The sequence below is a fragment of the Pseudomonas sp. FG13 genome, from assembly GCF_057809755.1.
On the sequence record NZ_JBMDKO010000010.1, the window covers coordinates 57,672 to 115,342 of the forward strand.

45 protein-coding genes and 2 pseudogenes (2 of these 47 cut by a window edge) are annotated in these 57,671 nt (G+C 62.0%); 37 read left to right on the top strand and 10 right to left on the bottom strand.

What is annotated here, in order from left to right; all coding sequences use genetic code 11:
• The 5 genes from aceE to msrA all read left to right on the top strand — a co-directional run.
• Positions 1 to 1,345, top strand: partial view of a pyruvate dehydrogenase (acetyl-transferring), homodimeric type gene (gene aceE, locus ACODTO_RS11545; RefSeq protein WP_047700433.1) — the 3' portion only. It extends 1,301 nt beyond the left edge of the window; 1,345 of the gene's 2,646 nt are visible here — the last part of the coding sequence; the start codon falls outside the window, past its left edge; its stop codon occupies positions 1,343 to 1,345.
• A gap of 11 nt (positions 1,346 to 1,356) precedes the next feature.
• A complete protein-coding gene (aceF, locus tag ACODTO_RS11550) occupies positions 1,357 to 2,991 on the top strand; it encodes a dihydrolipoyllysine-residue acetyltransferase (protein WP_489106449.1) in 1,635 nt (544 codons plus the stop codon).
• 407 nt (positions 2,992 to 3,398) lie between these two features.
• The gene (locus ACODTO_RS11555; protein WP_489106450.1) at positions 3,399 to 4,778 is read left to right on the top strand and encodes an alkaline phosphatase D family protein; all 1,380 of its coding nucleotides are present in this window, start codon (positions 3,399 to 3,401) and stop codon (positions 4,776 to 4,778) included.
• Between the two features lie 193 nt (positions 4,779 to 4,971).
• Positions 4,972 to 7,665: a putative bifunctional diguanylate cyclase/phosphodiesterase gene (locus tag ACODTO_RS11560; RefSeq protein ID WP_139646858.1), complete on the top strand. Its 2,694-nt coding sequence runs from the start codon at positions 4,972 to 4,974 to the stop codon at positions 7,663 to 7,665.
• A gap of 78 nt (positions 7,666 to 7,743) precedes the next feature.
• Positions 7,744 to 8,391, top strand: a complete 648-nt coding sequence (gene msrA / locus ACODTO_RS11565) for a peptide-methionine (S)-S-oxide reductase MsrA (protein ID WP_041024603.1) — start codon at positions 7,744 to 7,746, stop codon at positions 8,389 to 8,391.
• A gap of 141 nt (positions 8,392 to 8,532) precedes the next feature.
• On the opposite strand, the gene ACODTO_RS11570 is transcribed toward msrA, so the two are convergent.
• The 3 genes from ACODTO_RS11570 to ACODTO_RS11580 all read right to left on the bottom strand — a co-directional run bounded on the left by ACODTO_RS11570 (position 8,533) and on the right by ACODTO_RS11580 (position 12,242).
• A complete protein-coding gene (locus ACODTO_RS11570) occupies positions 8,533 to 9,372 on the bottom strand; it encodes a 23S rRNA (adenine(2030)-N(6))-methyltransferase RlmJ (RefSeq protein ID WP_175361811.1) in 840 nt (279 codons plus the stop codon).
• Positions 9,373 to 9,456: 84 nt separating this feature from the next.
• On the bottom strand, positions 9,457 to 10,188 hold the full coding sequence (locus ACODTO_RS11575) for a DUF4123 domain-containing protein (RefSeq protein WP_489106451.1): 732 nt from the start codon (positions 10,186 to 10,188) through the stop codon (positions 9,457 to 9,459).
• Positions 10,185 to 12,242 (bottom strand): type VI secretion system Vgr family protein, encoded by a 2,058-nt coding sequence (locus tag ACODTO_RS11580; RefSeq protein ID WP_489106452.1) that lies wholly within the window; start codon positions 12,240 to 12,242, stop codon positions 10,185 to 10,187. Before ACODTO_RS11580 ends, ACODTO_RS11575 begins: the two co-directional genes overlap by 4 nt.
• A gap of 262 nt (positions 12,243 to 12,504) precedes the next feature.
• Here ACODTO_RS11580 and ACODTO_RS11585 point away from each other — a divergent pair, with 262 nt between their 5' ends.
• The gene (locus ACODTO_RS11585) at positions 12,505 to 12,999 is read left to right on the top strand and encodes a DUF2165 family protein (RefSeq protein WP_139646866.1); all 495 of its coding nucleotides are present in this window, start codon (positions 12,505 to 12,507) and stop codon (positions 12,997 to 12,999) included.
• Positions 13,000 to 13,145: 146 nt separating this feature from the next.
• Here the strand turns inward: ACODTO_RS11585 and putP are convergent, their stop codons facing one another.
• The gene (putP, locus tag ACODTO_RS11590; protein WP_139646868.1) at positions 13,146 to 14,630 is read right to left on the bottom strand and encodes a sodium/proline symporter PutP; all 1,485 of its coding nucleotides are present in this window, start codon (positions 14,628 to 14,630) and stop codon (positions 13,146 to 13,148) included.
• A 457-nt stretch (positions 14,631 to 15,087) separates the two neighbouring features.
• Here putP and putA point away from each other — a divergent pair, with 457 nt between their 5' ends.
• Both putA and ACODTO_RS11600 read left to right on the top strand, forming a co-directional pair.
• Positions 15,088 to 19,041 (top strand): trifunctional transcriptional regulator/proline dehydrogenase/L-glutamate gamma-semialdehyde dehydrogenase, encoded by a 3,954-nt coding sequence (gene putA, locus ACODTO_RS11595; protein WP_489106453.1) that lies wholly within the window; start codon positions 15,088 to 15,090, stop codon positions 19,039 to 19,041.
• Positions 19,042 to 19,283: 242 nt separating this feature from the next.
• The gene (locus ACODTO_RS11600) at positions 19,284 to 21,086 is read left to right on the top strand and encodes an acyl-CoA dehydrogenase (protein WP_489106454.1); all 1,803 of its coding nucleotides are present in this window, start codon (positions 19,284 to 19,286) and stop codon (positions 21,084 to 21,086) included.
• Between the two features lie 263 nt (positions 21,087 to 21,349).
• Here the strand turns inward: ACODTO_RS11600 and ACODTO_RS11605 are convergent, their stop codons facing one another.
• The gene (locus ACODTO_RS11605) at positions 21,350 to 21,652 is read right to left on the bottom strand and encodes a cell division protein ZapA (RefSeq protein WP_139646875.1); all 303 of its coding nucleotides are present in this window, start codon (positions 21,650 to 21,652) and stop codon (positions 21,350 to 21,352) included.
• Positions 21,649 to 21,879: a hypothetical protein gene (locus tag ACODTO_RS11610; protein ID WP_041024593.1), complete on the bottom strand. Its 231-nt coding sequence runs from the start codon at positions 21,877 to 21,879 to the stop codon at positions 21,649 to 21,651. Before ACODTO_RS11610 ends, ACODTO_RS11605 begins: the two co-directional genes overlap by 4 nt.
• A 322-nt stretch (positions 21,880 to 22,201) precedes the next feature.
• Here ACODTO_RS11610 and ACODTO_RS11615 point away from each other — a divergent pair.
• The 5 genes and pseudogenes from ACODTO_RS11615 to selO all read left to right on the top strand — a co-directional run.
• A pseudogene (locus ACODTO_RS11615) lies at positions 22,202 to 22,858 on the top strand (MCP four helix bundle domain-containing protein); the annotation flags it as partial.
• Positions 22,859 to 23,161: 303 nt separating this feature from the next.
• Positions 23,162 to 23,761, top strand: a pseudogene (locus ACODTO_RS11620) (methyl-accepting chemotaxis protein); the annotation flags it as partial.
• Positions 23,762 to 24,014: 253 nt separating this feature from the next.
• Positions 24,015 to 25,757 (top strand): potassium/proton antiporter, encoded by a 1,743-nt coding sequence (locus ACODTO_RS11625; protein WP_139646879.1) that lies wholly within the window; start codon positions 24,015 to 24,017, stop codon positions 25,755 to 25,757.
• A 36-nt stretch (positions 25,758 to 25,793) separates the two neighbouring features.
• On the top strand, positions 25,794 to 29,156 hold the full coding sequence (gene mscK, locus ACODTO_RS11630; protein ID WP_175361820.1) for a mechanosensitive channel MscK: 3,363 nt from the start codon (positions 25,794 to 25,796) through the stop codon (positions 29,154 to 29,156).
• A 37-nt stretch (positions 29,157 to 29,193) separates the two neighbouring features.
• Entirely contained in the window at positions 29,194 to 30,657 is a 1,464-nt protein-coding gene (selO, locus tag ACODTO_RS11635; protein ID WP_139646882.1) for a protein adenylyltransferase SelO, read from the top strand.
• 184 nt (positions 30,658 to 30,841) lie between these two features.
• Here the strand turns inward: selO and ACODTO_RS11640 are convergent, their stop codons facing one another.
• Positions 30,842 to 31,120 (bottom strand): hypothetical protein, encoded by a 279-nt coding sequence (locus tag ACODTO_RS11640; protein WP_489106455.1) that lies wholly within the window; start codon positions 31,118 to 31,120, stop codon positions 30,842 to 30,844.
• A 147-nt stretch (positions 31,121 to 31,267) separates the two neighbouring features.
• Here ACODTO_RS11640 and trxC point away from each other — a divergent pair, with 147 nt between their 5' ends.
• Positions 31,268 to 31,702: a thioredoxin TrxC gene (gene trxC / locus ACODTO_RS11645; RefSeq protein WP_139646886.1), complete on the top strand. Its 435-nt coding sequence runs from the start codon at positions 31,268 to 31,270 to the stop codon at positions 31,700 to 31,702.
• Positions 31,703 to 31,825: 123 nt separating this feature from the next.
• On the opposite strand, the gene ACODTO_RS11650 is transcribed toward trxC, so the two are convergent.
• Positions 31,826 to 32,596 (bottom strand): ParA family protein, encoded by a 771-nt coding sequence (locus tag ACODTO_RS11650; RefSeq protein ID WP_175361822.1) that lies wholly within the window; start codon positions 32,594 to 32,596, stop codon positions 31,826 to 31,828.
• A gap of 348 nt (positions 32,597 to 32,944) precedes the next feature.
• On the opposite strand from ACODTO_RS11650, the gene ACODTO_RS11655 reads away from it, so the two are divergent.
• The 22 genes from ACODTO_RS11655 (at position 32,945) to ACODTO_RS11760 (ending at position 54,851) form a co-directional block, all read left to right on the top strand.
• Positions 32,945 to 33,673, top strand: coding sequence for a beta-ketoacyl synthase chain length factor (locus ACODTO_RS11655; RefSeq protein ID WP_175361823.1), 729 nt, complete (start codon positions 32,945 to 32,947; stop codon positions 33,671 to 33,673).
• Positions 33,649 to 34,458, top strand: a complete 810-nt coding sequence (locus ACODTO_RS11660; protein ID WP_139646892.1) for a lysophospholipid acyltransferase family protein — start codon at positions 33,649 to 33,651, stop codon at positions 34,456 to 34,458. Before ACODTO_RS11655 ends, ACODTO_RS11660 begins: the two co-directional genes overlap by 25 nt.
• A complete protein-coding gene (locus tag ACODTO_RS11665; protein ID WP_024779865.1) occupies positions 34,439 to 34,696 on the top strand; it encodes a phosphopantetheine-binding protein in 258 nt (85 codons plus the stop codon). The genes ACODTO_RS11660 and ACODTO_RS11665 overlap by 20 nt, the downstream gene beginning before the upstream one ends.
• Positions 34,697 to 34,705: 9 nt before the next feature.
• Complete coding sequence (locus ACODTO_RS11670; protein ID WP_024779866.1) at positions 34,706 to 34,960, top strand: acyl carrier protein; 255 nt, start codon at positions 34,706 to 34,708, stop codon at positions 34,958 to 34,960.
• Positions 34,957 to 35,517 carry a COG4648 family protein gene (locus ACODTO_RS11675; protein ID WP_139646893.1) on the top strand — a complete coding sequence of 187 codons (561 nt, stop codon included), beginning with the start codon at positions 34,957 to 34,959 and terminating at the stop codon, positions 35,515 to 35,517. Before ACODTO_RS11670 ends, ACODTO_RS11675 begins: the two co-directional genes overlap by 4 nt.
• Entirely contained in the window at positions 35,514 to 37,193 is a 1,680-nt protein-coding gene (locus ACODTO_RS11680) for an ApeI family dehydratase (protein ID WP_489106456.1), read from the top strand. Before ACODTO_RS11675 ends, ACODTO_RS11680 begins: the two co-directional genes overlap by 4 nt.
• 167 nt (positions 37,194 to 37,360) lie before the next feature.
• Positions 37,361 to 38,095 (top strand): glycosyltransferase family 2 protein, encoded by a 735-nt coding sequence (locus ACODTO_RS11685; RefSeq protein ID WP_489106457.1) that lies wholly within the window; start codon positions 37,361 to 37,363, stop codon positions 38,093 to 38,095.
• Complete coding sequence (locus tag ACODTO_RS11690) at positions 38,092 to 39,036, top strand: lysophospholipid acyltransferase family protein (RefSeq protein ID WP_139646899.1); 945 nt, start codon at positions 38,092 to 38,094, stop codon at positions 39,034 to 39,036. Before ACODTO_RS11685 ends, ACODTO_RS11690 begins: the two co-directional genes overlap by 4 nt.
• Entirely contained in the window at positions 39,017 to 40,561 is a 1,545-nt protein-coding gene (locus tag ACODTO_RS11695) for an HAL/PAL/TAL family ammonia-lyase (protein ID WP_489106458.1), read from the top strand. The genes ACODTO_RS11690 and ACODTO_RS11695 overlap by 20 nt, the downstream gene beginning before the upstream one ends.
• Positions 40,554 to 40,979 (top strand): acyl-CoA thioesterase, encoded by a 426-nt coding sequence (locus ACODTO_RS11700; RefSeq protein WP_489106459.1) that lies wholly within the window; start codon positions 40,554 to 40,556, stop codon positions 40,977 to 40,979. Before ACODTO_RS11695 ends, ACODTO_RS11700 begins: the two co-directional genes overlap by 8 nt.
• Positions 40,976 to 41,569 carry an outer membrane lipoprotein carrier protein LolA gene (locus tag ACODTO_RS11705; RefSeq protein WP_175384612.1) on the top strand — a complete coding sequence of 198 codons (594 nt, stop codon included), beginning with the start codon at positions 40,976 to 40,978 and terminating at the stop codon, positions 41,567 to 41,569. Before ACODTO_RS11700 ends, ACODTO_RS11705 begins: the two co-directional genes overlap by 4 nt.
• Positions 41,559 to 43,892, top strand: coding sequence for an MMPL family transporter (locus tag ACODTO_RS11710; RefSeq protein ID WP_489106460.1), 2,334 nt, complete (start codon positions 41,559 to 41,561; stop codon positions 43,890 to 43,892). The genes ACODTO_RS11705 and ACODTO_RS11710 overlap by 11 nt, the downstream gene beginning before the upstream one ends.
• A 51-nt stretch (positions 43,893 to 43,943) precedes the next feature.
• Positions 43,944 to 45,194, top strand: coding sequence for an NAD(P)/FAD-dependent oxidoreductase (locus tag ACODTO_RS11715; protein ID WP_489106461.1), 1,251 nt, complete (start codon positions 43,944 to 43,946; stop codon positions 45,192 to 45,194).
• A gap of 1 nt (position 45,195) precedes the next feature.
• Positions 45,196 to 45,924, top strand: coding sequence for a class I SAM-dependent methyltransferase (locus tag ACODTO_RS11720; RefSeq protein ID WP_489106469.1), 729 nt, complete (start codon positions 45,196 to 45,198; stop codon positions 45,922 to 45,924).
• Positions 45,921 to 46,415, top strand: coding sequence for a DUF3261 domain-containing protein (locus ACODTO_RS11725; RefSeq protein ID WP_175384611.1), 495 nt, complete (start codon positions 45,921 to 45,923; stop codon positions 46,413 to 46,415). Before ACODTO_RS11720 ends, ACODTO_RS11725 begins: the two co-directional genes overlap by 4 nt.
• On the top strand, positions 46,412 to 47,608 hold the full coding sequence (locus ACODTO_RS11730) for a beta-ketoacyl-[acyl-carrier-protein] synthase family protein (protein ID WP_489106462.1): 1,197 nt from the start codon (positions 46,412 to 46,414) through the stop codon (positions 47,606 to 47,608). Before ACODTO_RS11725 ends, ACODTO_RS11730 begins: the two co-directional genes overlap by 4 nt.
• The gene (locus ACODTO_RS11735) at positions 47,605 to 48,072 is read left to right on the top strand and encodes a hotdog family protein (protein ID WP_139646914.1); all 468 of its coding nucleotides are present in this window, start codon (positions 47,605 to 47,607) and stop codon (positions 48,070 to 48,072) included. Before ACODTO_RS11730 ends, ACODTO_RS11735 begins: the two co-directional genes overlap by 4 nt.
• Positions 48,069 to 48,797 carry a 3-oxoacyl-ACP reductase FabG gene (fabG, locus tag ACODTO_RS11740; protein WP_139646916.1) on the top strand — a complete coding sequence of 243 codons (729 nt, stop codon included), beginning with the start codon at positions 48,069 to 48,071 and terminating at the stop codon, positions 48,795 to 48,797. The genes ACODTO_RS11735 and fabG overlap by 4 nt, the downstream gene beginning before the upstream one ends.
• Positions 48,797 to 50,023, top strand: coding sequence for a beta-ketoacyl-ACP synthase (locus tag ACODTO_RS11745; protein WP_489106463.1), 1,227 nt, complete (start codon positions 48,797 to 48,799; stop codon positions 50,021 to 50,023). Before fabG ends, ACODTO_RS11745 begins: the two co-directional genes overlap by 1 nt.
• 29 nt (positions 50,024 to 50,052) lie before the next feature.
• Complete coding sequence (locus ACODTO_RS11750; protein ID WP_024779883.1) at positions 50,053 to 50,499, top strand: hypothetical protein; 447 nt, start codon at positions 50,053 to 50,055, stop codon at positions 50,497 to 50,499.
• A gap of 339 nt (positions 50,500 to 50,838) precedes the next feature.
• Positions 50,839 to 51,513, top strand: a complete 675-nt coding sequence (locus tag ACODTO_RS11755) for a hypothetical protein (protein WP_489106464.1) — start codon at positions 50,839 to 50,841, stop codon at positions 51,511 to 51,513.
• A gap of 29 nt (positions 51,514 to 51,542) precedes the next feature.
• The gene (locus tag ACODTO_RS11760) at positions 51,543 to 54,851 is read left to right on the top strand and encodes a dermonecrotic toxin domain-containing protein (RefSeq protein ID WP_489106465.1); all 3,309 of its coding nucleotides are present in this window, start codon (positions 51,543 to 51,545) and stop codon (positions 54,849 to 54,851) included.
• A gap of 195 nt (positions 54,852 to 55,046) precedes the next feature.
• On the opposite strand, the gene ACODTO_RS11765 is transcribed toward ACODTO_RS11760, so the two are convergent.
• Positions 55,047 to 55,961, bottom strand: coding sequence for a LysR family transcriptional regulator (locus tag ACODTO_RS11765; RefSeq protein WP_175361838.1), 915 nt, complete (start codon positions 55,959 to 55,961; stop codon positions 55,047 to 55,049).
• A 120-nt stretch (positions 55,962 to 56,081) separates the two neighbouring features.
• On the opposite strand from ACODTO_RS11765, the gene ACODTO_RS11770 reads away from it, so the two are divergent.
• Positions 56,082 to 57,359: an MFS transporter gene (locus ACODTO_RS11770; RefSeq protein ID WP_139646544.1), complete on the top strand. Its 1,278-nt coding sequence runs from the start codon at positions 56,082 to 56,084 to the stop codon at positions 57,357 to 57,359.
• Positions 57,360 to 57,512: 153 nt separating this feature from the next.
• Here the strand turns inward: ACODTO_RS11770 and ACODTO_RS11775 are convergent, their stop codons facing one another.
• Positions 57,513 to 57,671 carry the end of a type II secretion system protein M gene (locus tag ACODTO_RS11775; RefSeq protein WP_139646542.1) on the bottom strand. The gene runs 297 nt beyond the window's last position, so the window shows 159 of its 456 coding nt (coding positions 298–456); the start codon falls outside the window, past its right edge; it ends in the stop codon at positions 57,513 to 57,515.

Here is a 57,671-nt window from a genome sequence, read left to right on the forward strand (position 1 = left end):
TGAAGAAGGCAGTGCCGAAGCCCGTTACCTGGCCGAGCGCCGTGCCGCACTGGGCGGTTTCGTGCCACAGCGTCGCGCCAAGAGCTTCAGCGTTCCGACTCCGCCACTGGACACCCTCAAGGCGATCCTGGACGGCTCGGGCGACCGTGAAATCTCCACCACCATGGCTTTCGTGCGGATCCTCGCGCAACTGGTCAAGGACAAGGAAATCGGCTCGCGCATCGTTCCGATCATTCCGGACGAAGCCCGTACCTTCGGTATGGAAGGCATGTTCCGTCAGTTGGGCATCTACTCGTCCGTCGGCCAGCTCTACGAGCCAGTCGATAAAGACCAGGTGATGTTCTACCGCGAAGACAAGAAAGGCCAGATCCTCGAGGAAGGCATCAACGAAGCGGGCGCCATGAGTTCCTTCATTGCCGCCGGTACTTCGTACTCCAGCCACAACCAGCCGATGCTGCCGTTCTACATCTTCTACTCGATGTTCGGCTTCCAGCGTATCGGCGACCTGGCCTGGGCCGCTGGCGACAGCCGTACCCGTGGCTTCCTGATCGGCGGCACCGCTGGCCGGACCACGCTGAACGGCGAAGGCCTGCAGCACGAAGACGGCCACAGCCACATGCTGGCCGGCACCATCCCGAACTGCCGCACCTACGATCCAACCTACGGCTACGAGCTGGCGGTGATCATCCAGGACGGCATGAAGAAGATGACCGAAGAGCAACAGGACGTCTTCTACTACATCACCGTGATGAACGAGTCCTACCAGCAGCCAGCCATGCCGGCCGGCGTGGAAGCGGGCATCGTCAAGGGCATGTACCTGCTCGAGGAAGACACCCGCGAAGCGGCGCACCACGTCCAGCTGATGGGCTCCGGCACCATCCTGCGCGAAGTGCGTGAAGCGGCGAAGATTCTGCGTGAAGAGTTCAACATCGGTGCCGACGTCTGGAGCGTTACCAGCTTCAACGAACTGCGTCGCGACGGCCTGGCCGTAGAGCGCAGCAACCGCCTGCACCCTGGCCAGAAGCCGAAACTGAGCTACGTCGAAGAGTGCCTGAACGGCCGTAAAGGTCCGGTCATCGCCTCCACCGACTACATGAAGCTGTTCGCCGAGCAGATCCGCCAGTGGGTTCCTTCCAAGGAATTCAAGGTGCTGGGCACCGACGGTTTCGGCCGTAGCGACAGCCGCAAGAAGCTGCGTCACTTCTTCGAAGTCGACCGTAAGTTCGTTGTGTTGGCAGCCCTGGAAGCCCTGGCTGACCGTGGCGATATCGAACCAAAAGTGGTGGCCGAAGCCATCGCCAAGTTCGGCATCGATCCGGAAAAACGCAACCCACTGGACTGCTGAGGAGAATTTCCGTGAGCGAACTCATTCGCGTACCTGACATCGGCAGCGGTGAAGGTGAAGTAATTGAATTGTTTGTGAAGGTCGGCGACCGTATCGAAGCTGACCAGAGCATCCTGACACTTGAATCGGACAAGGCCAGCATGGAAGTGCCTGCGCCAAAGGCCGGGGTCATCAAGAGCCTGAAAGTAAAGCTGGGCGATCGTCTGAAAGAAGGCGATGAACTGCTTGAGCTGGAAGTCGAAGGCGCCGCTGCGGCGCCCGAAGCAGCCGCGCCTGTGGCTGCCCCGGCGCCGGCTGAAAAGCCTGCCGCTGCCCCGGCTGCCGCTCCGGCTCCGGCCGCTGCGCCTGCCGCCGCCACTGTCCAGGACATCCATGTTCCGGACATCGGCTCGTCGGGCAAAGCCAAGATCATCGAAGTACTGGTCAAGGCCGGCGACACCGTCGAAGCCGACCAGTCGCTGATCACCCTGGAATCCGACAAGGCCAGCATGGAAATCCCGTCGCCGGCCGCCGGTGTGGTGGAAAGCGTCGAGATCAAGCTGGAAGACGAAGTCGGTACCGGCGACCTGATCCTGAAGCTGAAAGTGGCTGGCGCCGCCGCGCCTGCCGCTCCAGCGCCAGCACCTGCTGCTGCACCGGCCAAGGCTGAAGCCGCGCCGGCTCCGGCTGCCGCGCCTGCCGCCAAGGCCGAGGCCGCGCCAGCCCCTGCCGCAGCACCTGCACCAAGCGGTGCCAAGGTGCACGCCGGCCCTGCGGTACGTCAGTTGGCCCGCGAGTTCGGTGTCGAGCTGTCCGCCGTCGGCCCGAGCGGTCCACACGGTCGCGTGCTGAAGGAAGACGTGCAGGCCTACGTCAAGGCCATGATGCAGAAAGCCAAGAATGCTCCGGCCGAAGGCGCCACCGGTGGCGCGGGCATCCCGCCGATCCCGGCAGTGGACTTCAGCCGCTTCGGCGAAACCGAAGAAGTGGCAATGACCCGCCTGATGCAAATCGGCGCGTCGAGCCTGCACCGCAGCTGGCTGAACATCCCTCACGTGACGCAGTTCGACCAGGCCGACATCACCGAGCTGGAAGCCTTCCGTGTTGCGCAGAAAGCCGTGGCTGAAAAGGCCGGCGTGAAGCTGACCGTACTGCCATTGCTGCTCAAGGCCTGCGCGCACCTGCTCAAGGAACTGCCGGACTTCAACAGCTCCCTGGCGCCAAGCGGCAAGGCTGTGATCCGCAAGAAATACGTGCATATCGGCTTCGCCGTCGACACCCCGGAAGGCCTGCTGGTACCGGTCATCCGCAACGTCGATCAGAAGAGCCTGCTGCAACTGGCTGCCGAAGCGGCTGCCCTGGCCGAAAAGGCCCGGAGCAAGAAGCTCACCGCAGACGACATGCAGGGCGCCTGCTTCACGATCTCCAGTCTCGGCCACATTGGCGGCACCGGCTTCACGCCGATCGTCAACGCGCCGGAAGTGGCGATCCTGGGTGTGTCCAAGGCCACCATCCAGCCTGTCTGGGACGGTAAAGCCTTCCAGCCCAAGCTGATGCTGCCGCTGTCGCTGTCCTACGATCACCGCGTGATCAACGGTGCCGCTGCTGCACGCTTCACCAAGCGTCTGAGCGACCTGCTGGGCGATATCCGCACCATCCTGCTGTAAACCGGACGGCCCTCCTCATGGAGGGCCATTCGAACCGCTGTTTTCCGAGCCACGCTCGTACCTCAACCCCGCCGATGGCGGGGCTTTTTTTGCCTGCTATAAACGCACCAGAACCTGAGGGAGCAAAGCTTGCTCGCGATATCGGTGGATCAGCCAATATCGTTATCGACTGAGCTCGCCCTGATCGCGAGCAAGCTTTGCTCCCACAGGGTTATCTGCCTTGACTGACAAGCATCAAGCCGTTTGCCGGCGGCCTTTCCTACGTCATCTATCAGTCATTACCCACAACTTGCGTCCCCTTCCCTATCAGCATTTATTCAGCGTCGAGCTTTAGCATCGGCACGCAGCGACAACTTTTTGCTCGCACAAGTACTTTTAAAAATGCTGCATTTCGAATGGACTCGAACATGTTCAAACCTACCGTCGGCCCGATTGTCGGCCACACCACGACCGACCATGCACGAATATTCCTGCGCGGCGACAAAGACCCCAAGCTTCCGGTATTCGCAGGACTTCGTTACAGACGCCAGGGCGATACGAAATGGACGAATGAGCACTTCATCCAGTTGCATGCCCATCGCGACATGAGCGATGTGGTCATTTTGAGAAACCTGCAAGCCGGCACCATCTATGAATACCAGGCCGGCTGGTTCACCGCGTCTCACACAGCCACCCCGGAACCGTTGCAGCAATGGCCCGTGGACATCCATCGGCTGCGCACGCCCCATGCGGAAGCTGGCACTCCACACGCTTATATCGTGGGTTCTTGCCGTTATCTGCGCATCACCGCCGGCGCTCCCTCAACCCCCGAACTCGGGGACCGCACGTTCGCCGGCATCCAGCGCATCGTGGACCAGGCCAATCCACCGATCAGCGGCGTACTGATGGCGGGGGACCAGGTTTATCTCGACGATTTGAACATTGTGGCCCCGGACCGGACCTACAAAGACATCCTGTTCAAATACCGCACTGTCTTTTCCCAGCCCCACATCAGCAAATTGATGTCCACCGTACCGACCTACATGATCCTCGACGACCATGAAATCGAAGACAACTGGCCCGCCAACAGACAAGTCAACGACGACATTCTCTACGCCAACGCCATGAGCGCTTACGACCTCTATCAAGCCAGCCATAGCCCGGCCCACGTACTATCAAGCGACGGCATATTGAGCAGGTCATTGCCGCACTACTGGTATCAGTTCGCTCACGGCGATATCGAGTGGTTCGTCACCGACAGCCGGACACGACGCAACTTGTCGAGGGCCGACCGGCGCATCCTGGATATCGAGCAGGAGCGGTCGTTGCTCGAATGGCTGGTGAACAGCACCGCCCGGGTCAAATTCATCGTCACCAGCGTCATGTTCTACCCCGACCGCACACTCGATGATGGCGACGCCTGGCAGGCCTTCCCGCAACAGCGCCTGCGACTGCTGGAATGCATTCGTCGCCATGGGATAAAAAACGTGATCTTCGTGTCCGGTGATGTCCATGGTTCCATGACCAGCCGACTGTGTCACAGCCAGGATCCTGACTTCGAGGTCCATGCCATCGTCGCCTCGCCGTTTTGCAACAGCGAACTGCTGCCTTACGCCGCCGCCTCGAATTTTATTTTCAAGGCCCCCATGGCCCGGACCGAAAACGGTGACTACCACTATGAGCTGACCGGCACAGTGGTCAGCCAGGACAACTTCGCACATCTGCATGTCGCGGCCCAGAGCATTCACGTGACCTTTCACGACCGTGACGGTTACCCTTTGCAGAAGGTCCATATCCCGTTGCGCTGACGAACGGTAGCCCCCGCCAGGCCCTCTGATCGGCTGGCGACTGGAGAAATCCGCTTGTCGGCCGATAAGGTTTATAGCACTTAGCCTTCATCTCTCTTGTCAGCCAGTGTCGCAATGATGCAACCTTGCGGCAATCCTTGATAACGAGGGGCGTCAGCCCGGCGCGATCAGCATTCTCGAAGCGAGTTTCCCCATGAAAAGCCAACCCGATGCCGCCAGCCGTATGGCGGCCGAGGTAGTGACGCAGTTACCGGTGCCCTCGCGGCTCGGTATGCTGCGTTTCGAGCGGCTGAATGAAGCGAGCTGGGCACTGCTGTTCCTCGATCCCAATTGCGAACGTTACTTTGGCCTGCCGGCGGTTGAGCTTTGCTCGTTGGTCAGCTCGCCCTATGCCAGCCTGATGGAGCCTGAAGCGCGCTATCAACTGCATGATGCCATTCAAGAACAGCTGGCCCAGGCCTCGCATTACCTGATCCGCTATACGCTTCACACCGCCAAGGGCCCCATGAACCTGCTGGAAATGGGTGAAGCGTACAAACAGCACAATCGCCACCTGCTGCGCGGCTATCTGCTGACGGTGGACAGCCTGCTGCAAAACGAGCCATCGATGCCGGCCCTCGATCTGGAGACCCAGAACTCGCGCCTGCAGATAGCCTTGGAGCTGAACCAGCGCGCCCAACAGGAACAGCTTCAGCATCTGGACCGCGTCCGTGCCCAACAGGACCTCATCCTGCTGCTGACTCGCCAGCGCTACAGCGCCAATAATTCCTTGCTGGAAGCCGCCGAACTCATCACCCGCAGCGCCTGCGACATCTACCAGATCGATTGCGCCAGCATCTGGAACCTGGAGGACAACAAGCTGGTGCCGATCTCCGCCTATAACCGCGCTTCCCAGGAGTACTTTCGGCCAGACGCGATCGATGCCAATGAGTATCCCGACTACATGGAAGCGCTGCAGACCTGCCGCGCCATCGATGCCCACAACGCGACACGCGATCCACGCACCCGGGAAATGGCTGAAAGCCTGCGCGCCCGCAACGTCAACGCCATGCTTGATGCCAGCGTGCGAATCGACGGTCAGGTGGTGGGCGTGCTGTGCCTGGAGCAGGTAGGCGCCACCCGTGCCTGGCAGTCGGACGAGATCGCCTTTGCCGGTGAACTGGCGGACCAGTTCGCCCAGGTCATCAACAACCACAACCGACGCATCGCCACCAGCGCCCTGCACTTGTTCCAACGTGCCGTGGAGCAAAGCGCCAACGCCTTCCTGCTGGTCAACTGCGACGGCGTGGTGGAGTACGTCAACCCGAGCTTCACCGCCATCACCCAATACACCACCGAGGAAGTCCACGGCCAACGCCTGTCCGAACTGCCGGCCCTGGAAAACCTCAGCGAGCTGCTGTTCGACGCGCCCTCGGCCCTGGCCCAGAGCAATAGCTGGCAAGGCGAGTTCAAGAGCCGACGCAAGAACCTGGAACCCTACTGGGGCCAACTGTCGATTTCCAAGGTCTACGGCGACAACCGCGAGCTGACCCACTACATCGGCATCTACGAAGACGTTACCCAGACCAAACTGGCCCAGCAGCGTATCGAACGCCTGGCCTACACCGACAACCTGACCAACCTGGGCAACCGCCCGGCGTTCATTCGCAACCTCGATGAACGCTTCGCCCGGGACAGCGACTCGCCCATCAGCCTGCTGCTGGTGGACATCGACAACTTCAAGCGCATCAATGACAGCCTCGGCCACCAGACCGGTGACAAACTGCTGATCAGCCTGGCCCGACGCTTGCGCAACAGCCTGAGCCCCAGCGGCAGCCTGGCACGCTTCGCCAGTAATGAATTCGCCGTGCTGCTGGACGACACCGACCTGGAGGCCGGGCAGCAGGTCGCCAGCCAGTTGTTGATGACGCTCGACAAGCCGATGTTCGTCGATAACCAATTGATCAGCGTGACCGGTTCCGTGGGCCTGGCCTGTGCCCCGCTGCACGGCCGCGATCCCCAGACCCTGATGCGCAACGCCGGACTCGCCCTGCACAAGGCCAAGGCCAACGGCAAGCATCAGGTCCAGGTCTTCACCGAAGCACTGAACGCCGAGGCCAGCTACAAGCTGTTCGTGGAAAACAACCTGCGCCGCGCCCTGACCCAGAACGAGCTGGACGTGTTCTACCAGCCCAAGCTGTGCCTGCGCAGCGGCCGTCTGCTGGGCATGGAAGCGCTGCTGCGTTGGAACCATCCGGAAAAGGGCATGATCCGACCGGACCAGTTCATCAGCGTGGCCGAAGAAACCGGCCTGATCATCCCCATCGGCAAATGGATCGCCCGCCAGGCCTGCCGCATGAGCAAGCAATTGACCGCCGCTGGCCTGGGCAACCTGCAGGTGGCGATCAACCTGTCACCTAAACAGTTCTCCGACCCGGACCTGGTTGCCTCGATTGCCAGCATCCTCAAGGAAGAACAACTGCCCGCACGGCTGCTGGAGCTGGAGCTGACCGAAGGCCTGCTGCTGGAAGCCACTGAAGACACCCACCTGCAACTCGACCAGCTCAAGCGCCTGGGCCTGACCCTGGCCATGGACGACTTCGGTACCGGCTACTCGTCCCTGAGCTACCTGAAGAAATTCCCGATCGACATCATCAAGATCGATCGCAGCTTCATCCATGAGATCCCGGACAACCAGGACGACATGGAAATCACCTCCGCGGTGATCGCCATGGCCCACAACCTGAAGCTCAAGGTCGTGGCCGAAGGGGTCGAAACCGCCCAGCAACTGACTTTCCTGCGTCGCCATCGCTGCGATGTCGGCCAGGGCTACTTGTTCGACCGGCCAATCCCCGGCGCGGAGCTGATCGAGAAGCTCAAGCGCTACCCGCGCGGTCCAATTGACTGACAGCGCTGTAACACTCGGGCACACTGACAGTCTTATTGCTTGAACTCGCTCAACTCAATCTGACTGAGAGGACTGATGATGGCCCTGCGCTCGGAAATTCTGGTGAACAAAAACGTGCTCCCTACTCAAGAACAAGCTCTGCCTGGCCGTGAAACCCCGATCAAGGTTCCGGATCAGCATTTCGTCAACGGCAACCCGCTGCTCGGCCCGTTTCCGGGCAACGTAGAATTCGCGATTTTCGGCCTGGGCTGTTTCTGGGGCGCGGAACGTCGCTTCTGGCAGCGTGACGGGGTCTACAGCACCTCGGTGGGCTACGCCGGCGGCTTCACCCCCAACCCGACCTACGAAGAGGTCTGCTCGGGCCTGACCGGCCACAGCGAAGTGGTACTGGTGGTCTACGAACCGGAAAAGGTCAGCTACGAAGAACTGCTGGCAATGTTCTGGGAACTGCATAACCCAACCCAGGGCATGCGCCAGGGCAACGACATTGGCACCCAATATCGCTCGGTAATCTATTGCACCAAGCCCGAGCAACTGGAAGCGGCGAAGAAGAGCAAGGCGGTGTTCCAGGCTGAACTGACCAAGGCCGGCCTCGGTGAAATCACCACCGAAATCGATGAAGCGCCGACGTTCTACTACGCCGAGGCTTACCACCAACAGTACCTGGCGAAGAACCCCGAGGGCTATTGCGGGATTGGCGGGACGGGCGTGACCTGCCCGATCTGACTTTCGAGCCTCGAAAAGCTTCGCGAGCAAGCCCGCTCCCACAAGGGATTTGTGTTCAGGCGCATACCGGATTCTTCCGAATCAGTGTGGGAGCGAGCCTGCTCGCGATGGCGTCCTGCCAGACAGCATCAAACTCGCGGATCAGCGCTCGGCAATCAACCAATCCATCTGCCAGCCACCTTGGGTCTGGCCAAGCTTTTTCGACAGCCACGGCAGCAACTCACGCAATTCCTCCTCCAACCCCCATGGCGGGTTGGCAATCGCCAGGCCGGAGCCGTTCAGGCTGTCGGGTGTGGCGAGTGGATGTACCAGCAACTCCACTCGTAACAGCTTTGGCGCGCCCGTGCCGGCCAGGTCCTGGTAGAAGCGACGCAGCATCCGCTGATCCTTCACCGGGTACCAGATCGCTGCCACCGTCTGACGCATCCGGCCAATGGCCTCCTTGAGGGAGGCGGCACAGCGTTGCATTTCGTCGAGCTTCTCGAAGGGCGGATCGATCAGCATCAAGCCGCGCTTTTCCGCCACCGGCAGCAAGGCGCGAGGCACGTGCCAACCTTCACCCAGATGCACCGCCACACGGCGATCGCCCTTCATGTTGTCCTTGAGCAGCACACCGTCTTCAGGGTGTTTTTCATTGAGCAAGACCCGATCCTGCGGGCGCGTCAGACGCCGCGCCAACTCCGGCGAGCCCGGGTAATAGCGCAACTGTCCGTCTGGGTTCATCTCGCGCAGCACATTCATGTAGTCGGCGGTCAGCGGCGGTAGATCGTCCTGCCCCCACAAGCGCGCGATGCCTTCCAGGTATTCACCGGTACGATTGGCCTGGTCGCCCTGCAAGTCATATAACCCGATGCCCGCATGGGTATCGAGGTAGGCGAACGGCTGCTCCTTGCGAGCCATCAGCGCGATCAGGCGGGTCAAGGTCAGGTGTTTGAACACATCGGCGTGATTACCGGCGTGGAAGGCGTGGCGATAGTTCATGGCGGCTCCTGCGAAGGGCGACGAGTTTACCGCGAAGCGCGTCGAACGTCAGGGTTTCGCAGCCGAGCGGGCACAGGCATCTACTCAGCCGAACTCTTGCATCAGGTACCCAGGCAGTTGCGCCTTTACCCCATGAACCGCCCCATGCACCTCAAGAAAATGTGCAAGCTTGCGCCGCAGGATGCGCTCGTCGACCCGCTCGGACAGGTACGGATGCTCCTCGCCCAACCACCTGAGCAGGTTATCCAGCAGGCAGTCCGTCGTGCCCCCCGTCAATGTTTTCAACAGCAAGGCTGGCACCTCCCACCAGGGGAACGCTCGTGGCGGCCGTTGAACATTTCCCATGATCTCCAAGGGCCGACCGTTGATCAGGCAACGACTGATGACCGGCAGCAACTGTCCGGCATCGACTTCGTCGGATTGCAGGAGAGGCAGCACATAACGTCCATCCCAAAAGCGAAAAAAGGCCGATCGGCCGCCAGGCAACAGCACCTGGGTGAGCCCACGCAAATGTTCGACAAGGACTTCCTGCCCCACCGAGGACACCGCCAACCACCCCCAATCGAGCGAGTCGGTCGTCGCAACCCAATGAAGAAAATCACTGTCCGCAGCGACCACGCCGACATAAGGCATGACAGGTTCCCAGTCGGCATAAGGCGTCTCGGCCCAGATCGGACTGGGGCCAAGCGCCATCGAACGCCTCCAGGTCGCCAACGGCATGGCGTCGCTGGCATTGCTGAAGATGGCGAACAGCTGCTCGGACGCTTGCAACGGGCGCTGTCGAAGCCAAGCGTGGGGCGACTGACCCGTACTCATGGACGCTCCTGAATATCAGCCAGCCCGGAAAGCGCGGACAACGGCGCACAGACGCCGTCCTTGCACCGCTCACACTCCTCGCAGAACGGCGCCTGGCCTTGCAGGCTGAGGATTTGCGCCAATGACAGTGGAGCGGCTACGGCGGCCACAAGCCTTTCGGGATGACCCGGCGAACCCGGCGCGGCGCTTGTGACCGCCATCGGCCCACCACCGACCTCGATGGGCACACTGCTGAAAATTCCCCCCGCACCGATGCTGATCCAGTGTCCACCGGCCTGGATGGTTGCGCTGGCGCCGCCGTCCAGCACGATCTGCTGACCAGCGCTGACATGGAAATGCTGGCTGGCACTGACCGCCTGACGGGCCACGCGAATGTGCCGCTCGCCAGTCACCACCAAATGATCGTCTTGCCTGACTTCAACCTGGCGCCGCCCATGGGTGATACGCAACTCTTCGGCCTTGAGTTCATGCCGCGCCGTGCCGCAGACCACAACGCTGCGCTCGTGATCGACCTGCACGCGCTGGTCATGGAGCACATGCTGGGTCCAGTTTCGCTGGGCCCGCAGGTAGATCTCCTCGGCCCCCTTGCGGTCCTCGATCCGCAGCTCGTTGTAACCGCCCCCGCCGGGGCTGCTCTGGCTGCGCAATATGCTGCGTGTCTTATCCGCCGGCAGATCCAGCGGCAACGGGTTGGCACCGTTGGGCAAGCAACCCACCACCAGTGGCTTGTCCACATCGCCATCCATGAACCCCACCAGAACCTCCATGCCGACCCGGGGAATCATCACGCCGCCATATCGATCATGGGCCCAGCCGGTGGCCACCCGCAGCCAGCAACTGGAATGCTCGTCACGCTTGCCGTCGCGATCCCAGATCATCTGCACCTTGATCCGTCCGAACTCGTCGCAATGAATTTCGCTGTCGACAGGCCCGCTCACCACCGCAGGCTGATAGCCGTGGGCGGGGGGCTTCTCATGAAGCAGCGGCGGACGAAAGAAAACGTCCCATGGCGTCGCCAGAAAGGTATTGCTATAGCCCTGGAACTCATCCTCGCCATCCGCGACCGTGTCCTCCAGCACTTGCGGCTGGCGACCCCGGTGGGTGATCTGGGTCAGGAGCCACAGGTCGTTCCACTGTGCCCGCGGGTGCCCATCGATTTGCATGAAGTGCCCACTGACGAGTGCGCATTGGTCGCTGCGCCCTTCGGCCAGGCGGCAATCAGCGCCATGACGCTCCAAGGCGCGCCGGGTCAGGTGCCGACCATGCTCGCGGTCGGAAAAAAGACCGGGGTAGCGATAGTCCTCCAGCACGGGTTGCTGTTGGCTGTCGAGGCTGGTTTGCAAGGACAGGCTGGGGTTACGGAAATCGTAATCGCACAGTGTCACAACGCTGGTCCGGGTCTGGAGTCGAACAGCCAGCCGCTTGATCGACGGCGCCCCCGCAGCCATGCCACTGCCCGGCAGATACAGCGTCGACTCGGGCAAGCGGGGGAACACCGTCTGGTCGTCGCCAAAAACCAGCAGGTGGCCGTCGGGGCTGTGGCGGAAGTGGTAATGAATACCGACCTCGGCACAGATCCGCTCGATGAACGCCAGATCACTTTCACCGTATTGCACACAGTATTCCCGCTCGGGGTATTGCCCACCGAGGCTGAACTGAAACGCATCGCCATGGATGCCATGGTCCTTCAAGACCTGCGCAATGATCGACGGCACGCTCAAGTGCTGGAAAATCCGCCGGTTGATACGGTGACGCAGGTACGCCAGGCGCGGCACCAGGCTGATCTGGTAACGGGTCAGGCGCTTGCCCGAATCGCCCTGGGCTACGCTGTAGACCTGGCCGTGGATGCCACGCCCCTGCTGATCGAAGGTCAGGTAGGCCTGGCGATGCAGTAGCGCCTCCAATGCCAGGTCCGGTCGTTCGCTCACCAGTTCCAGGTCAAAGCGATAGGGTTGGCTGATGGTTTCCTGGCCCGTGAACTCAAGCACCTTTAGCTCATTTGGCCCGCTGTCGAGCGTCAGGGTGAAACGCGGTGAGTTGGCAGGCGCGAACATCCGATGTATCTCAGCAGAATGAAAGGCGGGCGATTCTGCATGAGCCAAGCGGAGAGTTGACGGGACGTCATGAAAAACAGATTTACCTTACAAACAGGGGGATAGAAGCTGCAAAAGCGCGCTGTATTTTCCGATAGACACTTTCTGCGTCACGACCAGCCGTCGCACGAATGAATCCGTGGTTTCTTACACCAAGACGGCACTCGGTACTTCACGTGAGCGTGATAACGTTCCGTTGTCGCAAAAAGCAAAGGACGCCCCCATGACGGCACGTTACGCAAAAATCGCAATGATCCTGGCACTCGCCGCGTTCGCCTTCCTGACCGTGTTCAACAATGTCACGGACTACCGCTCCAACTTCAATTTCGTCCAACACGTGCTGAGCATGGATACCACTTTCCCGGATAACGCCGCCCGTTACCGCGCCATCACCCAGCCATGGCTGTGGCACGGCGCCTACTGGCTGATCATCCTCGGCGAAGCGATCACGGCCGGGTTGCTGGGTTATGGTGCCCTGGAGTTGTGGTTGGCACGCCGAGCCGATGCCAGGGTTTTCGCGCAAGCCAAACGCTGGGGCATCGCCGGCCTGACGGTGGGATTCTTCGTCTGGTTCTTTGGTTTCATGGTCATCGGTGGCGAATGGTTTCTGATGTGGCAATCGGAAATCTGGAATGGCCAGGATGCCGCGTTCAGGTTCTACATGGCGCTACTGGGCGTTTTGATCTTTCTCAATCAACCCGATGCAGATTCGCACTGACGCGCCGCTATCGCGAGCAGGCCCGCTCCCACAAGAATTGGCGATGTCCCCAGGAGATCACGCATAAAAAAACGGCCCGTCTCCATTGGCGACGGGCCGTTTCTCGGTACAACCTTCAGCGAGTCATCAGTGCTCGCCGAACAGACTTACTGATTCAGGCGGAAATCTTTTTCGGCCGCTTCGAAGCGCTGCAGCATACCGGTGGTAGGCGCGCCCATCTTGCTGACGAAGTAGATGGCCAGGCTGGCGAAGATGAAGCCCGGGATGATTTCGTACAGGCCCAGCAGCTCGAAGTGCTTCCAGACGATCACGGTAACCGCCCCCACCAGGATCCCGGCCAATGCGCCGTTACGGGTCATGTTTTTCCAGATCACGGAGATCAGGACCACAGGACCGAAAGCGGCACCGAAACCGGCCCAAGCGTAGCTCACCAGACCCAGCACACGGTTGCTCGGGTTGGCAGCCAGGGCAATGGCGACCAACGCCACCAGCAGCACCATGGCACGACCGACCCAGACCAGTTCCACCTGGGAAGCGCTCTTGCGCAGGAAAGTCTTGTAGAAGTCTTCGGTCAGGGCGCTGGAGCACACCAACAACTGGCAGCTCAAGGTACTCATCACGGCTGCCAGGATGGCCGACAGCAGTACACCGGCAATCCATGGGTTGAAGAGGATCTTCGCCAACTCGATGAACACGCGCTCAGGGTTCTCGCTTACAGGACCGGCCACATCCGGATGTGCAGAGAAGTACGCGATGCCGAAGAAGCCGACGGCCACGGTGCCGCCCAGGCACAGGATCATCCAGGTCATGGAGATACGACGGGCCTTGGCGATGGACTTGACCGAATCAGCGGCCATGAAGCGCGCCAGGATGTGCGGCTGGCCGAAGTAGCCCAGGCCCCAGCCCATCAGCGAGATGATGCCGATGAAGGTGGTGTTCTTCAGCATGTCGAACGACGTCGGGTCTTTCGCCTCGATGGCCAGGAACGTGGTATCCACGCCGCCGGTGGCCAGCAATACGATGATCGGTGTCAGGATCAGCGCGAAGATCATCAGGGTGGCTTGTACCGTATCGGTCCAGCTCACAGCCAGGAAACCACCCACGAACGTGTAGGCGATGGTCGCTGCGGCACCGGCCCACAATGCGGTCTCGTAGGACATGCCGAAAGTGCTTTCGAACAGGCGGGCACCGGCCACGATGCCGGAGGCGCAATAGATGGTGAAGAACACCAGGATCACCACCGCAGAGATGATGCGCAGCAGGCCGCTCTTGTCTTCGAAACGGCTGGCGAAGTAATCCGGCAGCGTCAGCGCGTCGCCGTTATGCTCGGTCTGTACCCGCAGGCGACCGGCGACGAACAGCCAGTTCAGGTAGGCACCGATGACCAGGCCGATGGCGATCCAGCTTTCCGACAGGCCGGACATATAGATGGCACCGGGCAAACCCATCAACAACCAGCCACTCATGTCCGAGGCACCGGCGGACAATGCGGTCACGACGCTGCCCAGGCTGCGGCCGCCCAGGATGTAATCGGAAAGGTTGTTGGTGGAGCGATAAGCCATCAGGCCGATCAGGACCATGGCTGCGATGTAGATCACGAAGGTGATCAGGGTAGGATTACTAACACTCATGAGTTACGCCCTGGCTTTGTTTTTATGTAGCGGTGGCAGAGAAAGCGTCGACAACAGACGTGTGGCGACGATTTGCAGGCCCGCGAATTTATGACTGATGTTTCCCCAGGAAAGCCATCAGCCGATGCCCCTCGGCTTGGAACCGGTTGCACCTTGGCCGCGAATGCTATTCAACAAACGAAATAAGGTGCAACCAGTTTCGTTCAAATCAGTTGCACCTGATCGGTTTTCTCGAAAAAACCGTTTTTTTTGCTCCCTTTTAGTGCAGACAACCAGGGTCGGCTAGAAGCCAAAGCACTAAGGCGGTGCGAGATAGGCGTGCCGGACTTTTATTCCTGACAGGCTGCTTAATATTTCGTCAAAAAAAGGGTTGCACCCGGTTGCACCTCAATCAGCGCGCAGCTAATCTTGCGCCAGCTGATGCCACGCCGTACGTGGTAAACATGAGGATAAAAATATGGCTACCACCACCCTTGGGGTCAAACTCGATGACCCGACCCGCGAACGCCTGAAGGCCGCCGCAACCTCGATTGATCGCACGCCTCACTGGCTGATCAAGCAGGCAATTTTCAATTACCTGGAAAAACTCGAGGGTGGTGCAACCCTGACCGAACTGAACGGCTCGGTCCGCGCAGAGGGCGACGACGCTGGCGATGTCCAGGTCGACCACGCCCACCAGTGCTTCCTGGAGTTTGCCGAGAGCATCCTGCCGCAATCGGTGCTGCGCGCCTCCATCACCGCCGCTTACCGTCGCCCCGAGCCGGAAGTGGTGCCTATGCTGATCGAACAGGCTCGCCTGCCGGCCGAAATGGCCGAAGCCACCAACAAGCTGGCGGCGTCGATTGCGGAAAAACTGCGCAACCAGAAAAGTGCTGGCGGTCGTGCCGGTATTGTCCAGGGCCTGCTGCAAGAATTCTCCCTGTCGTCCCAGGAAGGCGTGGCGCTGATGTGCCTGGCCGAAGCACTGCTGCGTATCCCGGACAAAGGCACACGCGATGCGTTGATCCGCGACAAGATCAGCACCGGCAACTGGCAACCGCACCTGGGCAACAGCCCGTCGCTGTTCGTCAATGCCGCGACCTGGGGCCTGCTGTTGACGGGCAAGCTGGTCGCCACCCACAACGAAGCCGGCCTGACGTCGTCCCTGAGCCGTATCATCGGTAAAAGCGGCGAGCCGATGATCCGCAAGGGCGTCGACATGGCCATGCGCCTGATGGGCGAGCAATTCGTCACCGGCGAAACCATCGCAGAAGCCCTGGCCAACGCCAGCAAATTCGAGTCCAAGGGTTTCCGCTATTCCTACGACATGCTGGGTGAAGCCGCACTCACCGAACATGACGCCCAGAAATACCTGGCCTCGTACGAACAAGCCATCCATTCGATCGGCAAGGCCTCCCATGGCCGCGGGATCTATGAAGGCCCTGGCATCTCCATCAAGCTGTCGGCCCTACATCCGCGCTACAGCCGCGCCCAGTACGAACGCGTCATGGAGGAGCTGTACCCACGCCTGCTGTCGCTGACCCTGTTGGCCAAGCAATACGACATCGGCCTGAACATCGACGCCGAAGAAGCCGACCGCCTCGAACTGTCCCTGGATCTGCTGGAGCGCCTGTGTTTCGAGCCGAAGCTGACTGGCTGGAACGGCATCGGTTTCGTCATCCAGGCGTACCAGAAGCGCTGCCCGTATGTGATCGACTACGTCATCGACCTGGCCCGCCGCAGCCGCCATCGCCTGATGATTCGCCTGGTAAAAGGCGCCTACTGGGACAGCGAGATCAAACGTGCCCAGGTCGAAGGACTGGAAGGCTATCCGGTGTATACCCGCAAGGTGTACACCGACGTTTCCTACATCGCTTGCGCGCGCAAACTGCTGTCGGTGCCGGAAGTCATCTACCCGCAGTTCGCGACACACAACGCCCATACTCTGTCGGCCATCTATCACATCGCCGGTCAGAACTATTACCCGGGCCAGTATGAATTCCAGTGCCTGCACGGCATGGGCGAACCGCTGTACGAACAGGTTGTAGGCAAGGTTTCCGAAGGCAAGCTGAACCGTCCATGCCGCGTGTACGCACCAGTCGGCACCCACGAGACGCTGCTGGCCTACCTGGTTCGTCGCTTGCTGGAAAACGGCGCCAACACCTCGTTCGTCAACCGCATCGCCGACCAGTCGATTTCCATTCAGGAACTGGTGGCCGACCCGGTCGCCAGCATCGAGCAGATGGCGACCGTGGAAGGCGGTTTCGGCCTGCCGCACCCACGCATTCCGCTGCCACGCGACCTGTACGGCAGTGAGCGCGCCAACTCCAGCGGCATCGACATGGCCAACGAACATCGCCTGGCCTCGCTGTCCTGCGCCCTGCTGGCGACAGCCCATAACGAATGGAAAGCCGCACCGATCCTCGGTTGCGCCGCCAGCGAAGAAACCCCGGCACCGGTGCTGAACCCATCCGACCACCGCGACGTGGTCGGCCAGGTGCAGGAAGCCACGGTTGCAGACGTCGACAACGCCATCCAGTGCGCCCTCAACGCCGCACCGATCTGGCAAGCCACACCACCGGCGGAGCGCGCTGCGATTCTCGAGCGTGCCGCCGATCTGATGGAAGGCGAGATCCAGCCCCTGATGGGCCTGCTGGCCCGTGAAGCCGGCAAGACCTTCGCCAACGCCATCGCCGAGGTCCGTGAGGCGGTGGACTTCCTGCGCTACTACGCGGTGCAGGCGCGCAACGATTTCACCAACGATGCCCACCGCCCGTTGGGCCCCGTGGTCTGCATCAGCCCATGGAACTTCCCCCTGGCGATCTTCAGCGGCCAGGTCGCCGCTGCGTTGGCCGCCGGCAACCCGGTATTGGCCAAGCCGGCCGAACAAACGCCGCTGGTTGCCGCCCAAGCCGTACGCCTGCTGCTCGAAGCCGGCATTCCGGAAGGTGTGCTGCAACTGCTGCCGGGCCGTGGCGAAACCGTCGGCGCCCGATTGGTGGGCGATGAGCGGGTCAAGGGCGTGATGTTCACCGGTTCCACCGAAGTCGCCCGCCTGCTGCAACGTAACATCGCCGGTCGCCTGGACAACCAGGGTCGTCCGATCCCGCTGATCGCAGAAACCGGCGGCCAGAACGCCATGATCGTCGACTCCTCGGCCCTGACCGAACAAGTGGTGATCGACGTGGTGTCGTCGGCCTTCGACAGCGCCGGTCAGCGCTGCTCGGCCCTGCGGGTCCTGTGCTTGCAGGAAGATTCAGCAGACCGTGTCATCGAAATGCTCAAGGGCGCCATGGCCGAATCCCGCCTCGGCAATCCCGAGCGCCTGTCCGTCGACATCGGTCCGGTGATCGATGCCGAAGCCAAGGCCGGCATCGAGAAGCACATCCAGGCCATGCGCGACAAAGGTCGCACCGTGTACCAGATGGCAATCGCCGACAGTGACGAGTGCAAGCGCGGCACCTTCGTGATGCCAACCCTCATCGAGCTGGAAAGCTTCGATGAGTTGCAGCGCGAGATCTTTGGTCCGGTGCTGCACGTGGTGCGCTACAAGCGCAAGGAGCTGGACCAGTTGATCAACCAGATCAATGCCTCCGGCTATGGCCTGACCCTGGGCGTGCACACCCGCATCGACGAAACCATCGCCAAGGTGATCGACAACGTCCATGCCGGCAACGTCTACGTGAACCGCAACATCGTCGGTGCCGTGGTCGGTGTACAGCCGTTCGGTGGTGAAGGCCTGTCGGGCACCGGTCCGAAGGCCGGTGGTCCGCTGTACCTGTACCGTTTGCTGTCGACACGACCGACCGATGCGATCCAGCAGTCCTTCGTGCGTAGCGACGCCGCCAGCGCACCGGACGTGCGCTTGCGCGAAGCCATGAGCAAACCGCTGACCGCCCTGCAAGCCTGGGCCGACAGCCAGAAGCTCGCCGAACTGAGCACTCTGTGCGTGCAGTTTGCGGCTCAATCGCAAAGCGGTATCACCCGCCAACTGACCGGCCCGACCGGCGAGCGCAACAGCTACGCCATCCTGCCACGCGAGCACGTGCTCTGCCTGGCCGACGTGGAAGGCGATCTGCTGACGCAACTGGCCGCCGTGCTGGCCGTGGGTGGCTCGGCCGTGTGGCCGGAAACCGACACGAGCAAGGCCTTGTTCGCACGCTTGCCGAAGGACATCCAGGCGCGCATCCAGCGTGTATCCGACTGGACCAAGGACGATGTGGTGTACGACGCGGTCCTGCATCACGGCGACTCGGATCAACTGCGCAGCGTTTGCCAGCAAGTGGCCAAGCGTGCCGGTGCCATCGTCGGCGTCCATGGCTTGTCCCAGGGGGAAACCGGCATCGCGCTGGAACGCCTGGTGATCGAGCGGGCGTTGAGCGTCAACACCGCTGCGGCGGGTGGTAACGCCAGCCTGATGACCATCGGTTAACGCCTTAGGCTGGGCAGCCGCAATGGTTGTCCAGCCTGCACAGCCTTGTGTGGGAGCGAGCCTGCTCGCGATAGCGTAGTCACATAAAAAACAGATGTGACTGACAGACTGTCATCGCGAGCAGGCTCGCTCCCACATTGATTAGCGTCGGCCTCACCTCTCCATCACTGCCATCAATCATCCTGTTCAGCCTCTATTCCCGGTTCTAGACTCGGCCCCATTCCAAAGAAAGGTAGGCCGCCATGTCCGAGACGTTGCTCAGTTCCCGTAATCTGGCTTTCGAGCTGTACGAAGTCCTCGATGCCGAGGGCCTGACCCAGCGCGAGCGGTTCGCCGAACACAATCGCGAAACCTTCGACGCGGCCATCGGCACGGCCCGCAGCATTGCCGAGAAATACTTCGCCCCCCACAACCGCAAGAACGATGAAAACGAACCACGCTACGAAGACGGCCAGGCCATTCTCATTCCAGAGGTGAAACCGGCCGTGGACGCCTTCCTCGAGGCTGGTTTCCTCAACGCCGCGCGCAGTTTCGAGGCCGGTGGCATGCAACTGCCCACGTTGCTGTCCCAGGCCTGCTTCGCCCACTTTCAATCCGCCAATGCCGCTTCAACCTCCTATCCGTTCCTGACCATGGGCGCGGCGAACCTGATCGAGAGCTTCGGCGACGAGGAGCAGAAACGCCGCTTTCTGCAACCGATGATCGAGGGTCGCTTCTTCGGCACCATGGCCCTGACCGAACCCCATGCGGGCTCTTCGCTATCGGATATTCGTACACGTGCAGAGCAGGCGCCCAATGGCACCTATCGACTCAAGGGCAACAAGATCTTCATTTCCGGAGGCGATCATCCGCTGTCGGAAAACATCGTGCACATGGTCCTGGCAAAGCTGCCGGACGCTCCGCCTGGTGTTAAGGGCATCTCGCTGTTTATCGTGCCCAAGTTCCTGGTCAACGAGGACGGCAGCCTCGGCCAGCGCAACGACGTGCTCCTGGCCGGGCTGTTCCACAAAATGGGTTGGCGCGGGACCACTTCCACGGCGCTGAACTTTGGCGACAACGGTGAGTGTGTCGGATACCTCGTAGGAAAACCGCATCACGGATTGAGCTACATGTTCCAGATGATGAACGAGGCTCGGATCGGTGTCGGGATGGGCGCGGTGATGCTGGGTTACGCCGGCTATCTGTACTCCCTCGACTACGCCCGCGAACGCCCACAGGGACGGGTCCCCGACAGCAAGGACCCGACCACCGCCCCCGTGGCGATCATCCAACATGCCGACGTGCGCCGCATGCTGCTGACCCAGAAGGCCTACGTTGAAGGCTCGTTCGACCTGGGCCTGTACGCGGCCCGGCTGTTCGACGACACCACCACCCTTGAAAGCGAAGCCGAGCGTCGACGGGCCCATGAACTGCTGGACCTGCTGACCCCGGTCGTCAAATCCTGGCCCTCGGAGTTTTGCCTGAAGGCCAACGAGTTGGCGATCCAGATCCTCGGCGGTCATGGCTACACCCGTGAGTACCCGGTCGAGCAGTATTATCGCGACAACCGCCTGAACCCGATCCATGAGGGCACCCACGGTATCCAGTCCCTGGACCTGCTGGGCCGCAAGCTGGCGCAGAACGGCGGTGCCGGGCTCAAGCAACTGATCCGCCTGGTGGCCGACACCAGCGAACGCGCCCAGGTCTACGAATCATTGACGCCCCTGCGTCAGCCACTGGAAGCCCTGGTGGCGCGCCTGCAATCGGTCACCCTCGGCCTGCTGACGGACCTGGCCCAAGGCAAGGTCAACAGCAGCCTTGCCAACTCGGCGCTGTACCTCAAGGTGTTCGGCCATATGGTCATCGGCTGGCGCTGGCTGGAGCAGGCTATCCGTGCCGAGGAAGGCCTGGCCAAGGGCAACGCCGCAGATCACGATTTCTATCAGGGCAAGCTGCAAGCGGCCCGGTACTTCCTGACCTGGGAAGTACCGGGTTGTCATCATGAGCTGGCGCTGCTTGAGGCACGGGATGACACGTGCCTGGAGATGCGGGACGAGTGGTTCTGAGTCGGGTCGATCTGGCTATACCCGATCCCATTGTGGGAGCGAGCCTGCTCGCGATGGCGACCTGACAGCCGACCTGTTTCTTCCCAGCTATACCCGATCCATTGTGGGAGCGAGCCTGCTCGCGATGGCGGCCTGACAGCCGACCTGTTTCTTCCCAGCTATACCCGATCTATTGTGGGACGAGGTACGACCCAAGGCCTTCAGGCCGCCTGTGCGAGCAAGGGTGGCCCCACAATGAGATGCAGGGCCGGCAGACATAACAATCAGGCCTGCTGAATCGTCTTGGAAATGACATCGACCGTGGCATCGACCTGCTCCTGGCAACGGTCGAGTTCTGCCTGGTGCTGCTTTTGCATTTCTATCTGCTGCGAGCACAGGTTCATGGCCGCCAGCACCAACAGACGATCGCCGATCAGCGTCGGATACTTTCTCTTGGTATCGGCCAGGGCAGCCTTGAGCATTGCAGCGGCGTCCAACAGGGTCTGTTCCTGCCCGGCCGGCGCCTTGATCGAATAGTCTTCTCCCAGGATCGAGACGACCGTCACCCCATCGGCACGGTGCTTCATGCGCTGACAGGACCGGTGCTGGCCCGCTCGATCAAGGCCTGGATACGGGCGGCGGTAGTGCCGTGGAGTTCTTCCTGTTCCATCAGGCTCAATTGCAGGCTTTCATTTTCATCCTTGGCCCTGGCAAGTTCCGCGCTCAGGGTTTCGTTCAGGCCGGTGAGGTGACGATTCTGTTGCACCAGGTCATTGACCAGTTGCTCCAGCTGGCTGAGGGATGTTTCCAACATATTGATTTCCAGGCTTTTTCAGGGGCGCGTACGATAAAGAAAAGTCACCGCCGATGCCATGGCTTGCAGGACGACGGTGCTTCGCTGGCGAGTTGTAGAGACTGCGAATGGGGAATCTGGTTCCTGCCCTTCGTCGCACCGACGATGTGGCTGTGTGACAAAAGCACGCAGCTGCCTCAAGACTTCAATCCCATGACCGATAAGTCAGTGACACCAGCCATAGCCCGCACGGACGCGCTTCTTCCCGGTACCTTCCATGTCCCTACGTAATATGAATATCGCGCCGCGGGCGTTCCTGGGTTTTGCCCTGATCGGCGCCCTGATGCTGGCGCTTGGGGTGTTCGCCCTGACCCAGATGAGCAAAATCCGCAGTTCCGGCGAAAACATTGTCGAGAACAGCGTGCCCAGCATCCAGGCCCTGGACGAATTCACCCAGCTCACCCTGCGCCTGCGCGTATTGTCCTATCGCTTGCTGGTCAACCGCGAGCCGGATATCCAACAGAAAACCTTTGAGCTGTTCGAACAACGCAACCAGCAGATCCGCGCGGCCCAGACCGCCTATGAAAAACTCATCAGCGCCCCTGAAGAGCGGGCCGCTTATGACCAGTACGTGCAACTGCTGGGTCAGTATCGTCAGCTCGAAGAGCGGATGAAGACACTGTCACGCAACAATCAGATCGATGAATTGCGCACACTGCTCAACACTGAGCTGCTGAGTAATTCCGACGCCATCAATGCTGTCATCAACCGGTTGATGGAGATCAACAATCAGCAAGCCGAAGCGCTCAACCAAGGTGCGACACAACAGTACTCGACAGCTTTCAACTGGGTCGTCGCGCTACTGGTCATCGCCACCGGCCTGACCCTGTTGTTTGCCTGGCTGCTGACCAACAGCATTACCCGCCCGATTGGCAGCGCCCTGGGTGCCGCCGAAGAAATCGCCAAGGGCAACCTGACCCGGCCGATCACCGTGGATGGCAATGACGAAGCCGGTCGCCTGCTGCGGGCAATGGCGACCATGCAGGAAAAACTGCGCGACACCCTGCAGCGAATCTCCGGCTCGGCGACCCAGCTGGCTTCCGCCGCCGAAGAGCTCAACAGTGTCACCGACGAAAGCGCCCGCGGCCTGACCCAGCAGAACAACGAAATCGAACAGGCCGCTACCGCAGTCAATGAAATGACCAGCGCCGTGGAAGAAGTGGCGCGCAATGCGGTCAGCACCTCCGAGGCCTCGAAGAACGCTACCTCTTCCGCTGGCGACGGTCGGGACCTGGTGCAGGAAACCGTCAGCGCCATCGAACGCATGAGCGCCGACGTGCAAGGCACCGCCACACTGATCGGCAACCTGGCCGATGAGTCCCGCGACATCGGCAAGGTGCTGGACGTGATCCGTGGCCTGGCGGACCAGACCAACCTGCTGGCCCTGAACGCCGCCATCGAAGCCGCTCGTGCCGGTGAAGCCGGTCGCGGCTTTGCCGTGGTCGCGGATGAAGTGCGCGCCCTGGCCCATCGCACCCAACAATCGACCAGCGAAATCGAACGCATGATCGGCAGCATCCAGAACGGCACGGAGCAGGCCGTGGACTCGATGCGCAACAGCACCGAACGCGCCGAGTCGACGCTGAACATCGCCCGCGGCGCCGGCCTGTCCCTGGACACCATCAACACCGCCATCGTCGAAATCAACGAACGCAACCTGGTGATCGCCAGCGCCGCCGAAGAACAGGCCCAAGTGGCTCGTGAAGTGGACCGCAACCTGGTGAACATCCGCGACCTGTCGGTGCAATCGGCCACCGGCGCCAACCAGACCAGCTCCGCCAGTGCCGAACTGTCGCGCCTGGCGGTGGACTTGAACAGCATGGTGGGGCGGTTCAGCCTCTGACCTGTTCGCGTTGCGGGCTTTGCTCTCTTCTGTGGGAGCAAGGCTTGCCCGCGATGAAGGCACCACGCTTCCTGGGCCCTGCTTCGGCCTCATCGCGGGCAAGCCTTGCTCCCACAGCAGCGAAAAATCTCCGCCCCCTGAAGGCAAGCCAAACCTTTTTTGACAGCATCGCATTTCAACAGGTTAGAATCGCTGGCACGCAGACTGCATGGTCAGTTTGTGCCCGTCTTTCAGTTTTCCCGGAGTACTGCCTTTGACTGCGACGACCATCAACAGCCTGTTCTTGATCGGCGCGTTGCTGGTGGGTGCGAGCATCCTGGTCAGTTCTCTTTCGTCCCGCCTGGGCATTCCGATCCTGGTGATCATCCTGGCCGTGGGCATGGTCGCCGGTGTCGATGGTGCCGGTATTCTTTTCGACAACTACGCCACGGCCTATCTGGTCGGTAACCTCGCGCTGGCCGTCATTCTGTTGGACGGTGGCTTGCGTACCCGCGTCTCGAGTTTCCGGGTGGCCCTGTGGCCAGCGCTGTCGCTGGCGACGATCGGTGTGTTGATCACCACCGGATTGACCGGCCTGGCGGCGGCGTGGCTGTTCAAGCTGAATCTCATCCAAGGCTTGCTGATCGGCGCCATTGTCGGCTCGACCGATGCCGCGGCGGTGTTTTCGCTGCTGGGCGGCAAAGGCCTGAACGAGCGGGTCAGCGCCAGCCTTGAGATCGAGTCTGGCAGCAACGACCCCATGGCGGTGTTCCTGACCGTGACCCTGATCGGCATGCTCGCCAGCGGCCAGACCGACCTGGAATGGAACCTGGTGGGGCATCTGGTGCGTGAGTTCGGCATCGGTGCGGTGCTCGGCCTGGGCGGTGGCTGGTTGATGCTGCAATTGGTCAATCGGATCAACCTGGCCAACGGCCTCTACCCGATTCTCGTCATCAGCGGCGGCCTGGCGGTGTTCGCCCTGACCAACGCCCTTCACGGCAGCGGTTTCCTGGCGGTGTACCTGTGCGGCCTGGTCATCGGCAATCGCCCGGTGCGCAGTCGCCACGGCATCCTGCACATGCTCGATGGCATGGCCTGGCTGGCGCAGATCGGCATGTTCCTGGTGCTGGGCCTGCTGGTGACGCCCCATGACCTGTTGCCGATCGCCCTGCCCGCCCTCGGCCTGGCGTTGTGGATGATCCTGTTCGCGCGGCCCCTGTCGGTCATCGTCGGCCTGCTGCCCTTCAAGGCCTTCCATGGTCGTGAAAAAGCCTTCATCTCCTGGGTCGGCCTGCGTGGCGCGGTGCCGATCATCCTGGCGGTGTTCCCACTGATGGCCGGCCTGCCCCATGCCCAGCTCTACTTCAACCTGGCGTTCTTCATCGTGCTGGTATCGTTGCTGGTCCAGGGCACGAGCCTGCCCTGGGTTGCCAAGCTGCTGCATGTCACCGTCCCACCGGAGCCCTTGCCGATTTCCCGGGCAGCGCTGGAGGTTCACGTCACCAGCGAGTGGGAACTGTTCATTTATCGCCTCGGAGCGGAAAAGTGGTGCATCGGTTCGCCCCTGCGGGACCTGAAAATGCCCGATGGCACCCGTATCGCGGCGCTGTTTCGTGGCCAGCAACTGCTCCATCCGTCGGGTAGTACGGTGCTGGAAACCGATGATTTGCTCTGCGTGATCGGCCATGAACATGACCTGCCGGCCCTTGGAAAACTCTTCAGCCAGGCGCCGCAACGAGGCCTGGATCTGCGCTTCTTCGGCGACTTCGTGCTCGAAGGAGACGCCCAGCTGGCCGCGGTTGCCGCCCTGTACGGGCTGAAACTGGACGGTATCGATCCGGACATGTCCCTGGGCCGCTTCATTGCCCAGAAAGTCGGTGGCGCACCGGTGGTCGGCGACCAGGTGGACTGGAACAACACCCTGTGGACCGTCGCGGCCATGGACGGGAACAAGATCGGCAAAGTGGGCGTCAGATTCCCCGAAGGAAGTCGCCCGGGTCCCGGCTTGTTCCTCTAAACTGCTCCCATTCTTTAATTTGCTCGTCCGGTCTCTATGCCTACCCTGCGCTCTTTCTTCGCCATCGCCCTGCTGGGCCTGAGTCTTTCCGTCTCCACGCTGCAAGCTGCTGAACCGCCCACCAGCGACGCGGTGCAGGCCAGCCTGGACAAGATCGCCGACCGCAAGCTGCCGGAAGCCGACCAGAAAGCCTTGCAAGCCGTACTGCAAGACACCCTGGCCCAGCTCGCCAGCAAGGCCGACTACGAACGCAAGTTGCTCGCCCTCAAGCAACAACTGGCCAGCGCGCCGAAGCAGAACATTGAAAATCAGCGTGAACTGGCGCGGCTCAAGAACACCGCCGTAGTACCCGTGGCGCAGCGCTATGCCAACCTGCCGATTCCCCAGCTCGAACAAATGCTGACGGAGCGCTCCACTCAGCAGAGCGATCTGCAGAAAGCCCTCGCCGACGCCAACAGCCTCATCATCACCGCCCAGACCCGCCCCGAGCGCGCCCAGGCCGAAATCGCCAGCAGCCAGACCCGCATCCAGCAGATCAATAGCATCCTCAAGGCCGGCAGGGACGCCGGCAAGCCCCTGAGCGCCGAACAGCGCGACCAGCTCAACGCCGAACTGGCGGCCCTCAACGCACTGATCCCGTTGCGTCGCCAGGAACTGGCCGGCAACAGCCAGCTGCAGGACCTGGGCAACGGTCAGCACGACCTGCTGATGGAAAAAATCGCCCGCATGGAGCAGGAAATACAGGACCTGCAGAACCTGATCAACCAGAAGCGCCTGGCCCAATCCCAGGAGACGGTGACCCAGCAGTCCATCGAAGCCCAGAAGGCCGGCGGCAGCAGCCTGCTGGCAACCGAAAGCGCGACCAACCTGAAGCTCTCCGACTACCTGCTCAAGAGTACCGACCGCCTCAACGAAGTGACCCAGCAGAACCTGCAGACCAAGCAACTGCTGGACAGCGTCACCCAGACTGACGCGGCCCTGGATGAGCAGATCAGCGTGCTCAAAGGCAGCCTGTTGCTCTCCAAGATCCTCTACAAGCAGCGCCAGACTCTGCCGCGCCTGAAGTTGGACCAGAACCTCGCCGACCAGATCGCCGACATCCGCCTGTATCAGTTCGAAGTCAGCCAGCAACGGGAGCTGCTGAACAACCCGAGCACCTACGTGGACAGCCTGTTGGCGTCCCAGCCGTCGGAGCAAGTCACACCGCAGTTGCGCAAGACCCTGTTGGACCTGGCCCTGACTCGCGTCGACCTGCTGGAACGCTTGAGCCGCGAATTGAGCGCGGTGCTCAACGAGTCCATCACCCTGCAGCTCAACCAGAAACAATTGCTCAGCACCGCGCAAAACCTGCGAGCGACACTCGAAGAACAGATGTTCTGGATTCCCAGCAACAAACCGCTGGATTTCGAATGGATGCGTGGCGTGCCGGCTCGCCTGGAAAAACAGGTCGACTCGCTGCCCTGGACCTCGAGCCTCAGTGAATTGGCCGACGGCCTGACACAGCGGCCGCTGCTGTTCCTCCCCCTGGCGCTGCTGATCGGTGCACTGCTGTGGCGGCGCAAGCACCTCTATGCTCGCTTGAACAAGGTTCACCAGGACGTTGGCCATTTCAAACGCGACAGCCAGTGGCACACCCCCCAGGCGATCCTGATCAACATCCTGCTGGCGATGCCGGTCGCCCTGGCGCTGGCCCTGTGCGGTTTTGCCTTGCAAATCGATGCCCGCGGCCAGAACGCCAACCTCGGCGCGGCGCTGTTGCAGATCGGCCAGGCCTGGCTGGTGTTCTATACCGCCTACCGCATTCTGGCGCCCGGCGGCGTGGCCGAGTTGCATTTCCGCTGGGAGAAACCCCAGGTCGAGTTCCTCCAGGGCTGGATCCGTCGGCTCGGGCTGGTGGTACTGGCGCTGGTAGCCGTGGTAGCGGTGGCCGAGTTGCAGCCTTCGACCCTGGCCGACGACGTGCTGGGCATGCCAGTGGTACTGACCTGTTATGCCTTGATGGCCTGGCTGCTCAGCCGCCTGTTGCTCAGCAGCCCGACCCACCGCAATACCTCCCTGTTCCGCAAGGCCGTCGGGGTGATTTTCACCGCGCTGCCCATCGCGCTGTTCGTGGCGGTGTGCTTCGGCTACTACTACACCGCACTGAAGCTCAGTGACCGGCTGATCAATACCCTGTACCTGCTGATGTTCTGGCTGGTGATCGAGGCCACCTTCGTACGCGGCCTGTCGGTGGCGGCCCGACGCCTGGCCTACCAGCGCGCCCTGGCCAAACGCCAGGCGGCCAAGGAAGCCGGCGATGGCGAAGCAGTGGTCGAGGAGCCGACCCTGGATATCGAGAAGGTCAACGAGCAGTCCCTGCGGCTGATCCGCCTGGCCCTGCTGGGCGGCTTCATCGCCGCGTTGTACTGGGTCTGGTCGGACCTGATCAGCGTGTTCTCGTACCTGGACAACGTGACCCTCTACGAATACACCAGCGGCACCGGCGTCAACATGAGCATGGTGCCCATCAGCATCGGCGACTTGCTCGGTGCGCTGATCATCATCGGCATCACTTTCGCCCTGGCGCGCAACCTGCCGGGCCTGCTGGAAGTGTTCGTGCTGTCGAAACTGAACCTGGCCCAAGGCAGCGCCTACGCCACCACCACGCTGCTGTCCTATGTGATCGCCGGCGTCGGCTTCGTCACCACCCTGTCCACCCTGGGCGTGAGCTGGGACAAGTTGCAATGGTTGGTGGCCGCACTATCGGTGGGCCTGGGCTTCGGCATGCAGGAGATCTTCGCCAACTTCATTTCAGGGATCATGATCCTGTTCGAGCGTCCGGTACGGATCGGCGACACCATTACCATCGGCAACCTGTCGGGCACGGTCAGCAAGATCCGCATCCGTGCGACCACCATCACCGACTTCGACCGCAAGGACATCATCGTCCCGAACAAGACCTTCATCACCGGGCAGTTGATCAACTGGTCGTTGACCGACACCGTCACCCGGGTAACCCTGAAACTGGGCGTGGACTACGGCTCGGACCTGGATCGGGTCCGGGAACTGCTGCTCAAGGCCGCCCGCGACAACCCACGGGTACTGAAGGAACCGGAACCGATCGTGTACTTCCTGAACTTCGGCGAGAGCACCCTGGACCACGAGTTGCGCATGCACGTGCGCGATCTTGGCGACCGCAACCCGGTGCTGGACGAGATCAACCGTTTCATCAACCGTGAGTTCAAGAAGGAGCACATCAACATCTCCTTCCGGCAGATGGAAATCTACCTGAAAAACCTTAACGGCCAGGAATACAAGCTGGTGCCCGCCGAGCCCGAGAAAAAAACCATCACGCCCGCGCCTTCGTCGGTGACCAGCATCAAGCCGGTAGCGGAGCCGCCCCAGGACACACTCGACTGATCGCGGGGTGCCAGCAGGCATCGCGCCGGAGACGGCCATGAAAACGCTGGAAACCTTGTCCTTCGATAACCGCTTCGCCCGCCTGGGCGACGGTTTTTCGGCCCATGTGTTGCCTGAACCCATCGACAACCCACGGCTGGTCGTCGCCAGCCCGGGCGCCATGGCACTGCTGGATCTTGACCCGGCCGAAGCCCAGGCGCCGTTGTTCGCCGAACTGTTCGGCGGGCATAAGTTGTGGGCCGAAACCGAGCCTCGGGCGATGGTATATTCCGGACATCAGTTCGGCCACTACAACCCGCAACTGGGTGACGGACGAGGCTTGCTGCTGGGAGAGGTGTACAACGAAGCCGGCGAACACTGGGACCTTCACCTCAAGGGCGCGGGCCAGACGCCGTTCTCACGGATGGGCGACGGACGGGCGGTATTGCGCTCCTCGATCCGTGAATTCCTGGCATCCGAAGCGCTCCACGCCTTGGGCATCCCCACCACCCGCGCCTTGTGCGTGATCGGCTCGGACACCCCGGTGTGGCGCGAAAAACAGGAGCGCGCCGCCATGGTGCTGCGCCTGGCACCGAGTCACGTGCGTTTCGGCCATTTCGAGTATTTCTACTACACCAAGAAACCCGAGCTGCATGCCGCGCTCGCCGAGCACGTATTGAACCTGCACTTCGCCGAATGCCGTGAACAGCCGGAACCGTACCTGGCGATGTTCCGCGAAATCGTCGAACGCAACGCCGAACTCATTGCGAAATGGCAGGCCTATGGTTTCTGCCATGGCGTGATGAACACCGACAACATGTCGATCCTGGGCATCACCTTCGACTTCGGGCCGTTTGCCTTCCTCGATGACTTCGACGCCAACTTCATCTGTAACCACTCCGATGACCAGGGTCGCTATTCCTTCAGCAACCAGGTGCCCATTGGCCAGTGGAACCTCAGCGCCCTGGCCCAGGCCCTGACGCCGTTCATCAGCGTCGAAGCCCTGCGCGAGACCCTGGGCTTGTACCTGCCGCTTTACCAGGCCCATTACCTGGACCTGATGCGCCGTCGCCTCGGCCTGACAACTGCGGAGGAAGATGACCAGAAGTTGGTGGAGCGCCTGTTGCAACTGATGCAGAACAGCGGCGTCGACTACAGCCTGTTCTTCCGCCGGTTAGGCGATCAATCGCCTGAACAAGCCGTCACCAGGCTGCGGGACGACTTCGTCGACCTTATGGGCTTCGACGCCTGGGGCGCGCTTTACATCGCCCGCGTCGGCCGTGAAGGCAGCGTCGATCAGGAACAGCGCCGGATCCGCATGCACGCGGTGAACCCGTTGTATGTATTGCGCAACTATCTGGCACAGAACGCCATCGATGCTGCCGAGTCAGGCGACTACGAAGAAGTCCGCCGCCTGCATAAGGTGCTGAGCCGCCCGTTCGAGGAGCAACCGGGCATGGACAGCTATGCGCAACGACCGCCGGAGTGGGGCAAGCACCTGGAGATCAGTTGCTCGTCGTGACCCAGCTCAATAGCTGGAATCGGCTTTCAGCCAAACGCGCTTTTGTGGCGAGGGGATTTATCCCCGCTGGGCTGCGAAGCGGCCCCAAAAAGCTGCAATTGCACGCAGCCTGACAAGACTTGATCGGTTTTAAGGAGTGCTTCGCAGCCCAACGGGGATTTATCCCCTCGCCACAAAAGCTGTCTCACCCGACCTTATCGTTCCCCTGCTCAGGCGTCTCGATTCCCGGCTCTGCCTCGGTGGCATCCTTGTCAGTGGGTTTGGCCGGCGTTTTTTTCTCGGGATAGCCGGGCAGGCCGCGGGCGTCTTCGGGGGTCAGTTCGTCTCGTTCGTGACGGCGATCAATGGCATAGGCGGGAGCGGCGTTCGGGTCTTCGTCGCGACCGGCGGTGCCGAGCACCCAGCCGTCATCGTTGGGGTTGTCCTGCGGTGCGTGCGCGACAGGTTCTCGAGGATGGCTCATGGGACCTCCTTGGGTTGCGAACAGATACGTTGTGGTCTTTTTGACGCCATCGAAGGGCGTCAGTGCGGCGCATCTGATGAATGGCAACCTTGATAAACCGCCTCGGCGACACCAGATCAACATCATGACCGACTTATGGAGCTCACCATGTCTGACCCGATGCTGATCCCCTGCCCCCATTGCAACGGGCTCAATCGCATACCTGCCGAACGTCTGGCCGACCAGCCCAAGTGTGGGCGCTGCAAAGCTCCGGTGTTATTGGGCAAGCCGTTCGAACTCAAACAGGCCGACTATTCCAGCCAGGTCAAGGGCGACCTGCCGTTGCTGGTGGATGTGTGGGCGGACTGGTGCGGCCCCTGCAAATCCTTTGCGCCAGTGTTCGAACAGGCCGCCGCACAACTGACCGGTAAATGCCGACTGGCCAAACTCGACAGCGAAGCCAATCCGCAACTGTCGGCGCAATTGGGAATTCGTTCGATTCCCAGCCTGATCCTGTTCAAGAATGGCAAGGAAGTCGCACGGCAAAGCGGAGCGTTACCCTTGCCGCAACTGATGAGCTGGTTGCGCAGCCAGGGGATCTGACGCTACTCCATTGTGGGAGCGAGCCTGCTCGCGATGCGCAGACACATTCAACATCGATGTGCCTGTCAGTCCGCTATCGCGAGCAGGCTCGCTCCCACATAGGTGCCTGAAACAACCTCTCAGTCAGGCGTTTTCCAACAACCCATGCAACTCCACGAACTGCAGGGTCAACTTGTGCCGCGCATCCAGATGAATCAGCGGCAGGCTGGCCTGGTGGGATTCACGCATGCGCACCGAGCTGCTCAGGTACACCGGCAGTACCGGCAAGCCCTCGGCGATCAGTTCGTCGAGCATCTGCTGCGGCAGGCTGGCCCGGGCCTGGAACTGGTTGACCACGATGCCTTCAATCTCCAGGCCCTCATTATGGTCTTCCTTGAGCTCTTCTATTTCCGCCAGCAGGCCATACAACGCCTGGCGGGAAAAACTGTCGCAATCGAAAGGGATCAACACCCGATCAGCCGCAATCAGCGCTGAAACCGCATAGAAATTCAGGGCTGGTGGCGTATCCAAGTAGATCCGATCGTAATCCTCGTCCAGCTCTTCGAGTAATTTGCGCAGCTTGTTGATCTTGTGCTTCGCCTCAAGCTTGGGCTGCAGATCCGTCAGCTCGGCAGTGGCGGTGATGACATGCAGGTTATCGAACGGCGTTTCGTAGATATCGACCTTGTTCTTCTTCGAGAAGGGTCCGGAGGACAGGGTTTGCTTGAAGAAGTCGGCAATGCCCATGGGGATGTCGTCGCCGGTGAGACCGGTCAGGTATTGAGTGGAATTGGCCTGTGCGTCCAGGTCCACCAACAACGTGCGATACCCTTCGCTGGCGCTGACCGCCGCCAGGTTGCAGGCGATGCTGGACTTGCCCACCCCACCTTTCTGATTGAATACCACGCGCCGCATGTCAAAACCTCCGTGTATCAAAGATTCCCGAGTGTAGTAGGCGATGACACCGCTTCGCTACCTTCAGCATGGATGGACTACAGCGTTAGTGGCTTTTTCCGGTAAAGAAGCGTCAATTCGCGCGAAGGATGACGGAAGCAGCCGACAGACAGGTTCGTCACAATCGCGATAATGAGCTGGCCGAGCCGGGACGAACCCACCGTCAGGTTTTCCCGTTTTAATGTAACCATTGTTTGCTACAAGCCAACGGCACCGGGATAATGCGCGCCATTTGGGTCGCAAGGCCATGCTGGGTTGGACGCGGGTCAAACCACTGAACCGTGACAATAAAAAGCCCGCAGGGGTGGGATGAATTTTTTGATCAATTTCAATATCGCCCAATGGCGCGCATGGGCCCCTGGGCTCGAAAGCGTGGACGACTGGCAGGCCTGGAGCCAACAGCCGGTGATATTGCCCGCCAACGACGCCGCCCCTGATGTCTCGTTCCTGCCGGCCATGCAGCGCCGCCGCCTCAGTCGCCTGGCGCGGATGGCCTTCAGTGTCGGCTGGCCCCTGGCCGAAGGCCGACCGAACCTGCCGTTGGTCTTTATTTCCCGCCACGGTGAAACCCCGCGCACATTTGAGATTCTCAAGGACCTGGCAGCCGACCAACCGTTGTCGCCCACCCAGTTCAGCCTGTCGGTGCACAACGCAGTGATCGGCCTGTGGTCGATCATGCGCAACGAAACCAGCGAAATGACGGCCCTGGCCGCCACGGGCGACGGGTTGGAGCATGGTGTCCTGGAAGCCGCCGCGCTGTTGAATGAAGGTGCACCGGCGGTGCTGCTGGTCATCACCGAAGAACAACCGCCCCAGGTCTATGCACCCTGGGTTGACGACGTGCCGTTTCCCTATGCGATGGGGCTGCTGCTGACCCGGGGCGAAGACTGGCAACTGGCCTTGTCCACCCCACAGGTTCAACCGTCCGGCAGCGACTGGCCCCATGCCCTGGATCTGCTGCGTACGCTGTTGAACGACGAAACCACCTGCCAACATGCCTGGAAGAATCGTGTATGGACCTGGCAACGCAACCGGTGACGGGCAAGCATCGCGACGCCTATTACTGGCGCCTGCTCGCGACCGCTGCAAGCTTCGCCCTGTTCGGGCTGGGCGGGCTGTGCCTGCGGTTGCTGGTGTTTCCGCTGCTGGCCTGGTGGCCCGGCGATGCCCAGGTCCATCGGCAACGGGCCCGGCGCACGGTTGGACGGCTGTTCTGGTTCTTCATCCGGTTCATGGCCCGCACCGGCGTGCTCACTTATCAGATCGACGGCGCAGAAAAACTTGGCCGGCCCGGACAGATGATCATCGCCAACCACCCGTCGCTGATCGACGTGGTGTTTCTGATCGGGCTGGTGCGCGATGCCAATTGCGTGGTCAAGCAAAGCCTCTGGGACAACCCCTTCACCCGCGGCCCGTTGCGCTCGACCCAATACATCAGCAACGACGGCAGCATGGACATGCTCGACGCCGCCAGCGATGCCCTGAAAGATGGCCAGACCCTGATCGTGTTCCCCGAGGGTACGCGTACCCAGCCCGGCCAGGCGCCGGCCTTTCATCGGGGCGCTGCGGCTATCGCCCTGCGAGGTGCGAAAATCCTCACACCCGTGACCATCAAGGTCAGCCCGACCACCCTGACCAAGGCCGAACCCTGGTATCGCATCCCCCAACGCCGCGTGCACTTCAGTTTCCATGTGGGGGCCGATATAGATCCAAAGGCGTTCGCCACGCTCGGCCCCCCGCCTCTTGCTTCGCGCAGGCTCAACGATTTTTTGCATCACTATTTCATCAAGGAGCTCGCCGAAGATGAGCGATCTGCACCGTGACATCAAACAGCTGATCATCGACGCCCTCGGCCTGGAGGACATCGAGGTCGACGACATCGGCGACCACCAGACCCTGTTCGGCGAAGGCCTGGGCCTGGACTCGGTGGATGCCCTGGAGCTTGGCCTGGCGATCCAGAAACAGTACGGCATCAAAATAGATGCCGACGCCAAGGACACCCGCAACCATTTCAGCAATGTGGCAAGCCTTGCGGCCTTCGTCACTGCAAAACGCGCTTGAGACCGGACCATGCAAACTCGTGACGACATTTTCAACACCCTGCGCGATGCCCTGGTGGAGCTTTTCGAACTGGACCCTGAGCGCGTGACGCTGGAATCGAACCTGTATCAGGACCTGGAAATCGACAGCATCGACGCGGTCGACCTGATCGATCACATCAAGCGCCAGACCGGCAAGAAAATCGCCGCAGAAGAATTCAAGACGGTACGCACCGTCAACGACGTGGTCGAGGCGGTCTATCGACTGGTCCAACCGGCCGCATGAGCCGGCTGATTGGCCTTGGCCTGCTATTGGCGGGCCTGCTGTACCCCTTTGCGGTGTATTTCGGCATGGAGCACTTCGCCCCTTGGCAGTTCGGCCTGCTGCTGGGTAGCTTGTGGCTGGCCCGGGCATTGCTCGTTAACCGAGGACTCGGCAAAGGTGAGCCTGGCAATCTGTGGATGGCGGTCGCGGCGATCGTGTTCTGCGGGTTGCTCGCGCTGTTCGATAACCCGCTCCTGCTGCGTTGGTATCCGGTACTGATCAGTGCCTTCATGCTCGGGATGTTCACCCTGAGCCTGAAATACGGCCCGCCGATGATCGAGCGCATAGCCCGCCTGCGTGAACCGCAATTGCCGGCAAAAGCGGTGGTTTATACCCGCCAGGTCACGGTGGTCTGGAGTGTGTTTTTCCTCTGTAACGGTTTGCTCGCCGCCGTCCTGACGCTCTGGGCGCCGCTGAGCTGGTGGATGTTGTACACCGGTCTGATTTCCTACGGGTTGATGGGGCTGCTGTTTGCCATTGAATGGCTCATACGACAAAGGGTAAGAGGCCGCCCATGAATTGGATAAAACTTGAGCAGATGTTGCTCGAGGCTCAGCCGGAGCGCGCAGTCGCCGTCGATCCGGCACTCAGTCATTCGCAACTGCGGGACGAAGCGCTGTGCCTGGCCGCAGGCCTGCACGCCCGCGGTGTACAGCGTATGGCCGTGCACCTGGAAGACGCCGCCGACCTGGCCGTCGCCCTGCTCGGTGCCTGGCGTGCCGGGGTGCGCGTCCTGCTTCCCGCCGACCTGCAGGCCCAGACCCGCCAGCGCTGGTCGGCCGAGGTCGACCTGTGGCTGACCGACCAACCTGGCGACACCCATCCAGGCGACTTGCAACAGGCTCCCCTGGAGCCTGTCGAGCTGGACCTTGACCAATGCGGGTTGAGTCTGTGCACCTCCGGCTCCAGCGGCGAGCCCAAGTGCATCGAGAAAAACCTGCGCCAGTTGAGCAACGAGGTCCAGGCCCTGGAGCAATTGTGGGGCGCCGACCTGGGCCGCGCCTGCATGATTGGCAGCGTCGCCGCCCAGCACATCTACGGCCTGCTGTTCCGGGTCCTGTGGCCGCTGTGCGCAGGGCGGCCGTTCGTGCGCCGGCAATTGGCGTTTCCCGAAGACCTGCAACGCGCCAGCCGCGAGCACCCGGTCTTCGCCTGGGTCGCCAGCCCGGCACTGCTCAAGCGGATGGGCGACAACCTCGACTGGACGGCCTTGAGCAGCGTGCGCCGGGTGTTCTCCTCCGGTGGCGCCTTGCCGGCCGAGGCCGCTCAAAGCCTACAGCAGCGCCTGGGCCAATGGCCGACGGAAATATTCGGCAGTTCGGAAACCGGCGGTATCGCCTGGCGCCAGAGTGATGAACGGTGGCAGCCCTTTGCCGGTGTCGAACTGAGCCAGGACAGCGACGGTGCCTTGCTGGTCGCTTCGCCTTATCTGCCTCCCGCCCATGTGGAACATACCGCCGATGCCGCACGGATTGACGCCGATGGGCGCTTCGAACTGCTCGGACGCCTGGATCGCATCGTCAAGCTCGAAGAAAAGCGCATCTCCCTGCCGATGCTGGAACAGGCATTGGTGGCCCACGACTGGGTGAGCGAAGCGCGGCTGGGGGTAGTGCGGGAAAATCGTGCATCCCTTGGCGCTCTGCTGGTACTGAGCGAAACCGGCCTCCATGCATTACGTAACCAGGGTCGTCGCGCCGTGACCGAAACCTTGCGTCGCCACCTGAGCGGGCATTGCGAAACACTGGCCCTGCCACGGCGCTGGCGCTGGCTGCGCCAGTTGCCACTCAACGCTCAAGGCAAGCTGCCCCAGGCCGAGGTCGAAGCCCTGCTGGCGGCCCCGCGCCCAAAGGCTCCCGACGTGCTGGAGCAGGTCGAGACCGACGGCGAATGGAGCCTGCAATTGGTCGTGCCGCCGGACCTGGCGTACTTCAGCGGCCACTTTCCCACCGCCCCGGTACTGCCCGGCGTGGTGCAGGTCGACTGGGCCCTGAACCTGGGCCGGCAACTGCTGGACCTGCCGCCGCGCTTCGTCGGGATGGAAGTGCTGAAGTTCCAGCAACTGGTACGCCCCGGCGATGAAGTCCAGTTGCACCTGCGCTTCGACCGCGAGCGCGGCAAGCTGTACTTCGCCTACCGCAACGATACGGCAGCGTGCTCCAGTGGGCGGATTGTGCTGGGGGCAGCCCATGACTAATGCTCACACCGTCCTGTGGCGAGGGGATTTATCCCCGCTCGAGTGCGAAGCACTCGCCAACGAATTGTGGTGCTTCACAGGACTTGGGGTCGCTGCGCAACCCAGCGGGGCGGTGCGACGCTTCGCTGAATCCCCTCGCCACAAGAGCTCGGTGGAAGGCAAAAGACATGCATAACCCCTGCGCCGTCATCCCCGTCTACAACCACGAAACCGCCATCTCGACGGTGGTCCAGGCATTGCTCGCCAATGGCCTGCCCTGTGTGTTGGTCGACGACGCCAGCAGCCCGGCCTGCGCGGCGGTGCTGGAGCGGCTGGCCGTGGATGAGCGGGTTCACCTGGTCAGGCTGGCGGTCAACCAGGGCAAGGGGGGCGCCGTCATGACCGGCCTGCGGGAAGCCTCGCGCCTGGGCTTCAGCCATGCCTTACAGGTGGACGCCGATGGACAGCACGACCTCGACGACGTGAAAACCTTCATCGACCAGTCCCGCGCCCACCCGGACGCGGTGATCTGCGGCTACCCGCAATACGACGCCAGCGTGCCGAAAGGCCGCCTGTACGCTCGCTACCTGACCCACGTCATGGTCTGGATCAACAGCCTGTCCTTGCAGATCCGCGACTCCATGTGCGGCTTTCGGGTCTACCCCCTGCCAGCGACCCTGGCGCTGATCAACTCGGCGAACATTGGCAAGCGCATGGATTTCGATTCGGACATCCTGGTACGACTGGCCTGGCGTAACCAACCGATGTGCTGGCTGCGCACCCGGGTCCACTACCCCCAGGACGGGGTTTCGCACTTCCGTCTGTTCCACGACAACGTGCTGATTTCCAGCATGCACACCCGTTTGTTCTTCGGCATGCTGGTACGTGCTCCCCTGATTCTGTGGCAACGGTGGCGGACATGAGTCTCCAGGCTGACAAAACGCATTGGGCCGACCGCCAGGAGCGCGGCAGTTTCTGGCTGATGAAACTCACGGCGTTCGCTGCCAAGGTGTTGGGCCGTCGCCTGCTGAGTCCGGTGCTGTACGGCATCGTCCTGTACTTTTTCATTTTCGGTCGCAGCGCTCGCCGGGCAGCCTGGCAATACCAGCAGCGCCTGGCCGACTGGAGCGGCCGCATCGAATTGCGCCCTACCCACGGCAAAGTCTTCGGGCAGTTCATGGCGTTTGCCGACTCGCTGCTGGACAAACTCGACGTGTGGAACGGCAAACTGAGCATCGACCAGATCGAAATCGTCGATACGGCATTGCTGCGCAATCATCTGCGTGGCGCTCGCGGCCAGATGCTGGTGGGGGCGCATCTGGGCAACCTGGAAATGTGCCGGGCCCTGGCCGAACTGGGCGAAAAAGTCACCATGAACGTGCTGGTGCATACCAAGCACGCCGAACAATTCAATCGCCTGCTGGGCGAAGCCGGCGCCACGCACCTGCGGCTGATCCAGGTCAGCGAACTGGATCCGGCGGTGATGCTGCAACTGAGCGAGCGCCTGGAGCGCGGCGAGTGGCTGGCGATTGCCGGCGACCGCGTGCCGCTGCACGGCGGACGCAGCGTGACCGTGGACTTCATGGGCCACCCGGCCGCGTTTCCCCAGGGACCCTGGCTGATGGCCGGCCTGTTGAAATGCCCGGTCAACCTGCTGATGTGCCTCAAGCACGAGGGGCGCTATCGCGTCACCCTCGAGCCCTTCGCCGACGCGGTGGTGTGGAAACGCACCGAACGCGAGCAAGTGATCGCCCACTGGGCCGGTCGCTATGCCGAGCGCCTGGCGCAGTACTGCCTCCAGGGGCCCCAACAGTGGTTCAACTTTTACCCTTTCTGGAAGATCGATGACGATGCCCACTCTTGAGCCGGTAACCTTCGGCGAACGCCCCCTGCGCATCGAAGACGTGCTGGCCCTGGCCAACCGTCAGGCGCCGACGCAACTGCAGGATGATCCGGCGTTCCGCCAGCGCATTGCCAAGGGTGCGCAATTTCTCGATTCCCTGCTGGACAAGGAAGGGGTGATCTACGGCGTGACCACCGGTTACGGCGATTCCTGCGTGGTGGCCGTGCCGTTGCACCACGTCGAGGCCTTGCCGCGCCACCTGTATACGTTCCACGGCTGCGGCCTGGGCAAGCTGCTGGATGCCCAGGCCACCCGCTCGGTGCTGGCCGCGCGCTTGCAGTCGTTGTGCCACGGCGTCTCCGGAGTACGGGTTGAACTGCTCGAACGTCTCCAGGCTTTTCTCGAGCACGACATCCTGCCGCTGATTCCGGAAGAAGGTTCGGTGGGCGCCAGCGGCGACCTGACGCCGTTGTCCTATGTGGCCGCGACGCTCTCCGGCGAACGTGAGGCGATGTTCCGTGGCGAACGCCGGCTGGCCGCCGACGTACACCGCGAATTGGGCTGGACCCCGCTGGTGCTGCGGCCCAAGGAAGCCCTGGCCCTGATGAACGGCACCGCCGTGATGACTGGCCTCGCCTGCCTGGCCTTCGCCCGGGCCGACTACCTGCTGCAATTGGCGACCCGCATCACCGCGCTGAACGTCGTCGCCCTGCAAGGCAACCCCGAGCACTTCGACGAGCGCCTGTTCGCCGCCAAGCCACACCCGGGGCAGATGCAGGTCGCCGCGTGGCTGCGCAAGGACCTGGCGATCGACGCACCGACCGCGCCGCTGCATCGCCTGCAGGACCGCTATTCCCTGCGCTGCGCGCCCCATGTACTCGGCGTGCTGGCCGACAGTCTGAACTGGTTGCGCGCGTTCATCGAAACCGAACTCAACAGCGCCAACGACAATCCGATCATCGATGCCGAAGCCGAGCGGGTGCTGCACGGCGGGCATTTCTATGGTGGGCACATCGCCTTCGCCATGGACAGCCTGAAAAACCTGGTGGCCAACGTCGCCGATCTGCTCGACCGGCAACTCGCCCTGCTGGTGGACGAGCGCTACAACCATGGCCTGCCGAGCAACCTGTCCGGCGCCAGCGCCGAGCGGGCGATGCTCAACCATGGTTTCAAGGCCGTGCAGATCGGCGCCAGCGCCTGGACCGCCGAAGCGCTGAAAAACACGATGCCAGCCAGCGTGTTCTCGCGCTCCACCGAGTGCCACAACCAGGACAAGGTCAGCATGGGTACCATCGCCGCCCGGGATGCGATCCGCGTGCTGGAGCTGACCGAACAAGTCGCCGCCGCGACGCTGCTGGCGGCCAACCAGGGCGTGTGGCTACGCAGCCGTGCCGAGGACGCGCGACCGCTGCCGCCGGCCCTGGCCGCCATGCACGAGCAACTGGCCGGGGATTTCCCGCCGGTCATCGAAGACCGCGCCCTGGAAGGCGAACTGCGCCTGTGCCTGCAACGCATCGCCGAGCAACACTGGAGGCTGCATGCGTAGCCAGGGCGTGCTGCATGTCGAGACGCAGATTGTCGTACCGTTTTTCGATGTCGATTCGATGCACGTGGTCTGGCACGGCCACTACGTCAAATACCTGGAAATGGCCCGCTGCGCCCTGCTCGATGAGATCGGCCACAACTACAACGACATGCTCGCCACCGGGTACGCATGGCCGGTGATCGACCTGCAACTGCGCTACGTGCGCAGCGCGGTGTTCGGTCAGGCCCTGACCGTGCGTGCCAGTCTGGTGGAGTGGGAGAACCGGTTGAAGATCAACTACCTGATCAGCGACACGCTCACCGGCGAACGCCTGACCCGCGCCAGCTCGGTGCAGGTGGCCGTGGACATCACGACCCGCGAGATGCTGCTGGCCTCGCCCAAGGTGTTTGTCGACGCCGTCGAAAGGAAACTGTCATGAAACGCCTGCCCCTCTGGTTGCTGCTGTTTTGCCTGTCGCCCCTGGCCCAGGCCTTCGACTTGCAGCAACTGAGCGAACAGCTGGCCCGCCCGGATGCCATCCACGGCCAGTTCATCCAGGAAAAGCACCTGCGCGCCCTGCCCCAACCGCTCATCAGCAAGGGGCATTTCGTTCTGGCGAAACAACAAGGCCTGCTGTGGCTGCTACAGACGCCGCTGCAACAGGACTACCGCATTACCGCCCAGGGCATCGCCCGAAGGGACGGCAACGCCTGGCAAATGCTACCGAACAAGAGTGCCGGCGCCGAACAGAACCGGCTGTTCCTGGCCGTCTTGCAGGGCGACAGCAGTGGTCTGCTGCGGGATTTCGAGCTCAGCCTGTCGGGTGAGCCGCAGCGGTGGAAGCTGACCCTGACCCCGCGCTCGGTGTTGCTCAAACAGGTGTTCAACCAGATCAACATCGACGGTGGCGAACTGGTGCAGCGCATCGAGCTGCTTGAAACCCAGGGCGACAGCACGGTGCTGCGCATGCAGGACAGCGTCGCCACGCAACCCTTGAGCGAAGCGGAGCGACACGACTTTGCCGAGTGAACGCAGGTTGCCACGGCTGTTCCTGATACTGCTGCTGGCGGTGCTGGCGCTCGCCGGTTGGCAGTGGCGCAACGGTGCGCCACTGTCGGTCAACCTCATGGAACTGGTGCCGGGCACGTCCCCCGATGCCCTGGAGCTTGTGGCTGAGCAACGCATGCAGGAGCCGCTGAATCGCGAGGTGCTGGTGCTGGTCGGTCACGCCGACCGTCAGCAAGCCATCGCCCTGGCGCAAACCCTTGGCGAGCAATGGCAGGCCAGCGGCCTGTTCGATAAGGTGCAGTGGACGCTGCAAGCCGATTTGCCGGCGCTGCGCACGCAACTGCTGAACGGACGGCTGGCGATGCTCTCGGCCACGGACCGCCAGCAATTGATCGACCAGCCCCAGGCGTTCATCCAGCAGCGGGTACAGGCGCTGTTCGACCCGTTCAGCGGCTTCAGCCTGGTACCGAGCCAGGATGACTGGCTTGGCCTGACCGGGCGTATCCAGAACAGCCAGCCCCAACGCGGCGCGATACAGCTGGACGTAGGCAGCGGTGCATTGATTGCCGATGCCGATGGCAAAAGCTGGGTGATGCTACGGGCCCGCACCCAAGGCAACGCCTTCGACATGAACCTGCCGCTGCAAGTGGCCGATCTGCTGCAACGCAGCCGCGACCAGGCAGGCCAGGCCCAAGGGCAACTGTTAGCGGCCAGTGGCTTGCTGTACGCCGCCAGCGGCCAGCAACAGGCATCAAAGGAAATCACCTGGGTTGGCGGTGGCGCGACAGTGGGTATTCTGCTGCTGCTGTTGCTGGCCTTCCGACGCCTGCGGGTATGGCTCGCGTTCATGCCGGTACTGGTCGGCATGCTGTTTGGCGCGGTGGCCTGCGTGGCACTGTTCGGGCGCATGCATGTCATGACCCTGGTGCTGGGCTCGAGCCTGATCGGCGTAGCGGTGGACTATCCGCTGCACTACCTGTCCAAGAGCTGGAGCCTCAAGCCGTGGCGCAGTTGGCCAGCCCTGCGCCTGACCTTGCCGGGGCTGAGCCTGAGCCTGGCGACCACCTGCATCGGCTACCTGGCCCTGGCCTGGACACCCTTCCCGGCCCTGACCCAGATCGCGGTATTTTCCGCCGCCGGGCTGGTCGGCGCCTACCTGACCGCGGTTTGCCTGCTGCCGGCGCTGCTCAAGGGCACGGACCTGCGTCCTGCCCAGTGGCCGCTGCGCTTCTGCGAACAACTGCTCAAGGTCCGCGAAGCACTGCTGGCGCGGGTTCCCACGCCAATCCTGCTGGCGCTGCTGCTGATCTTCTGCGCCGGAGGGCTTTGGCACCTGAGCACGAAAAACGACATCCGCCAATGGATCGGCACGCCCCAGCATCTGACCGACGAGGCCCGCGATATCGCCCGCATCACCGGTTTCCAACCCACCAGCCAGTTCTTCCTGATTCGCGCCGACAATCAATCCCAACTGCTGGAACGCCAGACCGCCCTCAACGAGCGGCTGGACCAGTTGGTCGGCCTGGAAAAACTCCAGGGCTACCTGTCACTGAACCAACTGGTCAGCCCGCCGGCCGAACAGCAGAAAGTCCGTGAAGCCCTGGCCCGGCTCCCGGCGTTCTGGCAACCGCTGCTGGACCTGGGCGTGCCGGTCGCCGCCTTGCAGGCAGAGCTGACCCAACTACAGGCCTTGCCGGTGAAAGACATCGATGCCGCGCTGACCGGTCCGTTGGCCGAGCCATATCGCATGCTCTGGCTCGGCCCGACCGAGCAAGGCGTGGCTGCCATGATCAGCTTGCAGGGTTTGAACGACGCCGCGCTGCTGCGCTTGCAGGCGGTGGATCTGCCCGGCGTGCAGTTGGTGGACCGCCTGGGCGATCTGAATCGGGTGTTCGCCGCCACGCAGATCAGCGCCGCCGAGCTGAAACTGGCCTCTTGCGTGCTGATCGTACTGCTGTTGATCTGGCCGTTCGGCGTCTGGGCAGCCCTGCGGATCGTGGCCCTGCCGCTGCTCGCCGCGCTGTGCAGCCTGGCGAGCCTGGGCTGGCTGGGGCAGCCGTTGACCCTGTTCAGCCTGTTCGGGCTGCTGCTGGTGACGGCCATCGGCGTCGATTACGCGATCCTGATGCGCGAGCAGATCGGCGGTGCTGCGGTGAGCCTGCTGGGCACCCTGCTCGCGGCGGTCACTACTTGGCTGTCGTTCGGCCTGCTGGCGCTTTCCAGTACGCCGGCAGTGAGCAATTTTGGCCTGGCGGTGAGCCTGGGGCTGGCGTTCAGCTTCATGCTGGCGCCGTGGGCCGGGCACCAGGAGCATGCACCACCCGTGCTGGAACCCGCCCAATGACGATTACGCACCACTCTCACTCGAACATCGCTGCCTTGGCAAGGAGTCCAAATGTCTGCAATTGAAATGGAACGTCGCCAGGTCGTCATCATCGGCGCAGGGCCGTCTGGCGCCATCGCGGCGGCACTGCTCAAGCGCAAGGGACACGATGTGCTGGTCATCGAACGCCAGCATTTTCCCCGGTTCTCCATCGGCGAGAGCCTGCTGTCCCACTGCCTGGACTTCGTCGAAGAGGCCGGCATGCTCGACGCGGTAAATAGCGCAGGTTTCCAGCGCAAGAACGGGGCCGCTTTCGCCTGGGGCGAACGCTACAGCGCCTTCGATTTCGGCGACACCTTCAGCGAAGGCAAGCCCACCACCTTCCAGGTACAGCGCGCCGACTTCGACAAGCTGCTGGCCGATCAAGCCGCCTTGCAAGGGGTGGAGATCCGTTATGGCGAAGCCATCGCCAGCGTCGACTTCAACCTTGCCAAACCGCAACTGGGCGTTCGGCGCGAGGACGGCAGCGAGTACCGGATCGAGGCCCAGTTCGTCCTCGACGCCAGCGGCTATGGTCGAGTCCTGCCACGCTTGCTGGACCTTGAGGCACCGTCGAACTTCCCGGTGCGCCAGGCCGTATTCACCCATGTCGAGGACCGCATCGATACCCCGGCCTTCGACCGGGAGAAAATCCTCATCACCACCCACCCGACCCAACGCGATATCTGGTTCTGGACCATTCCGTTCAGTGACGGGCGCTGCTCGGTTGGTGTGGTCGCGGCGGCAGAGCATTTTGCCGGCCGCACCGACGACCTCGACGCCTGCCTGCGGGGGTTCATCGACGAGACTCCAAGCCTCGCCCGAGTGTTGGACAACGCCGTGTGGGATACCCCGGCACGGACCATCGGCGGCTACTCGGCCAATGTCAAAACCTTGCATGGCCAAGGCTTCGCCCTGCTGGGCAACGCCGCGGAATTTCTCGACCCGGTGTTTTCCTCCGGCGTGACCATCGCCATGCGCTCGGCAAGCATGGCGGCCGGCGTATTGCATCGTCAGCTGCAAGGTGAAAGCGTGGACTGGCAAAGCGAGTTCGCCGAACCGCTCAAGCGTGGCGTCGACACCTTCCGCTGCTACGTCGAGGGCTGGTACGCCGGCACCTTCCAGGACGTGATCTTCTATACCGAAGGTTCTTCCGACATCCGCCGCATGATCAGCTCGATCCTGGCAGGGTATGCCTGGGATCAACGCAACCCGTTCGTCAGCGAACCCAAGCGACGCCTGCGCATGCTCTCGGAAATCTGTGCGAGCCCGGCCCATGAGTGAGATGAACTACCTGAGCGACAACTACGTCGAAGAAACCCGCTTCGGCTTCTGGTTCCTGCGCAGCCGCACCTGGCAGCACCATGTGCTGCGCGTGGCGATCAACGACCTGCACAGCCTGTTCAGCACGCCGTTGCCCACCGACCCGGTGCTGCTGGACGCCGGTTGCGGCCAGGGCAAATCGTTCCAGTACCTGCGCCAGGTGTTCGCGCCACAGCGCTTGATCGGGGTCGATGCCGATCCCCATAGCCTGGCGTTGAGCGCCGAAGAAGCGGCCCGTCAGGGCATGACCGTGGAACTGATCGGCAGCGATTGCGCAACCTTGGCGGTACCGGACGCCAGCGTCGACCTGTTGTTCTGTCACCATACCTTCCATCACCTGGTGGAGCAGGAAAAGGCCCTGGCCGAGTTCTATCGCGTGCTCAAGCCCGGCGGCTACCTGATGTTCGCCGAATCCACCGAGGCCTACATCGATACCTGGGTCATCCGCTGGCTGTTCCGTCATCCCATGCACGTACAGAAAAGTGCCGCGCAATACCTGGAGATGATCCGCCAGCAAGGGTTCCGCTTCGAAGCCGACAACGTGTCCTATCCCTATCTGTGGTGGAGCCGCGCCAGGGACTTCGGTCTGTTGGAACGTTTTGGCCTGCGCCGCCCCAGGCCGTTCGGCGAGCGGAAAGAAACCCTGGTCAACGTCGTGGCCCGCAAGCCCGTCGAAGGAGTTGGCAAATGATCCGCGCCTGCCTCAATGGCCTGCTGGTCGGCTGCCTGTTGCTGCTCGGAGCCTGCGCCAGTCATGCGCCACTGCCCCAGCACACCCCCACCCTGGCGCTGCCGCTGCAATTGCACATCGAGCGCCAATTGGCCGGGCAGCGCCAGGACTGGCTGCTGGTGATCCAGCGCGAAGACGCCGGCATTCGCTGGTCGATGATGGACCCGCTGGGTATTCCCCTGGCCCGCCAACGCCTGGTCGATGGCCAGTGGCAAGCCGACGGCCTGCTGCCCCCCAACGCCGAAGCCCGGGAGCTATTCGCCGCGCTGCTGTTCGCCCTGACCCCTGAAACCGAGCTGTCCGGCAATTATCCGACCGCCCGGCAACAGACCGCGCAACGAACCCTGGATTCCCGCTGGCAGGTGCGCTACAAGCAGCCGCTGGATTTCCAACTGAGCCTGCCCCAAGGCCTCCACTACCGCATCACGCCGCTGACCGAGAGCACTCCATGACCGCCTATTTGAATGCCCTCGGCGTGATCTGTGCCCTGGGCCGCGATAAACATGAAGTGGCGCGCAACCTGTTCGCCGGCGATTGCTCGGGCCTGCGTATCGAAGCCGGGTGGGTGGCCGAGCGCGCCTTGCCGGTTGCTTCGGTAACAGGTGAACTGGCTCGCATCCCCGAGACCCTGGCCGCCCATGGCAGCCGCAACAATCAGTTGCTGCTGGAGGCCGGGTTGCAGATCCGGCCCGAGATCGACCGGGCCATCCAGGCCTATGGCCGTGCGCGCATCGGCATAGTCCTGGGCACCAGCACCTCGGGTATCGACGAGGCCAGTCAGGGCATCGCCCATTACCTGCGCGAACAGCGCTTCCCGGACGGCTACGACTACCAGCAGCAGGAACTCAGCGCGCCGGCCAATTTCCTCTCCGACTGGCTCGGCCTGAGTGGTCCGTCCTATGTGATTTCCACCGCCTGCACCTCCAGCGCCCGTGCCTTGATGAGCGCCCGGCGTCTGCTCGACCTGGGCCTGTGCGATGCGGTGCTCTGCGGCGGGGTGGACAGCCTGTGCAAGCTGACCCTCAACGGTTTTTCGGCGCTGGAAGCGGTGTCGAACGAGCGCTGCAATCCGTTTTCAGTAAACCGCAACGGCATCAACATCGGCGAGGCGGCCGTGCTGTTTCTGATGAGCAAGACACCAGGTAATGGAACGCCGATTGCCTTGCTCGGCGATGGCGCCAGCTCCGATGCCCATCATATTTCCGCCCCGGAGCCCAGCGGTCGCGGCGCTCGCCAAGCCATGGAAAAAGCCTTGCTCTGCGCAGGTCTCGAGGCCAGCCAGATCGACTACCTGAACCTGCACGGCACCGCCACGCAACACAACGACGCCATGGAAAGCCATGCGGTGGCCGGCCTGTTTCCGCAGGGGGTGCCGTGTTCATCCACCAAGCCCATGACCGGCCACACCCTGGGTGCGGCCGGAGCGTTGGAAGCGGCCTTCTGCTGGTTGAGCCTGAGCGCCGAAAACCCCACCGGGGCTCTGCCGCCTCATGTCTGGGACGGTCAGGCCGATCCCGACCTGCCGGCCTTGGCCTGGACCCGCGCCGACAGCTGCCTGAATCCGACCGCCCCCCGTCGCCTGATGAGCAATTCGTTTGCCTTCGGCGGCAACAACGTCAGCCTGATTATCGGAGATGCCCCATGATTGACTGGCCACTCGCCGAACTGCTGCCCCACGCAGGCGACATGATTCTCATCGATCGCGTCGTGGCATTCGATGATGAGCAGATCCATACCCACGCCATCGTCAAACCCGGGGGATTGTTCAACCGTGACGACGGTGGCCTGCCGGCCTGGGTCGGCATCGAGTTAATGGCCCAGAGCGTCGCCGCGTTTGCCGGTTGCCATGCGCGCCGACGTGGCGACGCCGTTGAGCTGGGCTTTTTGCTCGGCACCCGTAAGTTCGAATGCAACGTCGACTGTTTTCCAGTCGGTACCGAGCTGGACATCCGCGGTATGCGCTCGCTGGAAGACGACAACGGCATGGGTGTGTTCGAGTGCCATATCGAAGCGCCCGGCATACATGCCACAGCCCGGTTGAACGTGTTCCGTCCACCCAAGTCCGCCCACTACCTCCATGAACCATCCGCAACAGGAAACCAGCCATGACTGAATCCGTATTGGTCACCGGCTCCAGCCGTGGCATCGGCCGCGCCATCGCCCTGCGCCTGGCCCAGGCCGGGCATGACATCGTACTGCACTGCCGCAGCGGCCGTGCTGAGGCCGATGCCGTCCAGGCCGAGATCCAGGCCCTCGGTCGCCAGGCCCGGGTCCTGCAGTTCGACGTGTCCGACCGTGCCGCCTGCAAGGCCATTCTCGAGGCCGACGTCGAAACCCACGGCGCCTACTATGGCGTGGTGCTCAATGCAGGTCTGACCCGCGACGGTGCGTTTCCAGCCCTGAGTGAAGAAGACTGGGACGCGGTGATGCGCACCAACCTCGACGGCTTCTACAACGTGCTGCATCCGGTGATGATGCCGATGATCCGTCGTCGCGCCGCCGGACGAATCGTCTGCATCACCTCGGTGTCGGGGTTGATCGGCAACCGTGGCCAGGTCAATTACAGCGCCTCGAAGGCCGGACTGATCGGGGCGGCCAAGGCGTTGGCAATCGAACTCGGCAAGCGCAAGATTACCGTCAATTGCGTCGCGCCAGGGCTGATCGACACCGCCATGCTCGATGAAAACGTCCCCGTGGAAGAACTGATGAAAATGATTCCCGCCCAGCGCATGGGCACGCCGGAAGAAGTGGCCAGCGCGGTGAACTTTCTGATGTCCGCCGAAGCCGGCTATATCACCCGGCAGGTCCTGGCCGTCAACGGAGGCTTGTGCTGATGAAGCGCGTTGTCGTCACCGGCATGGCCGGCATCACCTCCGTGGGCAGCGATTGGGAGACCATCGCCGCCAACTTCGCCGCCAACCGCAGCGGCATCCGGCGCATGGACGAGTGGGACCGATTCACTGAGCTGAACACCCGCCTGGCCGGCCCCATCGATAATTTCAAGGTCCCGGCCCACTGGACACGCAAGCAACTGCGCAGCATGGGCCGGGTCTCGCGGCTGGCGGTCGCCGCGGCGGAACAAGCCCTGGCCGACGCCGGCCTGTTGGGTGACGAGTCGATCAAGGACGGACGCATGGGCGTATCCTGCGGCTCGTCGACCGGCAGCACCGACGAGGTCAAGGCGTTCGGCAACATGCTGCTCAACAGCGTGGCCGAAGGCCTGAACGCCAACTCCTATGTGCGGATGATGCCTCATACCACGGCGGCCAATATCAGCATTTTCTTCGGGCTTACCGGGCGGATGATCCCCACCTCCAGCGCTTGCACCAGTGGCAGCCATGGCATCGGCTACGCGTACGAGGCGATCAAGTTCGGGCGCCTGCCTTTGATGATTGCCGGTGGCGCGGAGGAACTGTGCCCGACCGAAGCGATGGTCTTCGACGCGCTCTACGCCACCAGCCTGAAGAACGATGCACCACAGACCAGCCCACGCCCTTACGACAAGGGCCGTGATGGCCTGGTGATCGGCGAAGGTGCCGGCATGCTGGTCCTTGAAGAGCTGGAACATGCCCTGGCCCGCGGTGCGCGAATCCACGCCGAAATCGTCGGCTTCGGCAGCAACGCCGATGGCCAGCATGCTACCCGTCCCGAGCTGGTCACCATGCGCCGGGCCATGGAGCTGGCCCTGGAAGATGCGGGCCTCGAACCCTCCGCCATCGGCTACGTCAACGGGCACGGCACCGCCACCGAACAGGGCGACATTGCCGAAACCCTCGCCACCAGCAGCCTGTTCGGTGAACGCATGCCCATCAGTTCGCAGAAAAGCTTCCTGGGCCATACCTTGGGCGCCTGCGGGGCACTGGAGTCCTGGTTCAGCATCGAGATGATGAACCGCGACCGGTATGTACATACCTGCAATCTCGACGAAGTCGACCCTCAATGCGGCCAGCTCGATTATCTGCGCAACGAGTTTCGGTCGATGAGCAACGAGTACGTGATGAACAACAACTTCGCCTTTGGCGGGGTCAACACTTCGTTGATCTTCCGTCGCTGGCACTGACGCCCGTTCCTCTGGTCAAGGAGACCCTGATGTCGCTGAAGAAAATCGCCGTTACCGCCGCCCTGTTGCTCAGCACCCTGCCGACTCTCAGCCAGGCCCGTGATACCGCGCTGTACCTGCCTTTCGACAAGGTCGTCGCCGAAGCCATCCGCACCGGCAAGATCGACGGCAGCGTGAAATTCTACCTGGCGGGCAACAAACCGGCCGGTAACGTCACCGTGGTCAGCCCCGGGGCGGTGACTAACAAGAAAACCAACGCCTTCAACAAATCCGACGAAGTAGCCTGCGAATGGGTGCTGCAATCGGCGCTGATCAGCCTGCACCAGGCAGCCAAGAATGCAGGCGCCAACGCCGTGACCAATATCGTCAGCTTCTACAAGAGCAACGAGCGCAAAGACCCTGCGACCTATGAATGCCATGCCGGCGCGATCATGGCAGGCGTTGCATTGAAGGGGGATCTGTCGAAGGTGCAATAAGCCCTCGGGCATTGATGCCGCCCGGCCCGCCGCCATCGCGAGCAGGCTCGCTCCCACAAAAGTTCTGTACCAGGCGCAGGCGTTTGGCTCACTGATACTCCACTGTGGGAGCGAGCCTGCTCGCGATGGCGGCAGGACAGTCGACAGCGATGCCAACTGATCCACCACTATCGCGAGCAAGCTCGGCTCCCACAAGGGATATGTATCCGGTACAGGTTTCTTGAGGGGCCACTGTCCCTCCTACCCCGCCCGACACCGCCACGTGCGGTATCTATCTACCACCCAGTCATCGTCCATCTTCAATAGGTTGTTCTTCCGAAAATTTCTCAGGAAGAGCACATGTTGGAAAACACCCCCTCACGGACTGATAGCCCGACAAACCCGGATTCCCCGCTGATCAGCCTGCTGGAAACCTCGCAGCAACGAATGATCCGCCTGAACGACGCCGTCCCACGTGCCTCGAAGGTGCTGGAGGAGTATCTGGATAACTGGTTCAACAGAACCTTCCCCGCCCTGCCTGGCAACGTCACCGCCAAGGAAATATTCGTGTGCAGGCGAAAGGAAGGGACCACGACCCGCCTCGACACGCTTTTCTGGCAAGCGATTGCGGGTAGGTTGAATGTCCGCGAGTTCCTCGACGAACCAGGCAACATTGACCTCGTCACTCATCAGAAGTACGCCAAGGATATGCCCGCTGCCCTGAACAGCAGTGACGCCAAGCAAGAACTCAAGCAGTTGCTGAGCATCACGCCCGACTCGTGCACACAACTGTTGACCCAGGCATTGGACGACTTCTGGGCCGGACCCGCCGATTTCAGCCAGGGCCGTAGCGTCAGCATCTGGCTGGCCGATGAATGGGCCGTACAGCTCAAGGCCCAGGCCGACCTCCACAAGCTGGACGGCACGTTGCGCCCGGCGATGCACAAGGCCTTGGTGGAGCGCGCCTTGTTGGCGCCAGACGCGGCGTCTCGTGGGCAATTCCCGGAATACCAGCGGCCCGGCTCCATAGCCTGAGCCTGATCCCGCCAGGGTGGGCTGTCAGCGTGCCGGTCCCCATGGCCGTGGTGCTGACCCAACATGACAACGTCAGCGAGTCGGGTGGCGCGGTGCTGTACCGCCCGGGCGAACCGCTGCACATTCACGAGGATCTTGCAGCACTCAAGGCCAACCTGCTGGAAGACGGCGAACCCGGAGGCGAGATCGAAACGGCACCGATTGCCGAGCACTTTCTCGTCCGCCTGGTCAGCGAACTGCGGACGGCGCAAAGGAACGCCGTCGGCAACGTTTTTCTCAATGGCCCTGCGGAAGCGGAGGAGATCGACGTCTGGATGAGCAGGCTGGATGCAATGGCGGAATTGGGCAATCGACTGGATCTGGCTGCCGCCCTGGATGAACGTGAACTGCGGCTTAGCCTGAAAAAACTCGATGACTGGTTGCACGCCAACCCCCACGTCACCGGTGGCGACCGTCTGGCGTGGTGGGAGGCGACCCAGGCGGTGCAGACAACCCTGGTGGAAACGGTCCCGGCACCAGACCCCGTGACGCTGGCCACCCCGGATGCCCTGCATGCCCGGACCCGCACCTTGTTGGCCGGTGTCATCCGCGAGAAATACCCGCCGGTCGATCCTGAAGACGTGTCACTGAGCATCAGGAAGCAATTGGTCGATCCACATGCCCCCACGGGCGGGTCACCGTTTGGGTCCGGAATATCCCAAGGCAGCGTCAGAGGGATCATCGACGACCGCCGCTCCCTGACAGAGTGGGCGATGTCCAACCTGACCCTGGATGAACGCAATGCCCCTCGGCCCGCCATAGAAGGGCCGCTGAGTTTCGCGCAGATTGTCGAGGTCATCGAAAGGGCCAATGTCGGCGCCCGGTTGCCGACCGAGCTGCAAGTTGTAGCCCGGCAAACCCAGGCGCAATGGATGGCCTTGAAAGCACAACAGATGCGAGCCCAGGTTTGGGCCGCCCATATCTCCGGCGACCTGAGACTCGACCGCGACAATACCGGGCTGAAACTGGTACTGGCGGCACTGGACAGCCCCGTGGCGGCAGGACGCGTCAAGGTTGGCGGGCACGAAGTGGTGGTCCGTCAACTGCACTGGGGCAATAGCGTACTGAAAGAAATACTGGCGTTTGGGGTCAAGGCCCTGGCGAGCCGCCCCTCGCTGACGCTGTACACACCAGGGGCACCGGACGGCAAGACGTTTCGCGACGTGGATGCGGCCAACAGCCGAACCTTGGAAGCCGCCCTGGTGCAGACCCTCACCGCCACACCGCAGATGGCTCGCTGGCTGATCTCGCACCTGCCGCTGCTGGAACAGGCCGAGCAGCTAGCCAGCCTGGTGCCGATGTCGGAGGACCTGACGCTCGAGGAGAAGATCAGGAAGGTTACGCGTTCCGTCTTCGCCTGGACCAAGGACCGGGCACAAAATGACTTCGCAAAGAAAATCGCCTCGCCGGTGGTGGAAGCGGACCTGTTCAAGGTGCTGCACGAAACGCAGATCACCCACGGGATGAAAACCGCGGAAATGCTCACGGTGACCAATGCCGAACGCGACAGCGCGTCCGCACAGGAAGGGCGCCGAAACGCCGTCATGCTGCTCACGGGCGCCATGTCGATGTTCCCGGTGGGCCGGTTGGGCGGCATATTGGGCCGCGCGATCCTGCCGACCATGGCGGGCGGTGCCGCGGTATCCGCGATCGATGATGAGGGCGGCAGCGTCCGTCAATGGGCCACTGATTTCATCGGCGGGTTGGGAGAGGTCATCGCCGAAGCCGGGCAGGACCTGATCATGGCCCGCGCGGGACGCCGTCGGAAACAGGCACGCCCGGCCCTGTCCTCCCTCCCCCGCATGCCGGATCCAGAGCTGGAACACTATCGGCTCAAAGGCTTCAACGGGCATGGGTTGATCGCCGAGGGACGCCACCGGTACAGGGGCGCCGACGGGCAGGGTTACCTGAAGCTTGGGAACGGCTATTACAAAACGGCGATCCAGGCTGGCGAACGGATCATCTACGCACCGGACAACCGCTCGAACCAGCGAACGGTCACGTGGGAAAATGACCGTTGGCGCATTGAGGAGCGACATCGGTTACACGGAGGTGGCGCACTCCAGAGCCTGTTCAGTCGCCCCCCGGAAACCCCACGACAACGCACCTGCGATGCCTTGGTGGAGGGCGTGCTGGTGATGAACCGCTACCCCTCCTATGAAGCGATCAGCACCGCAAAAGCCATCTTCGACTCCATGCCTGAAGCGCTGTCCGAACGCATACTGCGCGAGAGCATGGCGGATGTCGGTGCGGCCGACATCAACGCTTACCGCGCACGAATAGATGACTTGACCTGGGGGCGGGGCGACCTGTCCAGGCGCAAAGCCATTCAGATGCAACTATTGGACAAGATGAATACATGGAGCATCGTCCTCCTCAGTAGTCGAGACATCGAAGCAAACGTGTCCAACATTGACCTGAGCGAGACGCAAAAAATAAAAATATACGACACGATACTCGCGCACAGAAACATGTTCTTTACCGAAGACCGGATCAAGGTCAACACAACGGTTATAACGGACAACATTACCGGCGCGGTATTCATGGCCTTCACCTCCCCAGGCGGGAGGAAGAAGGCGGCCATGAACAAAATAGCCAAGGACACCCGGGACATGTTGGATGCCGTGGAAGCCAGACTGGATGCCACGACGCAGGCGCGATTCCCCGGAAATGATCCGGAAACAAAGGCAGCCCGGGAAAAATACACGGCCTCGGAGGAATACTATAACGAGTTGATTACAGCCCTGCGGGAAGAGAAGCTGCGCAGGCACAAACCCGGACTGCTGACGGAAATCAGAAACAATCGAGTGCCCTATATCATTGCCAACAAAGGGCGGACACAACGCAACGTCATGCTGCTCACTGGGGAAGACATCACGGACTTCAGCCGTACACTGGCCAACTACGAACCGTTCGATATCGAGATCGTGACCCAGGCTCGAACCCACAAAGTGGAAGGTACACCGTCCACCGTCACCCCTGCGGTTCTACCCACTCCATCGCCGGCACCGGACAAGTTCACCGTCACCACCAGCCCATTGGCCGAAGCCCAGATGTCCTACGCCAGCTTCTCTGAGGCGGCGAAAACCAGGGTCCGAGTCATCACCGAAGATATTCGCGCGGGAAGGGTAACCACCAAGAAGAGCAACCGATATTACTGGTACACCATGGCCCAACTGACCCCGGGCGGTGGCAAAGGCGCATGGCGCGCCGCGTTTGAACGCGAGGGCGATAGCTGGATACTCCGAGGGTTCTACGACTACCACGCCAATGGCCCTGCGACGGTTTGGGAAGGCTAAGAAAAAGGGCGCCAAGAGGCGTAATGCCAGTCAGTTAAGGATCAAACGGCACAAACCCTGTGGGAGCAAAGCTTGCTCGCGATAGCGACAGATCAGTCAACATTGTTGCTGACTGACTTACCGCAATCGCGAGCAAGCTTTGCTCCCACAGGGTTGTGGCTTAACTGATCGGCATTAGCCCAAAGGCGGCCTTTTTCAAGCCGTCCTTTCAGAACCGGAAATACCGGTATTTTTAGCCAATAACTCCACAAACGCCTTCGCCATCGGCGAACGCTGGTCCTTACGCTGCACCAACCACACCGCCGACACCGCCGCCGGGTCGAGCAATGGCCGGTAGACCACGCCATCGACCCGTATCCGCTGGTAAGACGCCGGCAATACCGAAACCCCCAGCCCTGCCGCCACCAGGCCGATGATGGTCATGGCTTCGCCGGCTTCCTGGGCAAAGTGGGGGCTGAAGCCGGCGTCACGGGCCAGGCTCAGCAGTTGTGCATAGAGGCCACTGCCGTAGCTACGGGGGAAGAACACGAACGGCTCCTGGGCCAGTGCCGAGAGAAACAATCCCTCGTCACTGCTCTTGGCCAGCGGGTGCTTGGCACTGAGCACCGCCACCAGCGGTTCGCGGCTGAGCTCGATTTCGCTCAAGGCATCGGGCAGCGGCAGGGGCCGCATGATGCCGATCTCGATCGTTTCGTCCAGCAACGCATCGGCCACCTGGGTACTGCTCATCTCCCGCAGGTTCAAGTGCACGGCCGGGAACCGCTGGCGAAACGAAAAGATCGCCTGGGGAATGGTGGAATTGAACGGCGCCGAAGAGGTGAAGCCGATCTTCAGTTCACCCAGTTCCCCTTGTTGGGCGCGACGCGCCACGTCGGCGGCCTTGTCGACCTGGGCCAGTACCCGCCGCGCCTCTTCGAGGAACAGCCGCCCGGCTTCGCTCAACTCGACCCGACGATTGGTGCGTTCGAACAAGCGCGCGCCGATCTCCTGCTCCAGCGCCTGGATCTGCTGGCTCAGGGGCGGCTGGGAAATACCCAAAGCCAGCGCGGCGCGGCCGAAATGCAGTTCCTCGGCCACGGCGATGAAGTAACGCAAGTGACGCAGTTCCATGGGCCATCCAATAGGTCGCTAAACGTCTTAAACAGGTCGAACAATATATTGGATAGAAACGTTAGTCAGCTATATGCTTTTTTTCATTGCCTGCCTGATCGTGCTCTTGCGAGGTCCATCGTGAAAACTGCTGTCGCGCCACTGGCCCATGAAATCCCCTCCCGCGTGCAGGACGCCGTCGTTACCGAATTGAAGGACATCTACATAGAAAAAGGCACGCCGATGTTCATGCGCACGGTACTGGCGCTGTTCTGCGGTGGCTTCGCAACCTTTGCCCTGTTGTATTGCGTGCAGCCGATGATGCCATTGCTGTCCAGGGAATTTTCCGTCAATGCGGCGCAAAGCAGCCTGATCCTGTCGGTGGCGACCGGCCTGCTCGCCGTCGGCCTGTTGATCACCGGGCCGATTTCCGACCGCATCGGCCGCAAGTCGGTGATGGTCACCGCACTGTTCGCCGCCGCACTGTGCACCGTGGCCAGCGCCATGATGCCGACCTGGCATGGCGTCCTGCTGCTCCGGGCCCTGGTGGGGCTGTCGTTGAGCGGATTGGCCGCCGTCGCGATGACCTACCTGAGTGAAGAGATCCATCCCAAGCACATCGGCCTGGCGATGGGACTGTACATCGCCGGCAACGCCATCGGTGGCATGTGCGGGCGCTTGATCACCGGCGTGCTGATCGACTTTGTCAGCTGGCACACCGCGATGCTGGTGATTGGCGGCCTGGCCCTGATCGCCGCGGCGGTGTTCTGGAGGATCCTGCCCGAGTCGCGCAATTTCCGCCCACGCTCACTGCATCCACGCAGCTTGCTGGACGGCTTCACCCGGCACTTTCGCGATGCTGGCTTGCCGTTGCTGTTTCTCGAAGCCTTCGTGCTGATGGGCGCCTTCGTGACGCTGTTCAACTACATCGGCTACCGCCTGCTGGCCGAGCCTTATCACCTGGATCAGGCCTTCGTTGGCCTGCTGTCGGTGGTGTACTTGTCGGGCATCTACAGCTCGGCCAAAGTCGGCGCACTGGCGGACAAGCTCGGCCGACGCAAGATGCTCTGGGCCACCATTGCCTTGATGCTGGCCGGTCTCGCACTGACCATGGCGACGCCCCTGACGCTGGTGATCCCTGGCATGCTGGTCTTCACGTTCGGCTTCTTCGGGGCCCACTCGGTCGCCAGCAGTTGGATCGGCCGCCGTGCCCTCACCGCCAAGGGCCAGGCATCATCGCTTTATCTGTTCAGCTATTACGCCGGTTCGAGCGTGGCCGGCACCGCCGGCGGCGTGGCCTGGCACCTGGGTGGATGGAACGGTGTCGGCCTGTTCATTGGCGCGCTGCTGCTGGTGGCGTTGTCGGTGGCGGTAAAACTGGCGAAATTGCCGGTGTTGCCAGGAAACATGCCGGTCTGAACACCACCTGTGGGAGTAAAGCTTGCTCGCGATTGCGGTAAGTCAGCCAGCAACAATGTCGGTTGGTCTGCCCCATCGCGAGCAAGCTTCGCTCCCACAGGGTTTGCGCCGTTTGATTTCCAACTGACTGGCATCAGGCACATGTCCAGCTAATCACTGACGCAACACCACCCGCGCTTCCAACATCCCATCGCGCGCTTCCAAGGCCAACGATCGCACAGCCGCACCGTCCCGTTCGTGGCGATCCAGCCAATGGAGCAGCGGATTGGCATCGCCAGTGACGGTGAGCCGTAACGAATCGCCCTCGATCTC

Coding starts and splice junctions, on each gene's coding strand:
- ACODTO_RS11555 (WP_489106450.1), top strand. CDS start 3,399: ATGTTCAAACCTACCGTCGGCCCGATTGTCGGCCACACCACGACCGAC.
- ACODTO_RS11560 (WP_139646858.1), top strand. CDS start 4,972: ATGAAAAGCCAACCCGATGCCGCCAGCCGTATGGCGGCCGAGGTAGTG.
- msrA (WP_041024603.1), top strand. CDS start 7,744: ATGGCCCTGCGCTCGGAAATTCTGGTGAACAAAAACGTGCTCCCTACT.
- ACODTO_RS11570 (WP_175361811.1), bottom strand. CDS start 9,372: ATGAACTATCGCCACGCCTTCCACGCCGGTAATCACGCCGATGTGTTC.
- ACODTO_RS11575 (WP_489106451.1), bottom strand. CDS start 10,188: ATGAGTACGGGTCAGTCGCCCCACGCTTGGCTTCGACAGCGCCCGTTG.
- ACODTO_RS11580 (WP_489106452.1), bottom strand. CDS start 12,242: ATGTTCGCGCCTGCCAACTCACCGCGTTTCACCCTGACGCTCGACAGC.
- ACODTO_RS11585 (WP_139646866.1), top strand. CDS start 12,505: ATGACGGCACGTTACGCAAAAATCGCAATGATCCTGGCACTCGCCGCG.
- putP (WP_139646868.1), bottom strand. CDS start 14,630: ATGAGTGTTAGTAATCCTACCCTGATCACCTTCGTGATCTACATCGCA.
- putA (WP_489106453.1), top strand. CDS start 15,088: ATGGCTACCACCACCCTTGGGGTCAAACTCGATGACCCGACCCGCGAA.
- ACODTO_RS11600 (WP_489106454.1), top strand. CDS start 19,284: ATGTCCGAGACGTTGCTCAGTTCCCGTAATCTGGCTTTCGAGCTGTAC.
- ACODTO_RS11605 (WP_139646875.1), bottom strand. CDS start 21,652: ATGAAGCACCGTGCCGATGGGGTGACGGTCGTCTCGATCCTGGGAGAA.
- ACODTO_RS11610 (WP_041024593.1), bottom strand. CDS start 21,879: ATGTTGGAAACATCCCTCAGCCAGCTGGAGCAACTGGTCAATGACCTG.
- mscK (WP_175361820.1), top strand. CDS start 25,794: ATGCCTACCCTGCGCTCTTTCTTCGCCATCGCCCTGCTGGGCCTGAGT.
- selO (WP_139646882.1), top strand. CDS start 29,194: ATGAAAACGCTGGAAACCTTGTCCTTCGATAACCGCTTCGCCCGCCTG.
- ACODTO_RS11640 (WP_489106455.1), bottom strand. CDS start 31,120: ATGAGCCATCCTCGAGAACCTGTCGCGCACGCACCGCAGGACAACCCC.
- trxC (WP_139646886.1), top strand. CDS start 31,268: ATGTCTGACCCGATGCTGATCCCCTGCCCCCATTGCAACGGGCTCAAT.
- ACODTO_RS11650 (WP_175361822.1), bottom strand. CDS start 32,596: ATGCGGCGCGTGGTATTCAATCAGAAAGGTGGGGTGGGCAAGTCCAGC.
- ACODTO_RS11655 (WP_175361823.1), top strand. CDS start 32,945: ATGAATTTTTTGATCAATTTCAATATCGCCCAATGGCGCGCATGGGCC.
- ACODTO_RS11660 (WP_139646892.1), top strand. CDS start 33,649: ATGGACCTGGCAACGCAACCGGTGACGGGCAAGCATCGCGACGCCTAT.
- ACODTO_RS11665 (WP_024779865.1), top strand. CDS start 34,439: ATGAGCGATCTGCACCGTGACATCAAACAGCTGATCATCGACGCCCTC.
- ACODTO_RS11670 (WP_024779866.1), top strand. CDS start 34,706: ATGCAAACTCGTGACGACATTTTCAACACCCTGCGCGATGCCCTGGTG.
- ACODTO_RS11675 (WP_139646893.1), top strand. CDS start 34,957: ATGAGCCGGCTGATTGGCCTTGGCCTGCTATTGGCGGGCCTGCTGTAC.
- ACODTO_RS11680 (WP_489106456.1), top strand. CDS start 35,514: ATGAATTGGATAAAACTTGAGCAGATGTTGCTCGAGGCTCAGCCGGAG.
- ACODTO_RS11685 (WP_489106457.1), top strand. CDS start 37,361: ATGCATAACCCCTGCGCCGTCATCCCCGTCTACAACCACGAAACCGCC.
- ACODTO_RS11690 (WP_139646899.1), top strand. CDS start 38,092: ATGAGTCTCCAGGCTGACAAAACGCATTGGGCCGACCGCCAGGAGCGC.
- ACODTO_RS11695 (WP_489106458.1), top strand. CDS start 39,017: ATGACGATGCCCACTCTTGAGCCGGTAACCTTCGGCGAACGCCCCCTG.
- ACODTO_RS11700 (WP_489106459.1), top strand. CDS start 40,554: ATGCGTAGCCAGGGCGTGCTGCATGTCGAGACGCAGATTGTCGTACCG.
- ACODTO_RS11705 (WP_175384612.1), top strand. CDS start 40,976: ATGAAACGCCTGCCCCTCTGGTTGCTGCTGTTTTGCCTGTCGCCCCTG.
- ACODTO_RS11715 (WP_489106461.1), top strand. CDS start 43,944: ATGTCTGCAATTGAAATGGAACGTCGCCAGGTCGTCATCATCGGCGCA.
- ACODTO_RS11720 (WP_489106469.1), top strand. CDS start 45,196: ATGAACTACCTGAGCGACAACTACGTCGAAGAAACCCGCTTCGGCTTC.
- ACODTO_RS11725 (WP_175384611.1), top strand. CDS start 45,921: ATGATCCGCGCCTGCCTCAATGGCCTGCTGGTCGGCTGCCTGTTGCTG.
- ACODTO_RS11730 (WP_489106462.1), top strand. CDS start 46,412: ATGACCGCCTATTTGAATGCCCTCGGCGTGATCTGTGCCCTGGGCCGC.
- ACODTO_RS11735 (WP_139646914.1), top strand. CDS start 47,605: ATGATTGACTGGCCACTCGCCGAACTGCTGCCCCACGCAGGCGACATG.
- fabG (WP_139646916.1), top strand. CDS start 48,069: ATGACTGAATCCGTATTGGTCACCGGCTCCAGCCGTGGCATCGGCCGC.
- ACODTO_RS11745 (WP_489106463.1), top strand. CDS start 48,797: ATGAAGCGCGTTGTCGTCACCGGCATGGCCGGCATCACCTCCGTGGGC.
- ACODTO_RS11750 (WP_024779883.1), top strand. CDS start 50,053: ATGTCGCTGAAGAAAATCGCCGTTACCGCCGCCCTGTTGCTCAGCACC.
- ACODTO_RS11755 (WP_489106464.1), top strand. CDS start 50,839: ATGTTGGAAAACACCCCCTCACGGACTGATAGCCCGACAAACCCGGAT.
- ACODTO_RS11765 (WP_175361838.1), bottom strand. CDS start 55,961: ATGGAACTGCGTCACTTGCGTTACTTCATCGCCGTGGCCGAGGAACTG.